Annotated in this window: 56 protein-coding genes (2 of these 56 cut by a window edge); 30 read left to right on the top strand and 26 right to left on the bottom strand. The window is 62.3% G+C overall.

Annotated elements, in window-relative coordinates; all coding sequences use genetic code 11:
• From CKW37_RS18180 to sdhC, 5 genes are all read right to left on the bottom strand, one after another.
• A protein-coding gene (locus CKW37_RS18180; protein WP_095157092.1) for a 2-oxoglutarate dehydrogenase E1 component crosses the window boundary here: on the bottom strand, positions 1–2,417 show its 5' portion. It extends 415 nt beyond the left edge of the window; the window shows 2,417 of its 2,832 coding nt (coding positions 1–2,417); its start codon is at positions 2,415–2,417; its stop codon lies beyond the left edge, outside the window.
• A gap of 234 nt (positions 2,418–2,651) precedes the next feature.
• A complete protein-coding gene (locus CKW37_RS18175) occupies positions 2,652–3,356 on the bottom strand; it encodes a succinate dehydrogenase iron-sulfur subunit (protein WP_095157091.1) in 705 nt (234 codons plus the stop codon).
• Positions 3,357–3,367: 11 nt separating this feature from the next.
• Positions 3,368–5,140: a succinate dehydrogenase flavoprotein subunit gene (gene sdhA, locus CKW37_RS18170; protein ID WP_095157090.1), complete on the bottom strand. Its 1,773-nt coding sequence runs from the start codon at positions 5,138–5,140 to the stop codon at positions 3,368–3,370.
• A 3-nt stretch (positions 5,141–5,143) separates the two neighbouring features.
• Complete coding sequence (gene sdhD / locus CKW37_RS18165; RefSeq protein WP_009396297.1) at positions 5,144–5,512, bottom strand: succinate dehydrogenase, hydrophobic membrane anchor protein; 369 nt, start codon at positions 5,510–5,512, stop codon at positions 5,144–5,146.
• Positions 5,506–5,892 (bottom strand): succinate dehydrogenase, cytochrome b556 subunit, encoded by a 387-nt coding sequence (gene sdhC, locus CKW37_RS18160; RefSeq protein ID WP_170946391.1) that lies wholly within the window; start codon positions 5,890–5,892, stop codon positions 5,506–5,508. The genes sdhD and sdhC overlap by 7 nt, the downstream gene beginning before the upstream one ends.
• Positions 5,893–6,243: 351 nt before the next feature.
• On the opposite strand from sdhC, the gene gltA reads away from it, so the two are divergent.
• The gene (gltA, locus tag CKW37_RS18155; protein ID WP_095157089.1) at positions 6,244–7,533 is read left to right on the top strand and encodes a citrate synthase; all 1,290 of its coding nucleotides are present in this window, start codon (positions 6,244–6,246) and stop codon (positions 7,531–7,533) included.
• Positions 7,534–7,641: 108 nt separating this feature from the next.
• On the opposite strand, the gene CKW37_RS18150 is transcribed toward gltA, so the two are convergent.
• From CKW37_RS18150 to CKW37_RS18110, 9 genes are all read right to left on the bottom strand, one after another.
• A complete protein-coding gene (locus CKW37_RS18150) occupies positions 7,642–8,244 on the bottom strand; it encodes an START domain-containing protein (protein WP_095157088.1) in 603 nt (200 codons plus the stop codon).
• Positions 8,245–8,279: 35 nt separating this feature from the next.
• Positions 8,280–8,534, bottom strand: coding sequence for a YkgJ family cysteine cluster protein (locus CKW37_RS18145; protein ID WP_095157087.1), 255 nt, complete (start codon positions 8,532–8,534; stop codon positions 8,280–8,282).
• Between the two features lie 121 nt (positions 8,535–8,655).
• On the bottom strand, positions 8,656–9,180 hold the full coding sequence (locus CKW37_RS18140) for a translation initiation factor 2 (RefSeq protein WP_177454446.1): 525 nt from the start codon (positions 9,178–9,180) through the stop codon (positions 8,656–8,658).
• Positions 9,181–9,249: 69 nt separating this feature from the next.
• Positions 9,250–10,695: a PLP-dependent aminotransferase family protein gene (locus CKW37_RS18135; protein WP_095157086.1), complete on the bottom strand. Its 1,446-nt coding sequence runs from the start codon at positions 10,693–10,695 to the stop codon at positions 9,250–9,252.
• 211 nt (positions 10,696–10,906) lie between these two features.
• Positions 10,907–11,716 carry an OmpA family protein gene (locus CKW37_RS18130; protein ID WP_095157085.1) on the bottom strand — a complete coding sequence of 270 codons (810 nt, stop codon included), beginning with the start codon at positions 11,714–11,716 and terminating at the stop codon, positions 10,907–10,909.
• Positions 11,713–12,066: a DUF4398 domain-containing protein gene (locus tag CKW37_RS18125; protein ID WP_095157084.1), complete on the bottom strand. Its 354-nt coding sequence runs from the start codon at positions 12,064–12,066 to the stop codon at positions 11,713–11,715. Before CKW37_RS18125 ends, CKW37_RS18130 begins: the two co-directional genes overlap by 4 nt.
• A gap of 9 nt (positions 12,067–12,075) precedes the next feature.
• Positions 12,076–12,867, bottom strand: a complete 792-nt coding sequence (locus CKW37_RS18120; protein WP_095157083.1) for an ABC transporter substrate-binding protein — start codon at positions 12,865–12,867, stop codon at positions 12,076–12,078.
• A 158-nt stretch (positions 12,868–13,025) separates the two neighbouring features.
• Positions 13,026–13,955 (bottom strand): electron transfer flavoprotein subunit alpha/FixB family protein, encoded by a 930-nt coding sequence (locus CKW37_RS18115; RefSeq protein ID WP_095157082.1) that lies wholly within the window; start codon positions 13,953–13,955, stop codon positions 13,026–13,028.
• Complete coding sequence (locus CKW37_RS18110; RefSeq protein ID WP_095157081.1) at positions 13,956–14,705, bottom strand: electron transfer flavoprotein subunit beta/FixA family protein; 750 nt, start codon at positions 14,703–14,705, stop codon at positions 13,956–13,958.
• A gap of 544 nt (positions 14,706–15,249) precedes the next feature.
• On the opposite strand from CKW37_RS18110, the gene CKW37_RS18105 reads away from it, so the two are divergent.
• On the top strand, positions 15,250–16,914 hold the full coding sequence (locus CKW37_RS18105) for an electron transfer flavoprotein-ubiquinone oxidoreductase (RefSeq protein WP_095157080.1): 1,665 nt from the start codon (positions 15,250–15,252) through the stop codon (positions 16,912–16,914).
• Between the two features lie 72 nt (positions 16,915–16,986).
• Here the strand turns inward: CKW37_RS18105 and CKW37_RS18100 are convergent, their stop codons facing one another.
• On the bottom strand, positions 16,987–18,297 hold the full coding sequence (locus CKW37_RS18100) for an MFS transporter (RefSeq protein ID WP_095157134.1): 1,311 nt from the start codon (positions 18,295–18,297) through the stop codon (positions 16,987–16,989).
• Between the two features lie 93 nt (positions 18,298–18,390).
• On the bottom strand, positions 18,391–18,876 hold the full coding sequence (locus CKW37_RS18095) for a histidine kinase (protein WP_095157079.1): 486 nt from the start codon (positions 18,874–18,876) through the stop codon (positions 18,391–18,393).
• A gap of 370 nt (positions 18,877–19,246) precedes the next feature.
• On the opposite strand from CKW37_RS18095, the gene CKW37_RS18090 reads away from it, so the two are divergent.
• The 3 genes from CKW37_RS18090 to CKW37_RS18080 are packed head-to-tail and all read left to right on the top strand — an operon-like array spanning position 19,247 to position 23,800.
• Entirely contained in the window at positions 19,247–20,425 is a 1,179-nt protein-coding gene (locus CKW37_RS18090) for an efflux RND transporter periplasmic adaptor subunit (protein WP_095157078.1), read from the top strand.
• A complete protein-coding gene (locus CKW37_RS18085) occupies positions 20,426–22,390 on the top strand; it encodes a MacB family efflux pump subunit (protein WP_095157077.1) in 1,965 nt (654 codons plus the stop codon).
• A gap of 3 nt (positions 22,391–22,393) precedes the next feature.
• The gene (locus tag CKW37_RS18080) at positions 22,394–23,800 is read left to right on the top strand and encodes an efflux transporter outer membrane subunit (RefSeq protein ID WP_095157076.1); all 1,407 of its coding nucleotides are present in this window, start codon (positions 22,394–22,396) and stop codon (positions 23,798–23,800) included.
• 27 nt (positions 23,801–23,827) lie between these two features.
• On the opposite strand, the gene CKW37_RS18075 is transcribed toward CKW37_RS18080, so the two are convergent.
• From CKW37_RS18075 to CKW37_RS18065, 3 genes are all read right to left on the bottom strand, one after another.
• Entirely contained in the window at positions 23,828–25,450 is a 1,623-nt protein-coding gene (locus tag CKW37_RS18075; RefSeq protein ID WP_095157075.1) for a PvdJ/PvdD/PvdP-like protein, read from the bottom strand.
• A gap of 83 nt (positions 25,451–25,533) precedes the next feature.
• The gene (locus CKW37_RS18070) at positions 25,534–26,859 is read right to left on the bottom strand and encodes an ATP-binding protein (protein WP_095157074.1); all 1,326 of its coding nucleotides are present in this window, start codon (positions 26,857–26,859) and stop codon (positions 25,534–25,536) included.
• Positions 26,859–27,536 (bottom strand): response regulator, encoded by a 678-nt coding sequence (locus tag CKW37_RS18065; RefSeq protein WP_095157073.1) that lies wholly within the window; start codon positions 27,534–27,536, stop codon positions 26,859–26,861. Before CKW37_RS18065 ends, CKW37_RS18070 begins: the two co-directional genes overlap by 1 nt.
• Positions 27,537–27,703: 167 nt before the next feature.
• Between CKW37_RS18065 and dsbD the strand changes: the two genes are divergently transcribed.
• The 4 genes from dsbD (at position 27,704) to CKW37_RS18045 (ending at position 31,950) form a co-directional block, all read left to right on the top strand.
• Positions 27,704–29,431, top strand: coding sequence for a protein-disulfide reductase DsbD (gene dsbD, locus CKW37_RS18060; RefSeq protein ID WP_095157133.1), 1,728 nt, complete (start codon positions 27,704–27,706; stop codon positions 29,429–29,431).
• On the top strand, positions 29,431–30,273 hold the full coding sequence (locus CKW37_RS18055) for a prolipoprotein diacylglyceryl transferase family protein (protein WP_095157072.1): 843 nt from the start codon (positions 29,431–29,433) through the stop codon (positions 30,271–30,273). Before dsbD ends, CKW37_RS18055 begins: the two co-directional genes overlap by 1 nt.
• Positions 30,270–31,028: a thiol:disulfide interchange protein DsbG gene (dsbG, locus tag CKW37_RS18050; RefSeq protein ID WP_095157071.1), complete on the top strand. Its 759-nt coding sequence runs from the start codon at positions 30,270–30,272 to the stop codon at positions 31,026–31,028. Before CKW37_RS18055 ends, dsbG begins: the two co-directional genes overlap by 4 nt.
• Before the next feature lie 376 nt (positions 31,029–31,404).
• Positions 31,405–31,950 (top strand): RNA polymerase factor sigma-70, encoded by a 546-nt coding sequence (locus tag CKW37_RS18045; RefSeq protein WP_095157070.1) that lies wholly within the window; start codon positions 31,405–31,407, stop codon positions 31,948–31,950.
• 31 nt (positions 31,951–31,981) lie between these two features.
• Here CKW37_RS18045 and CKW37_RS18040 read toward each other — a convergent pair whose 3' ends face one another.
• The gene (locus tag CKW37_RS18040; RefSeq protein ID WP_256587799.1) at positions 31,982–32,746 is read right to left on the bottom strand and encodes an ABC transporter substrate-binding protein; all 765 of its coding nucleotides are present in this window, start codon (positions 32,744–32,746) and stop codon (positions 31,982–31,984) included.
• 203 nt (positions 32,747–32,949) lie between these two features.
• Between CKW37_RS18040 and CKW37_RS18035 the strand changes: the two genes are divergently transcribed.
• Together CKW37_RS18035 and CKW37_RS18030 are read left to right on the top strand one after the other, a co-directional pair.
• A complete protein-coding gene (locus tag CKW37_RS18035) occupies positions 32,950–33,501 on the top strand; it encodes an exonuclease domain-containing protein (protein WP_095157069.1) in 552 nt (183 codons plus the stop codon).
• A gap of 75 nt (positions 33,502–33,576) precedes the next feature.
• On the top strand, positions 33,577–33,861 hold the full coding sequence (locus CKW37_RS18030) for a pyrimidine/purine nucleoside phosphorylase (RefSeq protein WP_095157068.1): 285 nt from the start codon (positions 33,577–33,579) through the stop codon (positions 33,859–33,861).
• Positions 33,862–33,871: 10 nt separating this feature from the next.
• On the opposite strand, the gene CKW37_RS18025 is transcribed toward CKW37_RS18030, so the two are convergent.
• Positions 33,872–34,594, bottom strand: a complete 723-nt coding sequence (locus CKW37_RS18025; protein ID WP_095157131.1) for an alpha/beta family hydrolase — start codon at positions 34,592–34,594, stop codon at positions 33,872–33,874.
• A 49-nt stretch (positions 34,595–34,643) separates the two neighbouring features.
• Here CKW37_RS18025 and ccoN (CKW37_RS18020) point away from each other — a divergent pair, with 49 nt between their 5' ends.
• From ccoN (CKW37_RS18020) to hemN, 14 genes are all read left to right on the top strand, one after another.
• Positions 34,644–36,068: a cytochrome-c oxidase, cbb3-type subunit I gene (gene ccoN, locus CKW37_RS18020; protein ID WP_095157067.1), complete on the top strand. Its 1,425-nt coding sequence runs from the start codon at positions 34,644–34,646 to the stop codon at positions 36,066–36,068.
• Positions 36,069–36,078: 10 nt separating this feature from the next.
• On the top strand, positions 36,079–36,687 hold the full coding sequence (gene ccoO, locus CKW37_RS18015; RefSeq protein WP_095157066.1) for a cytochrome-c oxidase, cbb3-type subunit II: 609 nt from the start codon (positions 36,079–36,081) through the stop codon (positions 36,685–36,687).
• 5 nt (positions 36,688–36,692) lie between these two features.
• Positions 36,693–36,890, top strand: coding sequence for a CcoQ/FixQ family Cbb3-type cytochrome c oxidase assembly chaperone (locus CKW37_RS18010; RefSeq protein ID WP_095157065.1), 198 nt, complete (start codon positions 36,693–36,695; stop codon positions 36,888–36,890).
• Positions 36,887–37,822, top strand: a complete 936-nt coding sequence (ccoP, locus tag CKW37_RS18005) for a cytochrome-c oxidase, cbb3-type subunit III (RefSeq protein ID WP_095157064.1) — start codon at positions 36,887–36,889, stop codon at positions 37,820–37,822. Before CKW37_RS18010 ends, ccoP (CKW37_RS18005) begins: the two co-directional genes overlap by 4 nt.
• A gap of 493 nt (positions 37,823–38,315) precedes the next feature.
• A complete protein-coding gene (gene ccoN / locus CKW37_RS18000; RefSeq protein ID WP_095157063.1) occupies positions 38,316–39,758 on the top strand; it encodes a cytochrome-c oxidase, cbb3-type subunit I in 1,443 nt (480 codons plus the stop codon).
• A complete protein-coding gene (ccoO, locus tag CKW37_RS17995; protein WP_095157062.1) occupies positions 39,758–40,366 on the top strand; it encodes a cytochrome-c oxidase, cbb3-type subunit II in 609 nt (202 codons plus the stop codon). The genes ccoN (CKW37_RS18000) and ccoO (CKW37_RS17995) overlap by 1 nt, the downstream gene beginning before the upstream one ends.
• Positions 40,367–40,371: 5 nt before the next feature.
• A complete protein-coding gene (locus CKW37_RS17990) occupies positions 40,372–40,575 on the top strand; it encodes a cbb3-type cytochrome c oxidase subunit 3 (protein WP_095157061.1) in 204 nt (67 codons plus the stop codon).
• The gene (ccoP, locus tag CKW37_RS17985; RefSeq protein WP_095157060.1) at positions 40,572–41,552 is read left to right on the top strand and encodes a cytochrome-c oxidase, cbb3-type subunit III; all 981 of its coding nucleotides are present in this window, start codon (positions 40,572–40,574) and stop codon (positions 41,550–41,552) included. Before CKW37_RS17990 ends, ccoP (CKW37_RS17985) begins: the two co-directional genes overlap by 4 nt.
• Before the next feature lie 286 nt (positions 41,553–41,838).
• The gene (ccoG, locus tag CKW37_RS17980; protein WP_095157059.1) at positions 41,839–43,257 is read left to right on the top strand and encodes a cytochrome c oxidase accessory protein CcoG; all 1,419 of its coding nucleotides are present in this window, start codon (positions 41,839–41,841) and stop codon (positions 43,255–43,257) included.
• A 12-nt stretch (positions 43,258–43,269) separates the two neighbouring features.
• The gene (locus tag CKW37_RS17975) at positions 43,270–43,806 is read left to right on the top strand and encodes a FixH family protein (protein ID WP_095157058.1); all 537 of its coding nucleotides are present in this window, start codon (positions 43,270–43,272) and stop codon (positions 43,804–43,806) included.
• A gap of 91 nt (positions 43,807–43,897) precedes the next feature.
• Positions 43,898–46,351: a heavy metal translocating P-type ATPase gene (locus CKW37_RS17970; RefSeq protein WP_095157057.1), complete on the top strand. Its 2,454-nt coding sequence runs from the start codon at positions 43,898–43,900 to the stop codon at positions 46,349–46,351.
• Positions 46,352–46,363: 12 nt separating this feature from the next.
• Positions 46,364–46,591, top strand: coding sequence for a cbb3-type cytochrome oxidase assembly protein CcoS (ccoS, locus tag CKW37_RS17965; protein WP_095157056.1), 228 nt, complete (start codon positions 46,364–46,366; stop codon positions 46,589–46,591).
• Positions 46,584–47,267 carry a sulfite exporter TauE/SafE family protein gene (locus tag CKW37_RS17960; protein WP_095157055.1) on the top strand — a complete coding sequence of 228 codons (684 nt, stop codon included), beginning with the start codon at positions 46,584–46,586 and terminating at the stop codon, positions 47,265–47,267. Before ccoS ends, CKW37_RS17960 begins: the two co-directional genes overlap by 8 nt.
• An 82-nt stretch (positions 47,268–47,349) precedes the next feature.
• Entirely contained in the window at positions 47,350–48,732 is a 1,383-nt protein-coding gene (hemN, locus tag CKW37_RS17955; RefSeq protein ID WP_095157054.1) for an oxygen-independent coproporphyrinogen III oxidase, read from the top strand.
• A 14-nt stretch (positions 48,733–48,746) separates the two neighbouring features.
• Here the strand turns inward: hemN and CKW37_RS17950 are convergent, their stop codons facing one another.
• Positions 48,747–49,205 (bottom strand): hypothetical protein, encoded by a 459-nt coding sequence (locus CKW37_RS17950; protein WP_095157053.1) that lies wholly within the window; start codon positions 49,203–49,205, stop codon positions 48,747–48,749.
• Between the two features lie 154 nt (positions 49,206–49,359).
• Between CKW37_RS17950 and fnrA the strand changes: the two genes are divergently transcribed.
• Both fnrA and CKW37_RS17940 read left to right on the top strand, forming a co-directional pair.
• Complete coding sequence (gene fnrA / locus CKW37_RS17945) at positions 49,360–50,094, top strand: Crp/Fnr family transcriptional regulator FnrA (RefSeq protein ID WP_095157052.1); 735 nt, start codon at positions 49,360–49,362, stop codon at positions 50,092–50,094.
• 56 nt (positions 50,095–50,150) lie between these two features.
• Positions 50,151–50,699: an adenine phosphoribosyltransferase gene (locus tag CKW37_RS17940; protein WP_095157051.1), complete on the top strand. Its 549-nt coding sequence runs from the start codon at positions 50,151–50,153 to the stop codon at positions 50,697–50,699.
• Positions 50,700–50,871: 172 nt separating this feature from the next.
• On the opposite strand, the gene recR is transcribed toward CKW37_RS17940, so the two are convergent.
• The 4 genes from recR to CKW37_RS17920 all read right to left on the bottom strand — a co-directional run bounded on the left by recR (position 50,872) and on the right by CKW37_RS17920 (position 54,620).
• Positions 50,872–51,474, bottom strand: coding sequence for a recombination mediator RecR (gene recR, locus CKW37_RS17935; RefSeq protein WP_095157050.1), 603 nt, complete (start codon positions 51,472–51,474; stop codon positions 50,872–50,874).
• A 93-nt stretch (positions 51,475–51,567) separates the two neighbouring features.
• Positions 51,568–51,894: a YbaB/EbfC family nucleoid-associated protein gene (locus CKW37_RS17930; protein ID WP_028945400.1), complete on the bottom strand. Its 327-nt coding sequence runs from the start codon at positions 51,892–51,894 to the stop codon at positions 51,568–51,570.
• A 64-nt stretch (positions 51,895–51,958) separates the two neighbouring features.
• Positions 51,959–54,034, bottom strand: a complete 2,076-nt coding sequence (gene dnaX / locus CKW37_RS17925) for a DNA polymerase III subunit gamma/tau (protein WP_095157049.1) — start codon at positions 54,032–54,034, stop codon at positions 51,959–51,961.
• A 103-nt stretch (positions 54,035–54,137) separates the two neighbouring features.
• A complete protein-coding gene (locus CKW37_RS17920) occupies positions 54,138–54,620 on the bottom strand; it encodes a DUF2938 domain-containing protein (RefSeq protein ID WP_095157048.1) in 483 nt (160 codons plus the stop codon).
• Positions 54,621–54,698: 78 nt separating this feature from the next.
• Between CKW37_RS17920 and CKW37_RS17915 the strand changes: the two genes are divergently transcribed.
• The 3 genes from CKW37_RS17915 to CKW37_RS17905 all read left to right on the top strand — a co-directional run.
• Positions 54,699–55,079, top strand: a complete 381-nt coding sequence (locus tag CKW37_RS17915) for a helix-turn-helix domain-containing protein (protein ID WP_095157047.1) — start codon at positions 54,699–54,701, stop codon at positions 55,077–55,079.
• A 383-nt stretch (positions 55,080–55,462) separates the two neighbouring features.
• Entirely contained in the window at positions 55,463–55,687 is a 225-nt protein-coding gene (locus CKW37_RS17910) for a hypothetical protein (RefSeq protein WP_095157046.1), read from the top strand.
• A 107-nt stretch (positions 55,688–55,794) separates the two neighbouring features.
• A protein-coding gene (locus tag CKW37_RS17905; RefSeq protein WP_095157045.1) for a hypothetical protein crosses the window boundary here: on the top strand, positions 55,795–56,048 show its 5' portion. Its footprint extends 196 nt past the window's final position; 254 of the gene's 450 nt are visible here — the first part of the coding sequence; its start codon is at positions 55,795–55,797; its stop codon lies off the right edge, out of view.

The raw sequence follows: 56,048 nt of genomic DNA, 5'->3' as shown, positions 1-56,048 counted from the left end.
GAGCCTTCGGCCAGATCTTCCAGAGTCGAGATGGCCAGCTTGTGGCGCAGCAGCGACTTCGGCGTCAGTACGATCAACGGTTTGCGCAGCGGACGGATCACCTGGCGGCGCAGCAGATGGTAGATCTGTGCCGGGGTGGTCGGTACGCAAACCTGGACGTTGTGCTCGGCGCACAGTTGCAGGTAACGCTCAAGACGTGCCGAGGAGTGCTCAGGGCCCTGACCTTCATAACCGTGTGGCAGCAACATGGTCAGACCGCACAGACGACCCCACTTGTGCTCGCCGCTGGTGATGAACTGATCGACAACCACTTGCGCACCGTTGGCGAAGTCACCGAACTGGGCTTCCCAGATCACCAGCGCGTTTGGCGTGGTGGTTGAGTAGCCGTATTCGAAGGCCAGCACGGCTTCTTCTGAGAGGAAGGAGTCGTACAGGTCAAACCGCGGCTGACCCGGGAACAGGTTCTGCAGCGGAATGTAGGTGCTGGCGTCCTTCTGGTTGTGCAACACCGCATGGCGGTGCGAAAAGGTGCCACGGCCGATGTCCTGGCCGGTCATGCGGATCGGGTGACCTTCGAACTGCAGAGTGGCGTAAGCCATGGTCTCGGCATAACCCCAGTTGATCGGCAAGCCACCGGCCTGCATCTTCTGGCGATCTTCGTAGATCTTCGACACCTGACGCTGAACCACGAAACCTTCGGGCAGTTCCAGCAGCTTGGCCGACAGTTCCTGCAGGGTCTTGAGGTCGAAACGGGTGTCGTGACGCGCGGTCCAGGCATGGCCCAGGTAAGGACGCCAGTCAACGAACAGCTCTTTGTTCGGCTCCTTGACCAGGCTCTTCACCACGTGCAGGCCATTGTCCAGCGCGTTGCGGTACTCATCGACCTTGGCCTGGACGCGATCGGCGTCGAGACGACCAGCCTGGGTCAGGCTTTCGGCATAGAGTTCGCGGGTGGTGCGCTGCTTGGCGATCTGCTGATACATCAGAGGCTGGGTGCCGTTCGGCTCGTCGGCCTCGTTGTGGCCGCGACGACGGTAGCAGACCAGGTCGATGACGATGTCACGCTTGAACTGCATGCGGTAATCGACCGCCAACTGGGTCACGAACAGCACCGCTTCCGGATCATCACCATTCACGTGCAGGATCGGCGCCTGGATCATCTTGGCGACGTCGGTGGCGTACTCGGTGGAGCGCGAGTCCAGCGGGTTGCTGATGGTGAAACCAACCTGGTTGTTGATCACGATGTGCACGGTACCGCCGGTCTTGAAACCGCGGGTTTGCGACATCTGGAAGGTTTCCATGACCACGCCCTGACCCGCGAAGGCGGCGTCACCGTGGATGGAGATCGGCAGAACCTTGTCGCCAACGGTGTCGTTGCGACGGTCCTGGCGAGCGCGTACCGAACCTTCCACTACTGGCGAGACGATTTCCAGGTGGGACGGGTTGAACGCCATCGCCAGGTGAACTTCGCCACCGGCAGTCATCACGTTGGACGAGAAGCCCTGGTGGTACTTCACGTCACCGGAGCCCAGCTCGACCTTCTTCTTGCCTTCGAACTCGTCGAACAGCTCGCGCGGGTTTTTACCGAAGGTGTTGACCAGCACGTTCAGGCGGCCACGGTGGGCCATGCCGATCACGACTTCCTTGGTGCCGTAGGAACCGGAACGCTGGATCAGTTCGTCCAGCATCGGAATCAGGCTTTCGCCACCTTCCAGACCGAAACGCTTGGTGCCCGGGTACTTGGTGCCCAGGTACTTTTCCAGACCTTCGGCGGCAGTGACGCGCTCGAGCAGGTGGCTCTGGATGTCGGCGGAGAACGCCGGACGGCCACGCACGCTCTCGAGACGCTGCTGGAACCAGCTACGCTGCTCGGAGTCGACGATGTGGGTGAACTCGGCGCCAATGGTGCGGCAATATGTCTGCTGCAAAGCGTCGAAGATTTCGCGTAGGCTCGCTTCCTCTTTGCCGATGAACAGGTCGCCGGCACGGAAGGTCGTATCAAGATCGGCATTGGTCAAGCCGTAATGATTGATCGACAGGTCTACTGGCGCAGGGCGCTGCCACAACCCCAACGGGTCGAGCTTGGCCGCTTGGTGGCCGCGCATACGGTAGGCCTGGATCAGACGCAGCACTTCAACCTGCTTCTTCTCGTGCTCGCTGCTCACGCTACCGGCAGACACCGGTTGGGCGCGGCGCTGGTTCTTCGCCAGCAGTACGAAATGGTCGCGGATTGTAGAGTGCGATACATCGGTAGCAGTGCTGCCTTCAGCGGGCAACTTCTGGAAGTAGGTGCGCCACTCTTCTGGCACAGCGTTAGGGTCGTGCAGGTAGAGCTCATAGAGCTCTTCCACATATGCAGCATTACCACCTGAAAGGTGGGCGCTGTTCCACATGCGCTGCATCACGCTTTCTTGCATGCTTGGTCACCCTCGGTTAGGGGCCTCGATCGGCAAGAACCACGAAAGCCTGGAATCACGTCAGCAAACCAAGCCACCAAGGATCCCGCAGATTTACCGGGTACCAGCCCGGATGCCCCTGCTGGTCTCATATCTTCATAGGTCAAGCTCGGGCTTTTGACCCTTGCTCGGGTTTCACCTCGGTGCGGGCTGATGCCCGCACCTTGGCGTTCTACGGCTACAACACTTTTTGAATCAGGTGCCGCTTTGCAGCAGCATGTTACGAACGTGGCCGATTGCCTTGGTCGGGTTCAGACCTTTAGGGCAAACGTTTACGCAGTTCATGATCCCGCGGCAGCGGAATACGCTGAACGGGTCATCCAGGGACGCCAGGCGCTCCTGGGTTTTGGTGTCACGGCTGTCGGCCAGGAAGCGATAGGCTTGCAGCAGAGCGGCTGGACCCAGGAACTTGTCCGGGTTCCACCAGAACGACGGGCAGGAAGTCGAGCAGCAAGCGCACAGGATGCACTCGTACAGACCGTCCAGCTTTTCGCGCTCTTCCGGCGACTGCAGACGCTCGATGGCCGGAGCCGGCGTGTCGTTCTGCAGGAATGGCTTCACCTTCTCGTACTGCTTGTAGAAGATGCTCATGTCGACGACCAGGTCACGGATAACCGGCAAACCAGGCAGCGGACGCACGACCAACTTGTTACCTTTTACGACAGCGGACAGCGGCGTGATGCACGCCAGGCCGTTCTTGCCGTTGATGTTCATGCCGTCGGAACCGCAAACGCCTTCACGGCAGGAGCGACGATAGGAGAAGCCCTCGTCCTGCTCCTTGATCAGCGCCAGTACGTCCAGCACCATCAGGTCCTTGCCACCGGTATCGACCTGGAACACCTGGGTTTTAGGTGCCGAGTCGGTGTCCGGGTTGTAACGATAAACTTCGACTTGCAACATAGCGGCCACCCTTAGTAAGTCCGGACTTTTGGTTCGAACGCCGGTACGGTCTTCGGCGCGAAGTTGACTGCACGTTTGGCAACCCGCTTCTCACCTGGGAAGTACAGGGTGTGGCACAGCCAGTTTTCGTCGTCACGGTCTTCGTAGTCTTCACGGGCGTGAGCGCCGCGGGACTCTTTACGAACTTCGGCCGCGATGGCGGTTGCTTCGGCAACTTCCAGCAGGTTCTGCAGCTCCAGCGCTTCGATACGCGCGGTGTTGAAGGCCTGGGACTTGTCGCTGATCTTGACGTTGGCGATACGCTCGCGCAGGCCAGCCAGTTGCTCGATGCCCTTCTGCATGTATTCGCCAGTACGGAACACACCGAAGTAGTTCTGCATGCAGCTCTGCAGCTCGCGACGCAGGGTTGCAACGTCTTCGCCGGAAGTGCGCTCGTTGAGCTTGTTCAGACGGTTCAGGGCAACTTCGATGTCGGTGTCGCTGGCGTCGCGGTATTCGATACCGTCGGTCAGCGCTTTTTCCAGGTGCAGGCCGGCAGCGCGGCCGAAGACCACCAGGTCGAGCAGCGAGTTGCCGCCCAGGCGGTTGGCACCGTGAACCGATACGCACGCCACTTCGCCTACGGCGAACAGACCAGGAATGATGTGATCCACACCGTCGGCATCCTGGGTCATCGCCTGGCCATGAATGTTGGTGGCAACGCCGCCCATCATGTAGTGGCAGGTTGGAACGACTGGAACCGGAGCAACGACCGGGTCAACGTGAGCGAAGGTCTTGGACAACTCACAGATACCTGGCAGGCGGCTGTGCAGAACTTCTTCACCGAGGTGGTCGAGTTTCAGCATCACGTGGTCGCCGTTAGGGCCACAGCCGTTACCGGCGATGATTTCCTTGACCATGGAACGGGCCACAACGTCACGACCAGCAAGGTCCTTGGCGTTTGGCGCGTAGCGTTCCATGAAACGCTCGCCGTGCTTGTTGATCAGGTAACCGCCTTCACCGCGGCAACCTTCGGTGACCAGTACACCTGCGCCGGCGATGCCGGTTGGGTGGAACTGCCACATTTCGATGTCTTGCACCGGAACGCCAGCACGCAGTGCCATGCCAACGCCGTCACCGGTGTTGATCAGGGCGTTGGTGGTCGACGAGTAGATACGACCTGCACCGCCGGTAGCCAGTACCGTTGCCTTGGCACGGATGTACTGGGTTTCGCCGGTTTCGATGCAGATTGCGATCACACCGACGAACGCGCCGTCCTGGTTCTTCACCAGGTCAACAGCGTAGTACTCGTTCAGGAAGGTGGTGCCTGCTTTCAGGTTGCCCTGATACAGGGTGTGCAGCAGTGCGTGACCGGTACGGTCGGAAGCGGCGCAGGTACGGGCGGCCTGGCCACCTTTACCGAAGTCCTTGGACTGACCGCCGAACGGACGCTGGTAGATACGACCGGTTTCGGTACGGGAGAACGGCAGACCCATGTGGTCCAGCTCAAATACCGCGGCAGGACCTTCCTGGCACATATATTCGATAGCGTCCTGGTCACCGATGTAGTCGGAGCCTTTGACGGTATCGTACATATGCCAGCGCCAGTCATCGTTCGGGTCAGCCGAAGCGATTGCGCAGGTGATCCCACCCTGGGCCGATACGGTGTGCGAACGGGTCGGGAACACCTTGGTGATCACGGCCGTCTTGTGACCGCCCTGGGCCAGTTGCAGCGCAGCGCGCATGCCGGCACCGCCGCCACCAACAATGATGGCGTCGAAAGAAATCGTTGGAATGATAGCCATGAATCAGATACCCCAGAGAATCTGCACACCCCAGACGAAGTACGCGAACATCGCGACACCACATACCGCCTGGAACAGGAAACGTATCGCTGTAGCCGACTTGCCGAACGCCATTGGCGTCAGGTAGTCGGTTGCAATGGTCCACATGCCGACCCAGGCGTGAGCGCCCAGGGCAACCAGTGCCAGCAAGCTGAAGATACGCATCGCGTTATTGGAGAACAGGGCGTGCCACTGGGCATATTCGATGCCAGGGTGCGCCACCAGGTAGCCGATCAGGAAAATGAAGTAAGCCGCGAGAACGACCGCAGAAACGCGCTGCGCCATCCAGTCATAGAGGCCCGAACGCGAAAGGTTCGTGACGTTGGTTACCATATCCAAACTCCCGCCAGAACGATCACCACCACGGAGATGACGATGACAATTTTCGAGCCCAGTTTGCCGCCTTCCAGCGTCTCACCGATGCCCATGTCCATGATCAGATGGCGCACACCGGCCACCAGGTGATACAGCAAGGCGGACAGCAGGCCCCAGAACACGAACTTGGCCAGCGGACTGGTCAGACACGCCTTCACCTCACCAAAGCCTTCTTCGGAACCCAGGGATTTGCCCAATGCATAAAGCATGATGGCCAGGCCCAGGAACAGAATAACGCCGGAGATGCGGTGGAGAATGGACGTGTAAGCGGTGATCGGGAGTTTGATGGTCCTTAGGTCTAGGTTTACAGGTCGTTGGCTTTTCACGGCTTTTTTCACACTGAAGAGCCCCTAGCAATCAGGGCAAAGTTGTTGGTAAGTGTACTGGTCAGGTACCCACCACCCAGGGAGCGGCGACCCCCAGTGAGACGGGCAAGAAAGCCCCTGGCGGTCGGGTGCCGAGTATAGACAGTTAGGCTACTAATGACAACGTGAAGGGCTAGCCCAAATAGCGCATTGCCTTTACCGAACAAAAGGCGTAAATGGGCGCCAATTTCGAGGAAAAACAGGGCCTAAGGCCCATTACAACCGTGCTTTAGGCAAATTGACATTCGAATTTATCTCACTATAGTGGTGCGGGCCCTGCGTGGGGGGTCTGTCAGATGATTTCAAGCATTAATAGGAGGCCACATGGCTGACAAAAAAGCGCAGTTGATCATCGAGGGCGCAGCCCCCGTCGAGCTGCCCATTTTAACCGGCACCGTTGGTCCAGATGTTATCGACGTCAGAGGGTTGGGGGCCACGGGTCACTTCACTTTCGACCCTGGTTTCATGGCGACCGCATCTTGCGAGTCGAAGATCACCTACATTGATGGCGACAAGGGCATCCTGCTGCATCGCGGCTACCCGATCGAACAGCTCGCCCAGCAATCCGACTACCTCGAAACCTGCTACCTGCTGCTCAACGGCGAACTGCCGAATGCCGAGCAGAAGGCTCAGTTCGTCAGCACCGTGAAGAACCACACCATGGTGCATGAGCAGTTGAAGTCCTTCTTCAACGGCTTCCGCCGCGACGCCCACCCGATGGCCGTCATGTGCGGCGTGGTTGGCGCCCTGTCGGCGTTCTACCATGACTCGCTGGACATCAATAACCCGCAGCACCGGGAAATCTCCGCCGTTCGCCTGGTCGCCAAGATGCCGACCCTGGCCGCGATGGTCTACAAGTACTCCATGGGCCAGCCCATGATGTACCCGCGCAACGACCTGTCGTATGCCGAGAACTTCCTGCACATGATGTTCAACACCCCGTGCGAGATCAAACCGATCAGCCCGGTACTGGCCAAGGCAATGGACCGGATCTTCATCCTCCACGCCGACCACGAACAGAATGCGTCCACCTCCACCGTGCGTCTGGCCGGCTCGTCGGGTGCCAACCCGTTTGCCTGTATCGCCGCCGGTATCGCCGCACTGTGGGGCCCTGCCCACGGCGGTGCGAACGAAGCCGTACTGACCATGCTGGATGAAATCGGCGATGTTTCGAACATCGACAAATTCATCGCCAAGGCAAAGGACAAGAACGACCCGTTCAAACTCATGGGCTTCGGTCACCGCGTTTACAAGAACCGCGACCCGCGTGCCACCGTGATGAAGCAGACCTGCGACGAAGTCCTGCGCGAGCTGGGCATCACCAACGATCCGCAGCTCGAACTGGCCATGCGCCTGGAAGAGATCGCCCTTACCGATCCTTACTTCATCGAGCGTTCGCTGTACCCGAACGTCGACTTCTACTCGGGCATCATCCTGAAGGCAATCGGCATTCCAACCAGTATGTTCACCGTGATCTTCGCCCTGGCGCGTACCGTCGGCTGGATCTCGCACTGGAAAGAAATGCTCTCCAGCCCTTACAAGATCGGCCGTCCTCGCCAGCTGTACACCGGCTACGAGTCCCGCGACCTGATCAAGCTGGAAGACCGCAAGTAAGCTTCGGCCGAACGCAAAAAAAGGCTGCCTGATGGCAGCCTTTTTTATTGCCCTTGAAACGTACAGTTATCGATAACGCTACACGTCTCGATAACTGTAATGCTCACATCAAGGTTTTTCAGCTTTCTCTTTCAATGCCTTGAGCGTATTGAAAGGCGCATCCACGACGAACTTGTTCGCGACCATGGAAGGCACGCTACCGCCCGGGTTGGTGTGCAACTGATACGTCACTTCGGTGGCATCGCCTTTCGGAACCAGTTTCCAGTAGCCATTGGCAGTCGCCACCCGTACGAAGCCCTTCTCTTCCGGCAGATAGGTGCTCACGCCTTCGATTTTGCGCGTCACACTGCCATCAGCGTCCTGGGTGGTCGTCACATGCAACACGGAATCACGCGGCGTCACCGGCCATGGCGTGTTGAACTGCGCGTAGGTCCAGCTCTGGTCGCCTTCGTGCTTGAGCAGCTTCTGCAATTTGCACTCGTGAATCCACGCGCAAGAACCGGCAACGTCCTCCTGCAGCGCCCGAATTTTCGCAATGGGCGCCTTGATCAGGACTACGCCGCGGTATGCCTTGTAATCGGAGCCCTCCACTTTGCTGAGGGAAACCTTGATACCGTCCGCGCTCTTGACCTCCTCCCATTGCTCAGCGAAAGCCAAAGTCGACAACGCACTCAAACCTACGATTACCGCTACACGCTTGAACGATCTCATCCGGTTGTTTTCCTTATTGGTCGGTGATCCAGCATTCAGGCCGCCGTCATTTGCTCCCACCAGCCGATGAGCTTGATAGCCTCGTCACGGTCACTCCCGCATACCTCTGTGTCCGCCTTGAAGCCCGAACAGACTGCCGGCCTTTCCGGCTTGCCGAACAAATCACACAGATTGATGGCGGACAGATGAATACAGCGCTCGCCAGCCGGCTTGCCATCAGGCATTCCAGGAATGAACGAACTGATCGACGGAGCTATGCAGCAGGCGCCACAGCCTTCGCGGCACTTCATGACGTGGTAGACCTCGGAAAGAGCAAATGATGCAGATAGGAAGGATAGTAACGACTAAAACAACCGTTTGAAATTACCGGCCAAATGAAATATTGCTGACTGGGTGGTTCTCGTTTTGACGCTATTGCTTGAATTCGAAATCGATAGCAGCGCCTTCGATGTCCTGGCGACTATCGTTGCGCAACTGCAATTGCATTTCGTTGCTCAGCAAACGCCCGTTGAGCTGGAATGGACTTTCGGCCGCAGGTTTTTCCCCGAACATCGAAGGCAGCAGCGGCTTGCGCACTTCCGCCTCGATCTGCTCGACAGACTTCATTTCCTTGACCATGTCAGGTGGCAAGGTCAGATCGAGTTTGGCCTTGGGCAGCGGCGCAGCGATCGCATCCGCTTTTTTTCGGCTAGCGGTCTTGCTGGCTCTGACCGGCGCCTTTTTCGCAGGTACGGCCTTCTGCCGGGCTGCGGGCTGGGCTTTTGCCGCCGGCTGCGCGGGCTGTTTCTTCTGGCTGGCAGTGCTGGCTTTCTGCTCTTGAGGCTTTGCTTCGGCCAGCAAAACGGACTGAGGAGCGGACGCGGCCATCGCGGAGTCCATCAGCGATACCGCGAACAGCCCAATTAATACCAATCCGCCACGCCGTAATACAGTCATAGACAACAACAAGCACTCCATGAAAGCCGCTATGCTCCGCGTTCCAAGCGCGCCTGACAAGTCCGTCAGCTACAGATAGCCATTATTTGCAGTTTCCTGACATAGCTGATTGGCCAGCATCCCCAACGTCATCAATACCCGCTCCGCCTCCCGATTCCACGGAATGCCGCAGTTGAGGCGAATGCAGTGATTGAATTGCTCGGTGTTACTGAAGATCAGCCCCGGCGCGATACTGATGCCCTGCTGCAGCGCACGCACATGCAACTCCTGGGTATTGACCCGCCCAGGCAGACTGACCCACAGAATGAAACCACCGGTGGGCCGGGTCATCTGGGTGCCTTCCGGGAAATACTGCTGAACCGCCAACTGATAGGCACTGAGGTTCTTGCGGTATTCCTGGCGAATGAAGCGCAGGTGTCGATCGTAACCACCGTTTTCCAGATAAGCCGCTACACCCATTTGTGTCACGCTGCACGCGGAGTGGGTGCTGAATGTCTGTAGCCGCTGGATCTCCTGCTGGTAGTTGCCAGCGATCATCCAGCCGATCCGCACGCCTGGCGACAGGGTCTTGGAAAAACTCGAACAGTAGATGACACGATCCAGCCGGTCGAACGCCTTGAGCGATTTGCTCTTGCCCTGCTCGAACATCAACTCGCCGTAGATATCGTCTTCGATGATCTGGATATTGAAATCCGAGGCCAGGCGCAGCAGTTGTTTCTGGCGATCTTCCGGAATGGTACCGCCCAGCGGGTTGCTCAGCCTCGCCGTGAGCACCAGCGCCTTGATGGACCATTGATTGGCCGCAAGTTGCAGGGCTTCCAGACTGATGCCGGTGGACGGATCACTGGGGATCTCGATCACTTTCAAGCCCAGCAGGTCGGCCAGTTGCAACAGACCGTAGTAGGTCGGCGATTCGGCGGCGATCAGGTCTCCCGGCCGGGTCAGCACGCGCAAAGACATTTGCAGCGCATCAACGCAACCGTGAGTCACCACGATCTCGGAAGGATCGACAATCACCCCGGCATCACGCATGCGAATTGCAATCTGCCGGCGCAGCGGCTCGAAGCCAGGGCTGAACATATAGCTGAAGGCCCGCGGACTCTGGAAGCGCGTGACCTTGGCCAATTGCTGGTGCAGCGCCCGCACCGGCAGGTAATCGACATGGGGCACCGCCGCGCCCAACGGGAAAACACCGTCCCGGCGCGCTTCGTCCAGGACCTGCTGGATGATGCTGGCGCGAGTGACCAGCCCCGGTCGCTCAACCCGCGCGATATCCGGGGTCGACGCCGTCAACGCCGGGGTCTGGTGAACGTAATAACCCGATTGCGGCCGAGCCCGGATCAGCCCCTGGTCTTCCAGGTTGGCGTAGGCCTGGAGCACGGTTGCATGGCTGACATTCAACTGTGAGCTCATCTTGCGCACGGACGGCACACGCTCACCCGGCTGATAGACACCACGCCGAATATCTTCGGCGAGCTGCTGAGCGATACGCTGATAAAGCAACAGGTTGGTCATGATCCACTCTCGGCACGCAGGCAATCTGGTTATTCTTGTACAAGCCGGCACAGAATACCGGAACAGTTCCCAAGTGTACTGGGACAGATTGCAGACTCGTCGACAATACCGTGATGTGACGACGCATCAAAGTGCTGAAAACGCATAAAAAATCACGGCTAATAAAAAACCCGGTGTCTTTCGATCACCGGGTTTTCGTGTCAGGGACGTATCAACGCTCGGCGCCGAGCCTGCCCTTCTCATCGGAGAAAACGATTTCCACGCGACGGTTCTGCGCCCGGCCACGCTCCGAGGCATTCACCTCGACCGGGTACTGGTCACCATACCCGCGAACCTGGATGCGCTTCTCATCGACACCCAGGTCAACCAGCATGTCAGCCACCGCCTGCGCACGGTCACGCGACAGCTTGAGGTTGTCCTCAGGGTTGCCGGTGCTGTCGGTGTAACCCTCGATGCGAACAACGCGCTTGGGGTTCAACTGAAGGAACTGCACCAGCTTGAGCACCGTGCGGCTCGCGGAGTTTTTCAGATCCGCCTGCCCGGTATCGAACAGCACATCGCCCAAGGTCATGACCAGGCCACGATCACTGTCCGTGGTGGCCAGGCTGACGATCTGCTCCTCGAGCCATTTGCCCTGCTGCTGCACGCTGGACAGCTTGGCCTCGCGCAGCGCCAGTTGCAGACGTTGGCGTTCCAGCTCCAGCTTGGCCTGACGCTCCTGATTGAGCACCAGATTGCTGTGCTCGCGAGCAATCTCGCTGTAGCGCTGACTCAGATAGGCGTAATGCCGTACATCCGAGCCGGTGCCGATATAGCTGGCCAGACGCTCAGCCCGCGCCAGCGACTCGCCTGCACGGATGACATCCCGCGGCGCACTGCGCAGCACGTTTGAATCGTCCTTCACCGACTGAAAGCTGGCCGTCGCTTGTTCCAGCGCGACTTCACTGCGCTCACTGGCACAGCCCTGCAACCCAAGAACACCGGCAATCGCCAGCAATACCAGAGGCTTGATCGAACTCACTTCTGTTCCCCCAACTGCTTGCGAAGACGATCCACCCGCGACTGCAGAAGGGTCAGTTGCTCCTGACTTTTCAGGGTCAGTACCCGGGCCTCGGCCAGGCGCGCATCCAGTTCGGCCTGTTCGGCACGCATGCGCGCATCGCGGAACGACTCGCTGAGCATATTGCTGCGGGCCCGCGTCAACTTCTCTTCAGCCAGCTTCAGCTCGGCCACATCATCGGTGGCACCAACGGCCTTGGCCTGCTCAAGCGCCTGCTCGGACAAACGCAACTGTTCATGAGGCGCCGGATCGGACGCACAGCCGGCCAGGGCCAGCAATGCCAGGACGGCGAATAGGGGTCGAGTTCTCACACAAGTTTCCTACTGTTTAGGGGCGTCAAGCGGCGCCTGCAACTGCGCTTGCCAACGCTCGATGTTGCGTTGCAGGACCTCCTGGGCTACGCCAGAGGCCGGCAATTCTGTCAGTTTTTTCGCCAACTGTCCGCGTAACCAGGCGTCATTGCAGGCGGAATTGTGAGACAGCGCCAGATACAACCCCGGCCGATCCAACGGCAAGCCGCGCGCAATCAGGTCGTTGGCCATCCCCAGGCTCTGAGCCATGGCCATGCCGGCGTAGCGGCCGGCGAGCACATAATCCACCTGCCCCAGCAAGAGTTTCTGAAATGCCTGGGTGAGGTTCGGGACATGGGTCAGCTTCAGTTCGGTCTTGCTGAACGCCTCGAATTCAGGGGTCAAACGCGCCTTTTCGGAGATGGCGCCCTGATGCTGGTGCAGATCGGCCAGGTTTTCATAAGCCAATGCTGCGTCGTGGCGAGTCCAGACCAAATATTCGTTCTGCAGCACCGGCGGGTGAATATAGTCCAGGGCTGTCAGCTCAGCGACCGCCATAGGCGCGTCCACCAGCAGGTCCATGCGCCCACTGCGCACCTCGGCCTGAGCGTCGCTGCGCTTGCCGGCGTAGAGCACTTCGATCTTGAGCCCCAGCTCGCTGCCGATCTGCTGCAACAACTCTACATTGGCACCGATCAGGTGCCGGGGATCCTGCGGGTCACGCCAGGAATAAGGCGGCGCATCCGGACTGCCGGTCACCACCAGCCGCTCGCATTTGCCGACCGCCATGGCCATCGATGGCAAACACGCGAGCCCGAGCATCGCCACTGTTCCTTTTCGACCAAACCACCCCATGCCAGCGCCCTTTCTCAATCGCGGAAAATCAAAAAGCCCGGTTGCCACGAGCTGCGGCGAGCGACCGAAGGATCGCCTGCGCACAGCCCGGAACAACCGGGCTCTTTATAAGTGAAGCGACTGGATTAAACCAGCTTCTCCAGCTCAGGGATGGCTTCGAACAGGTCAGCCACCAGGCCGTAGTCGGCCACCTGGAAGATCGGCGCTTCTTCGTCCTTGTTGATCGCAACGATCACTTTGGAGTCTTTCATACCGGCCAGGTGCTGGATCGCGCCGGAGATACCGACGGCGATGTACAGCTGCGGTGCAACGATCTTGCCGGTCTGTCCGACCTGCATGTCGTTCGGCACGAAGCCTGCGTCGACCGCCGCGCGGGAAGCGCCGACTGCCGCGCCCAGCTTGTCGGCCAGGGCGTACAGGTGCTTGAAGTTGTCGCCATTCTGCATGCCGCGGCCGCCGGAAACGACGATCTTGGCAGCGGTCAGTTCTGGGCGGTCGGACTTGGCCAGCTCTTCGCCGACGAAGGACGATTTGCCAGCGTCGTGGACAGCGGCAACGGCTTCAACGGCAGCCGAGCCACCTTCGGCGGCAACGGCGTCGAAACCGGTGGCGCGAACGGTGATGACCTTGATTGCAGCGGTCGATTGCACGGTAGCAATGGCGTTGCCAGCGTAGATCGGGCGCTTGAAGGTGTCAGCCGATTCGACCGAGATGATCTCGGAAATCTGGTCGACGTCCAGCAGCGCGGCAACGCGCGGCAGAACGTTCTTGCCGTTGGAGGTGGCAGGTGCCAGCACGTGGCTGTAGCCCTTGCCCAACTCGGCAACCAGCGGCGCGACGTTTTCCGGCAGGAAGTTGGCGTAGGCGGCGTTGTCGGCTACCAGCACCTTGGCGACACCGGCGATTTTCGCGGCGGCTTCAGCAACACCACCGACGTTCTGGCCAGCGACCAGGACGTGGACATCACCACCGATCTTCGCGGCAGCGGCAACGGTGTTCAGGGTAGCGGGCGCAACGGCACCGTTTTCGTGTTCAGCGATAACCAGGATAGTCATTTAGATTACCTTCGCCTCGTTCTTCAGTTTCTCGACCAGTTCAGCAACCGACTTGACCTTGATACCCGCGCTGCGTGCAGCCGGCGCTTCGACTTTCAGGGTCTTGTTGGTGGAGGCGGTGGAAACGCCCAGCGCATCAGGAGTAACGGTCTCCAGCGGCTTCTTCTTGGCCTTCATGATGTTCGGCAGCGACGCGTAGCGCGGCTCGTTCAGGCGCAGGTCGGTAGTGACGATCGCCGGCAGGTTCAGAGCAACGGTCTGCAGGCCGCCGTCGACTTCACGGGTAACGTTGATCTTGTCGCCCGCCACTTCGACTTTGGAAGCGAAGGTGCCTTGAGCGAAACCGGTCAGCGCGGCCAGCATCTGGCCAGTCTGGTTGTTGTCGCTGTCGATGGCTTGTTTGCCGAGGATCACCAGTTGTGGCTGCTCCTTGTCGACAACAGCCTTGAGCAGCTTGGCCACGGCCAGGGAGGTCAGCTCTTCGGCGGACTCCACCAGCACGGCGCGGTCAGCACCCAGTGCCAGGGCGGTGCGCAGTTGTTCCTGGGCGGTAGCCGGGCCGACGGTAACGACGACGATTTCGCTGGCCACGCCTTTCTCTTTCAGGCGGACGGCTTCTTCGACGGCGATCTCGCAGAAGGGGTTCATGGACATTTTGACGTTGGCGAGGTCGACGCCGGAGTTGTCCGCCTTGACGCGAACCTTGACGTTGTAGTCGACCACTCGTTTGACAGCTACAAGAACCTTCATGGATTCCTCGTTACTCTCCGGTGAAAAGAATGTCGCCTGGGCCGAACCCGGCGATTGCGCGTGGGTACAAGGGCACCTCTAAAAACGATTGCAGCCGGTCGAATTTAAGCTGACTCGATAGTCGCGTTCCGACCCTTCATCACAAAACCCGTGGGTCATTCTTTGTGGTGGCGTGTAAACTCCACTACAAAACCCCGGTTTGGCGTAACTGCCCTGCTCTTTGCCAGGTCTTTAGGGGTGCTCCTGCATCCGACGGTCAGCCTACGGCGAGCGTAAAACCGCCCGTATCTTGACCGTAACGCCCAATCCGGTCAATACGGCAAAACCGCCAGCTTCCAGCCGTGCCTCTTTGATTTTACTGGCCTGCGGCAAATTCAAACAAACGTTTGTATTGGACCTCGCAAGTGGTGTAGATATAATGCGCGGCCAAGAGAAAGCGGTGTAGTGCGTCATCTTCCGGAGCTACATACCCGGCCCTTCGAAATGACCGCGCTGACACCCGCCAATAAAGAAAAACCGATGAGCCTTGAGTAGGAGAGAACCTGTGGAACGCGAATACATGGAATTCGACGTGGTCATCGTCGGCGCCGGCCCGGCGGGCCTGTCCGCCGCCTGCCGACTAAAGCAGAAGGCCGCCGAAGCCGGTAGCGAAATCAGCGTCTGCGTGGTCGAGAAAGGCTCCGAGGTCGGTGCCCACATCCTCTCCGGCGCCGTATTCGAGCCGCGCGCCCTGAACGAACTGTTCCCGGACTGGAAGGAACTGGGCGCGCCGCTGAACACCGAGGTCAAGCGCGACGACATCTATGTGCTCAAGGATGGCAGCAGCTCGGTCAAAGTCCCTGATCTGTTCGTGCCCAAGACCATGCACAACCAGGGCAACTACATCATCTCCCTTGGCAACCTGTGCCGCTGGCTGGCCCAGCAGGCGGAGAACCTGGGCGTGGAAATCTACCCGGGCTTCGCCGCCCAGGAAGTGCTGTTCGACGACAACGGCGTGGTTCGCGGCATCATCACCGGCGACATGGGCGTGGATCGCGAAGGCCATCCGAAAGACGGCATGTACACCCCCGGCATGGAGCTGCGCGGCAAGTACACCCTGTTCGCCGAAGGCTGCCGTGGTCACCTCGGCAAGCAACTGATCAAGCGCTTCAACCTCGACAGCGAGTCCGACGTCCAGCACTACGGTATCGGCCTCAAGGAAATCTGGGAAATCGATCCAGCCAAGCACCAGCAAGGCCTGGTGGTCCACACCGCAGGCTGGCCGCTGGATGTGGTCAGTTCCGAAAACACCGGCGGCTCCTTCCTCTATCACCTGGAAAACAACCAGGTGGTAGTCGGCCTGATCGTCGACCTGTCCTACGGCAACGCCTACCTTTCGCCATTCGATGAATTCCAGCGCCTGAAGCACCACCCGGTGCTCAAGCAATACCTGGAAGGCGGCAAGCGCATCAGTTACGGCGCCCGCGCCATCAGCAAGGGCGGCCTTAACTCGCTGCCGAAGATGGTCTTCAACGGCGGCGCCCTGATCGGCTGCGACCTCGGCACCCTGAACTTCGCCAAGATCAAGGGCAGCCACACCGCGATGAAGTCCGGCATGCTCGCCGCCGACGCAGTGGCCGATGCCCTGCTGGCCGGCAGCGAAGGCGGCGATCAGCTCAACAGCTACGTCGCGGCCTTCAAGTCGAGCTGGCTGCACGACGAACTGTTCGCCAGCCGCAACTTCGGCCCGGCCATGCACAAGTTCGGTCCGCTGTTCGGCGCGGCGTTCAACTATGTCGACCAGAACTGGTTCGGCGGCAAGCTCCCGTTCACCCTGCACGACACCAAGCCAGACTACGCCTGCCTCAAGCTCGCGGCCGACTCGAAAAAGATCGACTACCCGAAACCCGACGGCAAGCTGAGCTTCGACAAGCTGAGCTCGGTGTTCCTCTCCAGCACCAACCATGAAGAAGAGCAACCGTGCCACCTGAAGCTGGCCGACGCCAGCATCCCGATCGGCACCAACCTGCCGCTCTACGATGAACCGGCGCAGCGCTACTGCCCGGCGGGCGTGTATGAAGTGATCACCCAGGAAGACGGCAACAAGCGCTTCCAGATCAACGCCCAGAACTGCGTGCACTGCAAAACCTGTGACATCAAGGACCCTTCGCAGAACATCACTTGGGTCACCCCGGAAGGCGCCGGCGGCCCGACTTACCCGAACATGTAAGACGGCGGCCACGAAAAAGCCCCTCCACCGCAAGGTGTGAGGGGCTTTTTACATCCGGGCGAAAAAGCCGCTTCAGCCCTTGGCCAGCAACAGGTCTTCCTCGCTGCACAGGCGCTCGCGACCACTGAAGTACAGCGACGTCAGCACGCCGACAAACCCCATTACCGCGCAAAACGCCACGCACACCCACGGACTCCAGGGCATCAGCGCGATCAGCATCAGCGGCGTGGTACTGGCCCACAGCGCGTAGGCAACGTTGTAGGTGAACGAGATACCGGACACCCGGATCCGCGCCGGGAACAGCCCGACCATCACCGAAGGCACCACCCCCACTACCCCGCAGCCAAGTCCGGCCAGAGCGTAGGCAATGCCGACCGTGTCCCACCCGGCAACCAGACTGCCGTACAGCGCGCCAATGCCCAGCGGCAGCAGCAGCGAATACAGCAGCAGCGCCCGCCAGGCGCCAATGCGATCCACCAGCAGGCCAGCCAGCACGCAGCCAATATTGAGGAAGACAATCCCCAGGCTGCTCAAGGCGAAGGTATGCCCGGCAGTCATGCCGAAGCGCTGCTGCATCACGGTCGGGGTGATCACCACCAGCACCACCACCGCCGAGGTCAATACGCAGGTCAGCAGCACCGCCGGCAGCAGCGCCTGACGGTGCTCACGCAATACCGCCCGCAGCGAGAACTCCTTCGGCCGGTCGCTGCTCTGGCGCGCCAGGGCGAGGAACACCGGCGTCTCGCTGAGCCAGCGGCGCAGCCACACACCGATCACCCCGAACACACCACCTAGCAGGAACGGGTAACGCCAGGCGTAATCGAGGATTTCCTGAGGGGTGAACATCTGCGCCAGCGCCGTGGCGGTCAATGCGCCGAGCAGATAGCCGAACGTCAAACCGGCCTGCAGGAAGCCCAAGGCATAACCGCGCCGGCCAGGCGGCGCGTGCTCGGCGACGAAAGTCCAGGCGCTGGGCACCTCTCCGCCGACCGCCGCGCCCTGCAGGATCCGCAGCGCCAGCAGGATCAACGGCGCGGCATAGCCGATATCGGCGTAGGTCGGCATCAGGCCGATCAGCAGGCAAGGCAGCGCCATCATCAGAATGCTCAGGCTGAAGACCTTCTTGCGCCCGAGATGATCGGCGAAATGCGCCATGAGGATGCCGCCCAGCGGACGCGCCAGGTAGCCGGTGACGAAAATCCCGAAGCTCTGCAACAGTCGCAGCCACTCGGGCATTTCCGGCGGAAAGAACAGCTGGCTGAGGGTCAGGGCGAAGAACACGAAGATGATGAAATCGTAGATTTCCAGCGCGCCGCCCAGGGCCGCCAGGCCGAGGGTCTTGTGGTCACCGCGCGACAGGCGCGCGGAGTCGTTGGCAGTCATAGGGGTTTCCGCAGGGATGAACGGGACCGCGCGCAGCCAGGCGCGCCTGAACGAGCGCCAGAGCATAACAAAATGAGCCCGGGCGCAGGCGTTTCAGGAGGGCCGGGAGAACACCGTCTGTCCCAGGCCCAGTCTTTGCCGGGAAGGCGCGCGCGGCGCGTTCTTGCCCTTGGGGCTGGGCAACTGACCGAGCAGGCGCGGGGTATCGATGATCGCCATGAACGCATGCAGCGTCTCATCGTCCGGAACCTTCGCCAGACTGACGGTCACCGGCTGGCGCTGCCCCATAGGCACCGCAGGCATCTTCAGGTGCTGCGACTCGTACAGCAGCGCATGCTGAATCTGCACATTGACCCGGCAGAAACGCTCCAGGTCGACCCCAGCATGGCTGGCCAGATCAATGTTGCCGATCAGCAGGTTGAACGGCAGCAGTGCGTTCTGCACCAAGTGCCGCAGGTCTTCGAAGGACTGCACCGGCGCGATGCGGTAGTAGCCCATGCCGTTGAGCATCTTCTCCAGTTGCAGCAACTGCATGGGATGCGCGTCGGCCAGCAGGATTCGCAAGGATTTGTCAGCCATGGTGAATGACCAAGGTAATAGTTGTGGGGAACACTCCTTGACCACTCACCACGCCGACGAATCGGGCAGTAATTCCGTAGGAACTTTTACTGATAGTTGTCGGGAAACCGTCGGAAATCAAGCGAGCGTCAATATATTGTTGGAATGCCCTTTCCGAGACGCTCGGAATGCGCGGAAGATAATACCCAACAAATGAAAATGGTTCTCACAAAGGTTTAGCCATTTCAGCATAGTATTGCCCTCCCTCGGACGGGCCCCTCGATGGTCGGTGCCGCAGGTAAATTACAGCGTGCCCCTCTCGTTTATCTGGGAGCCTCCCGTGCAGGTGTTGAATGCCGCGCGGGCCGAATCCCTCTGGCTGGAACCCCGCATGAGACGTCCTACTTTCAAACGCCGCCTGCAGATCTGTGCCCTGGGGCTTGTCAGCCTGGGTGCCCTGGTTGCCTGGAAAACACTGCCGGGCAACGACCCGCTGAGTACCGTTGCGGTCACCCGTGGCGATATCGAAAGTAGCGTCACCGCGCTGGGCAACCTGCAACCGCGTCGCTATGTGGACGTAGGCGCCCAGGCGTCCGGACAGATCCGCAAGCTGCATGTCGAACCCGGCGACGAGGTTCAGGAAGGCCAGTTGCTAGTGGAAATCGACCCCTCGACCCAACAGGCCAGGCTCGATGCGGGCCGCTATTCCATCGACAACCTCAAGGCCCAGTTGGCCGAGCAGCAGGCCCAGTACAAGCTCGCCGAGCAGCAGTACAAGCGCCAGCAGAGCCTTGCCGCCGGTGGCGCCACCCGCGAGGAAGACGTGCAGACCGCCCAGGCGCAACTCAAGGTGACCCAGGCCCGCATCGACATGTACCGCGCGCAAATCCTTCAAGCCCAGGCGAGCCTTCGCAGTGACGAAGCGGAACTCGGCTACACCCGCATCTACGCACCGATGTCCGGCACCGTGGTCGCGGTGGACGCCCGGGAAGGCCAGACCCTCAACGCCCAGCAGCAGACCCCGTTGATCCTGCGTATCGCCAGGCTATCGCCGATGACGGTGTGGGCCGAGGTCTCGGAAGCGGATATCGGCCACGTCAAACCCGGCATGACGGCCTACTTCACCACCCTCGCCGGCGGCAAGCGGCGCTGGAACAGCACCGTCCGGCAGATTCTGCCGATTCCGCCCAAGCCGCTGGATACCTCGTCCCAGAGCAGCGGTGGCGGCAGCGGTTCACGCAGCGCCAGCGGCAGCAGTGGCAAAGTGGTGCTCTACACCGTGCTGCTGGACGTCGACAACCCGGACCACAGCCTGATGGCGGAAATGACCGCCCAGGTGTTCTTCGTTGCCGGCCAGGCACAGAACGTACTGACCGCGCCCGTCGCGGCGCTGGAAGACGACGGTGACAAGGCCGACCAGCGCCTGGTCCAGGTGGTGAACCGCGACGGCAAGATCGAGCAGCGTCATGTGCGCACAGGCCTCAGCGACCGTCTGCGGGTGCAGATCCTCGACGGCCTGTCCGAGGGCGATCACCTGCTGATTGGCGCCCCCATCGCCAGCGGGGGTTGAATGAGCACGCCCCTGATTGAACTGCGGGACATCCGCAAGTCCTACGGCGGTATCGACACGCCCAAGGTGGAAGTGGTGCGCGGCGTGAGCCTGGCCATCCATCCCGGTGAATTCGTCGCCATCGTCGGCGCCTCCGGCTCCGGCAAGTCGACGCTGATGAACATCCTCGGCTGCCTCGACCGCCCCACCAGCGGCGAATACTTCTTCGCCGGCAAGGACGTCGCCGACCTGGACAGCGACGAACTGGCCTGGCTGCGCCGCGAGGCGTTCGGCTTCGTCTTCCAGGGCTATCACCTGATCACCTCGGGCTCGGCCCAGGAAAACGTCGAGATGCCGGCCATCTATGCCGGCACGCCCGCCGCCGAGCGTCACGCCCGCGCCGCCGCCCTGCTCGACCGCCTCGGCCTCGGCGACCGCACCGCCAACCGCCCGCACCAACTCTCCGGCGGCCAACAGCAGCGGGTGTCGATCGCCCGCGCGCTGATGAACGGCGGCCACATCATTCTCGCTGACGAACCCACCGGCGCCCTCGACAGCAAGAGCGGCGCCGAGGTCATGGCCCTGCTCGACGAACTGGCCAGCCAGGGTCACGTGATCATCCTGATTACCCATGACCGCGAGGTCGCCGCGCGGGCCCAGCGGGTCATCGAGATCCGCGACGGCCTGGTCATCAGTGACTCGGCCAACGACCAGCCCGAACGGCAGCCGGCCAAAGCCGGCCCGAAAGCCGAGGAACTGCGCCAGTACCTCGACCACGGCTCGACCCAGACCGGCGCCTGGAAGGGCGAACTGGTGGAAGCCCTTCAGGCTGCCTGGCGAGTCATGTGGATCAACCGCTTCCGCACCGCGCTGACGCTGCTCGGCATCGTCATCGGCGTGGCGTCGGTGGTGGTGATGCTGGCCGTCGGTGAAGGCAGTAAACGCCAGGTGGTGGCGCAGATGGCCGCCTTCGGCTCGAACATCCTCTACCTCAGCGGCAAGTCGGCGAGCATGCACGAGCCCGCCGGAATCATCACCCTCGACGACGTCGAAGCGGTCGGCAGTTTGCCCCAGGTGAAGAAGATCATGCCGGTGATCGGCAACCAGTTGATGGTGCGCTACGCCAACAACAGCCAGAGCTTCTACGTCGGCGGCAACAACACCTGGTTCTCGGAGATCTTCAACTGGCCGGTGGTCGAGGGCAGCTTCTTCACCGAATCCGACGAACTGAGCGCGGCCTCGGTGGCGGTGATCGGGCAGAAGGTCAAGGAAAAGCTGTTTGCCGAACGCAGCCCCATCGGCCAGTACATCCTGATCGGCAACGTGCCGTTCCAGGTGCTCGGCGTGCTCGCTGGCAAGGGTTCCAGTTCCGGCGACCAGGACAGCGACGGGCGCATCGTGGTGCCCTACTCCGCCGCCGCCATCCGCCTGTTCGGCAGCCGCGACCCGGAGTACGTGACCATCGCCGCCGCCGATTCGGGCCGGGTCAAGGAAACCGAAGCGGCCATCGACCAACTGATGCGCAAGCTGCACCGCGGCAAGCACGACTATGAACTGACCAACTACGCGGCGCTGATCCAGGCCGAGGCGCGCACGCAGAACACCCTGTCACTGATGCTCGGCGCGATCGCGGCGATCTCCCTGCTGGTGGGTGGCATCGGGGTGATGAACATCATGCTGATGACCGTGCGCGAGCGGACCCGCGAGATCGGCATCCGCATGGCCACCGGCGCCCGCCAGCGCGACATCCTGCGCCAGTTCCTGACCGAGGCGGTGATGCTGTCGATGGTCGGCGGCGTGACCGGCATCGCCGTGGCGATGTTGATCGGCGGCGGCCTGATGCTGGCCGATATCGCCGTGGCGTTTTCCCTCGGTGCCGTGCTCGGCGCCTTCACCTGCGCCGTCATCACCGGCGTGGTGTTCGGCTTCATGCCGGCACGCAAAGCGGCCCGGCTCGATCCGGTCAAAGCCCTGACAAGCGAATAATCGATGACATTGCCCAGCCGTCTCAGCCTTCTGTCCCTGTGTGTATTGCTCGGTGCCTGCGCCAACAGCACCCCCGACGCCGCGCCGCCAGCGGCCCCCGAACACTGGCAAGGCCAGCATGACCCGGCCGCGTCGATCGCCGACGGGCCATGGTGGCAGGCCTTCGCCAGTGCGCAACTGAACGACTTGATCGAGCAGGCGCGCAGCAACAGTTTCGACCTCGCCGCGGCCGTGGCGCGGATCCGCCAGGCCCAGGCCAGCGCGGTCATCGCCGGCGCGCCATTGCTGCCGGAGGTGAAGTTCGGCCTCAATGCCAGCCGCGAACGGTTGCTGCGCGGCAGCGGCTACAACGGCATCGATGCGACCCGCAGCGACCGCACCTACACCACCTTCAGCACCGGGCTGAACGCCAGTTACGAAATCGACTTCTGGGGCGGCAACGCTGCGGCCCGCGACAGCGCGCTGCGCAGCCTCGATGCCAGTCGCTTTGACCGCCAGACGGTGGAACTGACGCTGTTCAGCGGCGTCGCCAGCAGCTACCTGCAAAGCCTCGCGTTGGTCGAACAAGTGCGCATCGCCCGGCTGAACCTGAGCAACGCCCGCGACGTGCTGCAAGTAGTGCAGACCCGCCACGACGCCGGGTCGGCGACCGCCCTGGAACTGGCGCAACAGCGCAGTTTGGTCGCGGCGCAGGAACGCCAGGTGCCGCTGCTCGAACAACAATTGCAGGACACCCGCATTACCCTGGCGACCCTGCTCGGCGAACCGGTGCAGGCGCTGCCGCAGACCCGCGAGGATTTCACCGCGATCAACTGGCCGCGCATCGGCACGGGCGTGCCCAGCGACCTGCTCAGCCGCCGCCCGGACATTGCCGCCGCCGAAGCACGGCTGGCGGCGGCCCGGGCCAATGTGCAAGTGGCCCGCGCCGCGATGCTGCCGAGCCTGACCTTGGGCGCCAACCTCGCGTCCGGTTCGCAGGTCTTCGACCGCTTGTTGCGCAGCCCCTACTACAACCTGACGGCGGGGCTGGCGGCGCCGATCTTCGACAGCGGCCGGCTCAAGGCCGAACGCGACCGGGCCCGCGCCGAGCAGGAAGAGCTGCTCCAGCGCTATCACGCCAGCATCGTTTCCGGTTTCGGCGATGTGGAGAAGGCGCTGAACAGCATTGGCGGCGTCGATCGCCAGCGGCAGTGGCAGGACGAAGAAGTGCGCCAGGCGCGCACCGCCTTCGAACTGGCGGAGCGGCGCTATCGAGCGGGCGCGGAGACGCTGCTGACGGTGCTGGAAACCCAGCGCACCCTCTACCAGGCCCAGGACCAGCAAGTGCAACTGCGCCTGGCGCGGGTGCAGGGCAGCGTGGCGCTGTACAAGGCGTTGGGTGGTGGGTGGCACGTGACGGAGGTTCGCTGAGCTAGAGAGGGGACCGCTCGCGGTCCCTTACGAGGCAATCCCTTTCATCGACAAATGCCGCGCATACCACGGCCGTTGCGGCACGCGCTTGAACAGCGGCTTGAGCTTGTCTTCCTCGGCAAAGATGAGGCGCAACGCCAGCTTCATCGTCTCGATATCCATCTCCACCGACTTGCCCGGGAACATGCCCGGCGTGGTGCTGCAGCCATGGGTGGTCGGTCCCAGCCACGGATCCTCGACCTCGTTCCAGCGCCCCGGCGCGAACCATTCCACGCCATTGACCTGAAGGCGCCGAACCTGGCCCGGGTTGTGCCGTTCCTGAGCGCGGAACCAGTCGTCGATGCGGTCGTCGATCCAGCCATGAAAGCCCCAGAACACCGGGTTCACATGGGATGAAAACGGATCGCCGAGGAAGTCGTTGCCGGCGCCATACCAGCGGGCGGCAAAGTCCGACGGATTGCGCGCGAACGGCACCGGCGCGCCGTTGGACGGGTCACGCGGGACCGACGCCCAGCACATGTGCAGCCAGTCGTGCAGGTTCATTTCCAGTTCCGAACCCAACTCGCCGAGGGTCATGCGCGACAGGTACTGCGGGTCCTGGTATTGCGATTCCCAGACCTGGAAGTTGCTGCAGAACGTCTCCTGCGCCTTGATGGCAGCCACCCACTGGGTGTACTCGCTGTCTCCCGACGCCAGCCAGGTCGGCGGTACGCTGTAGCCATCGTGGTTATCGAAGTAGCGGGCGAAACCGTGGCGATCGAACTCGACGTTTGGCTGTGGCAAGGGGAAATGGGTCCAGGACGGTAATGCCTGGAAGGTCCGCGCGGTGTTGAGCATATGCCGGTGCATGAACAGAAAATCCACACCGGAGCCGTTGCGGTGCTTGCGTGGCCCGCGGGCATCACGCTCCTTATCCCGCGGCCCGGGTTGCCAGCCGAGGCCGCGCAGTGCGCCATGCTGCTCTTCGGAGAGCCTGTGCCATTTGTCCCGGGTCGAATGCCAGAGCTGGTGGAACAACCGGTGCTCGGCGCCGATCAGCCAGTCGCGTAATTCGGGGGTGTAGGCAATGCGCTCACGCGCCTCGGGAAACATCCGCTTCACGGCGACGAAATGACTGTCTCGCAGGGGCAATGCCATGGACCGGTCGAGGCGCTGCAGGTTACCGCTGAGGGTTCCGCTGCCGGCGTTGCCGAAACTGCCCCAGACCTCATCCAGCGTGGCAATGCACTCGAAACCCGGCCCGCCCTGGTTGCTCAGCAGACGCCAACGCACTTGTTTGCTGGAAGCGCCGACCAGATCGCCCAGCACCCGATAGGCCACCGGGCCGGGTTGTTCCAACCGCTCACCGGTGTCCAGCACGCCGCGCAGGCCACGGCCTTTGGCGGCGATATCCAGGTACAACTGCGCGCCTTCGCGCGGTAGCCCCGGCAGGCCGCCATCGGCGCCGGTGAAGCGGATATCCCAGACACCCCGCAGTTGATTGGCCAGTTGCTGGCCGGCGATATCCGCCAGTTCAACGCTGGCTTCGCCTGGGGTGACGATGTCGTCCTCGGGGTCGTGGGTCAGCTTGCGATGGCCGTAGTAGACCGCCGGCACCGCCGCGCTGGTCAACGCCAGACCTGCTATGAATCCCCGTCGAGATATCGTCATTGCCCACCCGTGCCAGCCATGGAAACCACTTATGTCCAAGCTAGAACGTTGAATTGGGTGGGAAATTTAGGGGTTATTGCTCATCACACGGCCTCGACGCGCAACGGCATCTGCAGCAGCACCCGCAGACCGTCGGGACGGCTGTCGAAATGCAATGAACAGGCACAGCGCTGAACGATTGCCTGGACGATCGCCAACCCCAGGCCGCTGCCCTCGCTTTGACCATTGCGCCAGAAGCGCTGGGTCAAGTGTTGCAGGTGCTGCTCGGGAATGCCGGGGCCATGGTCGCGGACGAGGAATCCGACCCGGCCCTCCTCCACGTGCACCTCCAGTTCCACCGGGGTTTCGCCGGTGCTGTGGCGCAGAGCGTTATCCAGCAGGTTGCGCAGTGCCGCCACCGCCAAACCCGCCGGCATGTCCAACTGCACCTCTCCCGCCCGCTGCGGCGCCTGCAAGAAGATGCGACGGTTGTCGCCGGTATCCTGAATGGCCTGGCGGGCGGCCTGTTCGGCACTGCACTGCACGCCATCGTCGAACGACAGGCTGCCCTCGACCCGCGCCAGCAGCAGCAACTGTTCGAGGGTCCGGTGCAAGCGGTCGGCGCCCTGCTCGGCATGCTCCAGGGCCTGCTCGCGCACGCTGCCATCGGTCATCCGCGCCACTTGCAGGTGGGTCTTGATTGCGGTCAGCGGGCTACGCAGTTCGTGGGCGGCATCGCCGGTCAGGCGGCGCTCACGTTCGATGGTCTGGCCAATGCGCAGAAACAACTGGTTCTGGGTGTCCAGCAACGGTTGCAGCTCGCTGGGCACCGCCTTGATTTGCAACGGCTCGACGGAGTCCGGGCTCCGTCGGCGCAGGGCATCGCGCATCCAGTTCAGCGGCGCCAGGCCCTTGCCGATACCGACCCAGAGCAGGCCGAGACTGCCGAGCAGGGCCACTAGCACCGGCGCCGATGCCGCCAGCAGGATCGAGCGGTTCAGCGCCTCGCGTTCGAGGTGACGGTCGGCGGTGGTGATGCGGATATCGCCGTGGGCGAAGGTGAAGCTGCGCCAGCGCGCGCCATCGATCATCTGGTCATGGAAGCCGCCGCGCCCGTCATCCAGGTGCTGGTCAGCATTCTGATGGCTGCGGGCGAGGATCTCGCCACGCAGCGAAGTGACCTGGCAGGCCATGCCATCGGGGACGCTCAACTGATCGGCACTGAGGTGGGTGCCCTCGCCCTTGCTGGTCAACGGCTGCGGCAACTGGTCGATCAACCCGGCGACCATCCGCGCCGACGCCACCAGGCGCTGGTCGAGGGAAAACATCATTTGCTGGCGCAGGTCGCGCAGCATCCAGGCGGCGGCGAGGGCCCAGATCAGGACGAAGGCGGTGCCAAGAATCAGGCTCAGGCGCAGGCGCAAGCTCATCACGGTGATCCTGGCAATTGCGCCGGGCCGAGACGGTAGCCCAGGCCACGAACGGTCTCGACGATGCCGTTGCCCAGCTTGCGGCGCAGGTGATGGATGTGCACGTTCAGGGCATTGCTCTCCACTTCGTCGCCAAAGCCGTAGACGCTGTCCTTGAGTTGCTCGCTGGAAAGCACCCGGCCGGGGTTGTTCAGCAGCGCCTGGAGCAGCGCTTGCTCGCGGCGCGACAGGTCCACCGGCTGGCCGCCCAGGCTGGTTTCGCAGTTGCTCGGGTCGAAACTCAGCGGCCCGTGCTCGATGACGTTCACGCAGCGCCCGGCCATGCGCCGCACCAGGCTGTGCAGGCGGGCGGCCAGTTCGCGCAGGTCGAAGGGTTTGAGCAGGTAATCGTCGGCACCGGCCTGCAGGCCGTCGACGCGGTCGGTCACCGCGTCACGGGCGGTGAGGATCAGCACCGGCAGGCGCTCGCCTTGCTGGCGCAGGCGCTGCAACAGCTTGAGGCCATCTTCGTCGGGCAGCCCGAGGTCGAGCACCATCACATCGAAGTGCGCGGCCTGGAGCATGGCGCGCGCGGCACCGGCATTGACCACGCGGTCCACGGTGAGGCCCTGGGCGCTCAGGCCGGCAATGATGCCGCTGGCGATCAGGTCGTCGTCTTCACAGAGCAGTACATGCATGGGCGGATTCGGTCATCGACGGGGGAAGGCCGGCAGTGGGCCAGAGCAGGATTAACCGGGGATTATGCCCTGCGTCGCACGCCCCGTCGCCTGCCGGCCAGCGGCTTAACCCTGGGTTAATCCAGGGTCGGCAGCCTTGCTCGCTCATGACCTTCCAAGGCTTCGACATGCGTGCATTGCTCCTGGCGATCCTCTGCCTGTTCACTTCCCTGAGCCAGGCGCAGAGCTTTGCCAATCCTTTCGCCCAGAGCGACTTCCTCCCGGTGGAAAAGGCCTTCGTCTTTACCAGCGAACGCCTGCCGTCCGGTCAGACCCGCCTGCACTGGGCCATCACCGACGGCTATTACCTGTACCAGAAGCGCCTGAAGTTCGACGGCCTCGCACCGGAGCAGATTCCGCCGCTGCCCCAGGCACTACCGCACCACGACGAGTTCTTCGGCGAAACACCGGTCTACCGCGGCGAACTTGAACTGCTGCTGCCGGCCTCGGCCCAAGGCACCTTGCGCATGGGCTGGCAGGGCTGCGCCGATGCCGGGCTGTGCTATCCGCCACAGACGTCGCTTGTGAACCTCGGCGGTGCCAGCGCCGACACTTCCCAGACCCAGGCCAGCGATCAGGCCCTCGCCGGCACCCTGCAACAGCGGAACCTGGGCTGGGGGCTGCTGGTGTTCTTCGGCCTTGGCCTGTTGCTCGCCTTTACGCCCTGCTCATTGCCGATGCTGCCGATCCTCGCCGGGCTGGTGATGGGCAACAACGCCAGCAGCCGCCGCGGCTGGGCGCTGGCGGGTACTTATGTGTTGAGCATGGCGCTGGTGTACGCCGCGCTCGGCGTGGTCGCCGCCCTGCTCGGCGCGAACCTGCAGGCCTGGCTGCAACAACCCTGGTTGCTGGGCAGCCTGGCCGGGTTGTTCGTGCTGTTGGCCCTGCCGATGTTCGGCGCCTTTGAACTGCAATTGCCGATGTTTCTGCGCGATCGCCTGGAGCGCGCCGGGCGCCACACCCGCGGCGGAAACCTGTTTGGCGCCGCGGCGCTGGGCGCGTTGTCCGGTTTGTTGATGGGACCGTGCATGACCGCGCCGCTGGCCGGCGCCCTGCTGTATATCGCGCAGAGCGGCAATGCTCTGCACGGTGCGCTGGTGCTGTTCAGCCTGGGGCTGGGCATGGGCCTGCCGCTGTTGCTGCTGGTCACCGTGGGCAATCGCTACCTGCCACGTCCGGGCGCGTGGATGAATCTGGTCAAGGGTCTTTTCGGCTTCGTCTTCCTCGCCATGGGCCTGTACACGCTGCGCGTGGTGCTGGAGCCTGCGCTGTGGCTCGGACTGGCGGGCGCCTGGCTGCTGGCCCTGGCCTGGAGCGCCTGGCCGGTCCTGCGCCACTGGCGTGCGGCGCAACCACCGGTGCTGATCGCCGGGCTGTGGGGCCTGCTGTCGATCATCGGCGCTGCCGGGGGTGGCAGCGATCCGTGGCAACCGTTGCAGCCTTACAGCGCATCTCGCGCCACTGCCAGCGCGGTGACCGCGCCGGTCGACGCCTTCACCACCGTCAGTACCCCGCAGGCCTTGCAGGCCGAGCTGGACGCGGCACGCAGCCAGGGCCAGTGGGTGTTTCTCGACTACTATGCCGACTGGTGCGTGTCCTGCAAGGTCATGGAAAAGCAGGTGTTCGCTCGCGCCGATGTGCTCGCGGCGCTGAGTGGCGTGCGCCTTGTGCGCCTGGACGTTACCGCGGACGCGCCGGCCTCTCGCGCGTTGCTGTCGCGCTATCAGGTGCCCGGTCCGCCGAGCATGCTGTGGATCGGTCCCGATGGCGAAGAACGGCGCAGCCGCCGGCTGGTGGGTGAAGTGGACGCCGCGACTTTCCTGCAACACTGGAATGCAACCAGGAGCCAAGGCTGATGCTGACGGTGAATATCGGCCCGGTGGCCATGGCCCTCGATCACCTGTTGCTGCTTGCGGCACTGGGCCTGGCGACCCTGGTCGGCTGGCGAGTGGCCAAGCGTGGCGGCGACAATCCGGAGTCCTCGCTGTTCGGCCTGTTTCTCCTCGGCCTGCTGGGCGCCCGGGTCGGTTTCGTCATCGCCTACTGGTCGATGTACCGGGATGATCCGCTGCAAATCATCGATATCCGTGACGGTGGTTTCTCGCCCTGGACCGGCCTGCTGGCAGTGCTGATCGGCGCCGTCTGGACCGGCTGGCGCAAACCGGCGCGGCGCCGCCCGCTGGGCTGGGGATTGTTCAGCGGCGCGCTGTTCTGGCTGCTGGCCAGTTGGGGCAGCCATCTTTACGAACAAGGCACCCAGTTGCCGCAACTGAGCCTGCTCGATGCCCGCGGGCAGTCCGTCGCCCTCGACAGCCATCGCGGCCGCCCGCTGGTGATCAACCTGTGGGCGACCTGGTGCCCGCCCTGCCGCCGCGAAATGCCGGTGTTGCAGCAGGCACAACACGAATACCCGGACGTCACCTTCCTGTTCGTCAACCAGGGCGAGACGCCGCAGATCGTCACCAATTTTCTCGCCACCACCGGCCTGAACCTGTCCCACGTGCTATTCGACGCCGGCGGACAACTGGCCGCGCAGGTCGGCTCCATGGCCCTGCCCACCACGCTGTTCTACGACGCCGACGGGCGCCTGGTCGGCAGCCATCTCGGCGAGCTGTCCCGCGCCAGCCTGCGTCACGCGCTGCAATCGTTCGAAAACATGCCGAGCGCGCCCCTTTCAGAAACAAGGAATACACCATGAAGATCCCGATCTACCTGGGCCTGGCCCTCGGCATTTTCGCCAGCCCGCTGGTTGTGGCCGAGGACCTGCCCGAAGCGGTCAGGCAGATCGAAGCCAAGGGCGCGAAGATCGTCGGCAGCTTCGACGCCCCCAACGGCCTCAAAGGCTATGCCGCGCAGTTCCAGAACCGCGGCGTGGCGCTGTACCTGACGCCGGACGGCAAACATGTGCTGGTGGGCAGCCTGTTCGACCAGGAAGGTCGCGACCTGAGCGAGAAACCGCTGGAACAACTGGTGTACGCGCCCATGGCCAAGGAAGTCTGGGCAAAGATGGAAAAGACCGCCTGGATCGCCGACGGCAAAGCGGATGCGCCGCGCATCGTCTACCTGTTCAGCGACCCCAACTGCCCTTACTGCAACATGTTCTGGGAACAGGCGCGGCCGTGGGTCGAATCGGGCAAAGTGCAGTTGCGCCACATCATGGTCGGCATCATTCGCGAAGACAGCCCGGCCAAGTCCGCGTCGCTACTGGCCAGCAAGGATCCGCAAAAAGCCCTGCATGACCACGAAAGCGCCGGCAAGGCCAGCACGCTCAAGGCGCTGGAAAAAATCCCGGCGGATGTGCAGGCCAAACTCGATGCCAACCTGGCCCTGATGAACGAACTGGGCCTGTCCGCCACCCCGGCGATTTTCTATCTGGACGATCAGCAGCGCCTGCAGCAACAGCAAGGCGCACCGCGTCCGGAACTGCTCGGCAAGATCCTCGGCAAGCGCTGAGCCCTCCTCCCGCCCGGCGTGCATTCAGCCGCACGCCGGCATCCTTGGCCGCCGCTCAGGCGGCTTTTTTTCGTCATCGAAGAGACGTGAGCACGCGCACAAATCCGTCATTTGGCTGTGGGATAAAAGTGCCGGACGCACACCAGCCCGTCGCCGCCCAAAACGCCGAAATCGCTCTGAAGCGAGGCAGCACAAGGCGTCCACGAATGACACTTGCCGGGTCATGAAACAGGCTGATGATCTTAGAACCAAAACGTATATAGAGTTATTAACTTTCGCAATTGACAATAATTATCATTAATACTAGTTTGTCGCACGTCGCAGCGAACAGGTCCCTCGGGAGGTTCGCTATCCACTTAGAGAAAAGGTGATTTCCATGGCGGAACAACTATCCACAGGTAAGTGCGATTCACCGTTACTCCAAGCCTTCGTCGACAACCGCAGCATCCTGGTCAAAATCGCAGCGCGCATTACCGGCTGCCGCTCACGGGCCGAAGATGTCGTGCAGGACGCTTTTTTCCGGCTCAACTCCGCTCCGCAGATCACCTCGTCGTTCAAGGCGCAACTGAGCTACCTGTTCCAGATCGTGCGCAACCTGGCAATCGACCATTACCGCAAGCAGGCAATGGAGATGAAATATTCAGGCACTGAAGAAGAAGGCATGAATGTCGTCATCCACGGCGCATCGCCCGAGGCTGCGCACATCAACTTCGCCACCCTCGAACATATCGCCGAAGCCCTGACCGAGCTGCCCCCACGCACCCGCTACGCCTTCGAGATGTACCGTTTGCACGGCGTTCCGCAGAAAGACATCGCCAAGGAACTCGGCGTTTCGCCCACTTTGGTCAACTTCATGATTCGCGATGCCTTGGTGCATTGCCGCAAGGTTTCCAACGCTCGCGGGGCTGGCCCGCTGAACTGAAATCACAGCCGTTCGGATGATCAGGGCCCGCTCAGTGACGGTGCGGCTCGATCACCTGGATCTGGTAGGGATTGAAGATTCTCAGCAACTCGCCGTTGGCCCGCAGTCGATCCAGCAACGCCGCGAACTCCTCGCCACTGATTTTCGCCTGCGGACGCAGCAGGGCGTAGTGGTGATAGACCTGATCGATCCGCTCCGACGCCAGCAACTGCCCGACGCTTTCCGGATTTCGCACCATGTAGTCGCTCAGGTACGAACGCGTCACCAGCGCGATATCGGCGCGGCCACGCTGCACCATCAGCAGGTTGCTGTCGTGGGAATAGGTCAGCGTGGCGTTGAAGGTCTTGGCCAGGTAGCGGCCATCAGAATTGAAGCCGGCAAAGGCATAGTGATAGCCGTTGAACAGCGCCAAACGTTTGCCGTCCAGACGGGTGAAATACTGCTGGTCGTGATCGCGGGTGCGCTGGGCAACGAAGACCTCGGCATCCTCCAGCCCCATGTCGACGGCGACATGCGGGATATCCTGCCAACCCCAGTCGGGGTTCTCGAAGATCGCCATATCGACCCGCCCTTCCTGGAAATCACGAAAACGTCGCGGGATCGAGGTGGGCACCAGCACGAAGTGATACAGGCTTTGCACGTTGTTCAGCGCTTGCGCCAGTTGCGGCAACAGCCCCGTGTCATCGCCCTGCTCCGGGCGCACCGTATACGGGGGAAAATGTGCCGCGCCGATTCTGATTTCGACGGTGTCGAGGGCGAGAGCCGCGTCGGCCTGCCAGGCCAGGGCAAAACACAATAGCAAGGACAATACCCGCGGTATTGGCGCTGGAATCAAGATGACGACTCTCACAGGGTGGATCTGTCTAAGCTAGGCGTTTTCACGGGGTAGTACAACCCGCCGCATGCGCCATTTTCGAGCATCAGGGCAAAACGCCATGGGATATCGCAGACGCCCGTGTTTGGCTACGCTTGGACGACATCTTGGGTAGGGAATCTGTTATGGGCCATTGGTTGGTGATCGACCTGGAAGCCACCACCGACGACGGTGGCTGGCCGATCACGGATATGGAAGTTATCGAAATAGGCGCCAGCCTGGTCAATCGCGAAGGCCGGGAGGTGGATCATTTCCAGCGTTTCGTGAAACCGCGGCGACGTCCGCAACTCACGGTGTTCTGCCGTGAGCTGACGCACATCAGCCAGGCCAACGTCGACGGGGCACAGCCGTTCAACGAGGTCTGGGCGCAATTCGAGCGCTGGCTGGGCCATTACCAGCCACGCCTGGAGGGCTGGACCAGTTGGGGCGACTACGACCGCAAGCAGTTGCTGCAGGAATGGCAGGCCAACGGCCTCGAAAGCCTGCTCAGCAGCGTCCCCCACCTCAACCTCAAGCAGCACTTTGCCAAGGCCCGCCAGTTGAAGCGGCCTATGGGCCTGAACAGCGCGCTGCAATTGGCCGGCCTGCAGTTCAGCGGGCAACAGCACCGAGCCCTTGAAGACGCCCGCAATACCGCCCGGCTGCTACCGCTGACACTCCCGGTCCAGGGCACCTGAAAGCGGATGACGGGACCAGAAGGCTTGGGCATACTGGCCGGCCTTTTTGGTCCCTTTTTCTTGCAGGAGTCGCCCATGTTTAAGGTCAACGAGTACTTTGATGGCACGGTCAAGTCCATCGCGTTCGGCACTGCCGAAGGTCCGGCTACGATCGGCGTCATGGCCCCGGGCGAATACGAGTTCGGCACTGCCCAGCGCGAAATCATGCACGTGGTGTCCGGCGCCCTGACCGTGAAGCTGCCTGACAGCGACAACTGGGAAACCTTCTCCAGCGGCAGCCAGTTCAACGTACCGGCCAACGCCAAGTTCCAGCTGAAGGTCGCGGTCGACACCGCTTACCTGTGCGAATACCGCGACTGATTCAGCTCGCTCATTTGCTCGAAGCCAGCTCCCCCTGTGGGAGCTCGCCCACATAGTTCACTATCCTCTGCGCCGCCGTCCGCAGATGATCCGCATGACTGAACCCTGAAGCCTTCAACGGCTTGAGGTCATGGTCAGCCGCGTCCAGCCAGCACACCTCGATCGCCGGCGACAGTTCATACCCCTCCACCGTTTGCCGATTGCCCAACGCATCCCGCTCGCCCTGGATAATCAGCGTCGGCGTGCGCAGTTGCGCCAAGTGCGCCACCCGCGGCTTCTCCGGTTTGCCTGCGGCATAGAACGGATAACCCAGGCAAATCAGCGCATCCGCGCCCAATTCGTCCGCCAGCAAGCTGGCCATCCGCCCGCCCATGGACTTGCCACCCATGACCAGCGGCCCAGCGACCAATGGTCGCACCTCCCGATAGACCTCCCGCCAGCAGTCGAGCAATACCGCCTGGGGATTCGGCGGCCTTTTGCCACCACCCGAGCGGCGCTGAGCCATGTAGGGAAACTCGAAGCGCAGTACACCCAGCCCTTGCCCGGCAAGCCTTTGCGCCATGTCCTGCATGAAATCGCTGTCCATCGGCGCGCCCGCCCCGTGGGCCAGGATCAGACAGCCCCTGGCACCGCCATCTGCCTGATTTTCCGGGGCATTCCATAACCACCCCCGCATTTTCAGCCGCTGCGCCCATTGATCCCCGTCAATACCGGAGATTCGCCCATTACTCATGCTTGCCTCGCTGTTTAGCCTGCCTATAACCGTGGATGGGAACCCATACATGAACACAACCTGCAGTACCGCCTACAACTACAAGGTGGTCCGCCAATTCGCCATTATGACGGTGGTGTGGGGAATCGTCGGGATGGGGCTCGGCGTTTTCATCGCCGCGCAACTCGTCTGGCCTGCCCTCAACTTCGACCTTCCCTGGACCAGCTTCGGGCGCCTGCGCCCCCTGCATACCAACGCGGTGATTTTCGCCTTCGGTGGTTGCGCGCTGTTTGCCAGTTCTTTCTACTCGGTGCAGCGTACCTGCCAAACCCAACTGTTCGCGCCCGCCCTCGCGGCGTTCGTGTTCTGGGGCTGGCAACTGGTGATCCTGCTGGCCGCCATTACCCTGCCGCTGGGTTACACCAGCTCCAAGGAATACGCCGAGCTGGAGTGGCCGATCGATATCCTGATCACCATCGTCTGGGTGGCGTACGCCGTGGTGTTCTTCGGTACGCTGATCAAGCGCAATACCAAGCACATCTACGTGGGTAACTGGTTCTTCGGTGCGTTCATCATCACCGTGGCGATCCTGCACCTCGTCAACAACATGGAACTGCCGGTCAGCCTGACCAAATCCTACTCGCTGTACAGCGGCGCCACCGACGCCATGGTGCAGTGGTGGTACGGCCACAACGCCGTAGGCTTCTTCCTCACCGCCGGCTTCCTCGGGATGATGTACTACTTCGTACCGAAGCAGGCTGAACGCCCGGTCTACTCCTATCGCCTGTCCATCGTGCACTTCTGGGCGCTGATCACCCTGTACATCTGGGCCGGTCCGCACCACCTGCACTACACCGCCCTGCCAGACTGGGCACAATCGCTGGGCATGATCATGTCCCTGGTGCTGCTGGCACCAAGCTGGGGCGGCATGATCAACGGCATGATGACCCTCTCGGGCGCCTGGCATAAGCTGCGCAGCGACCCGATCCTGCGTTTCCTGGTGGTTTCGCTGGCGTTCTACGGCATGTCGACCTTCGAAGGTCCGATGATGGCGATCAAGACCGTCAACGCCCTGTCCCACTACACCGACTGGACCATCGGCCACGTACACGCCGGCGCTCTTGGCTGGGTTGCGATGATTTCCATCGGCGCGCTGTACCACATGATTCCGAAAGTCTTCGGCCGTACCCAGATGCACAGCATCGGCCTGATCAACGCGCACTTCTGGCTCGCCACCATCGGCACCGTGCTCTACATCGCCTCGATGTGGGTCAACGGTATCGCCCAGGGCCTGATGTGGCGTGCAGTCAACGCCGACGGCACCCTCACCTACTCCTTCGTTGAAACCCTGGTGGCCAGCCACCCTGGCTTCATCGTGCGGTTCGTCGGTGGTGCAATCTTCCTGACCGGCATGCTGCTGATGGCCTGGAACACCTGGCGCACCGTGCGTGCCCCGGCTCCGGCAACCGCAGACGCTTCCGCGCAGCTGGCCTGAGGACTAGGACATGAAACACGAAGCTATTGAAAAGAACGTCTTCCTGCTGGTGCTGCTGATGGTCCTGGCCGTCAGCATCGGCGGCCTGACCCAGATCGTTCCGCTGTTCTTCCAGGACGTCACCAACAAGCCGGTCGAAGGCATGAAGCCCTACACCGCGCTGCAACTGGAAGGCCGCGACATCTACATCCGCGAAGGCTGCGTGGGCTGCCACTCGCAGATGATCCGTCCGTTCCGCGCCGAGACCGAGCGCTACGGCCACTACTCGGTGGCTGGCGAGAGCGTCTGGGACCACCCGTTCCTGTGGGGTTCCAAGCGTACCGGTCCTGACCTGGCCCGCGTTGGCGGTCGCTACTCCGATGACTGGCACCGTGCGCACCTGTACAACCCGCGCAACGTCGTGCCTGAGTCGAAGATGCCTTCGTACCCGTGGCTCGTCGCCCAACAGGTCGATAACAGCCACACCGAAGCCAAGCTCAAAGCAATGCGCACCCTCGGCGTGCCGTACACCGACGACGACATCAGCGGTGCTGTCGCCTCGGTCAAGGGCAAAACCGAAATGGACGCGCTGGTCGCCTACCTGCAGGTGCTCGGCACCGCGATCAAGAACAAGAGGTAAGCGCCATGGACTTCACCCTGGATATCGGCCAGTTGCGAGGCCTGGGCACCCTGGTGGTGGCCATCGCCTTCATCGGCCTGTCGCTCTGGGTTTTCAACCGTCGCCGTGACCGTGAATTCGCCGAAGCGAGCCTGCTGCCCTTTGCCGACGAGCGCCTGCCTGGCGCCGAAAAAGAAAACGCCTTGAGGAGTACCCGGCAATGACCACCTTCTGGAGTACGTACATCAGCGTACTGACCATCGGTAGCCTGATCGGCCTGACCTGGTTGCTGCTGTCCACCCGCAAGGGTGAGCAGCCAGGCACCACGGACCAGACCATGGGCCACAGCTTCGATGGCATCGAGGAATACGACAATCCGCTGCCACGCTGGTGGTTCTGGCTGTTCGTCGGCACTTTGGTGTTCGCCGTCGGTTACCTCGTCCTCTACCCGGGCCTGGGCAACTGGAAAGGCATCCTGCCCGGCTATGAAAATGGCTGGACCGGCGCCAACGAATGGCAGAAAGAAATGGACCGCGCCGACGCCAAGTACGGCCCGATCTTCGCCAAGTTCGCTGCCATGCCGGTGGAAGAAGTGGCCAAGGATCCGCAAGCACTGAAAATGGGGGGCCGCCTGTTCGCCTCCAACTGCTCGGTGTGCCACGGTTCCGACGCCAAGGGTTCCTACGGCTTCCCCAATCTGACCGACAAGGACTGGCGCTGGGGCGGCGAAGCGGAAACCATCAAGGCTTCGATCATGCTCGGTCGTCACGGTGTGATGCCGGCCTGGTCCGAAGTGATCGGTGAGCAAGGTGTGGCAGACGTTGCTGCATTCGTGCTGACCAACCTCGATGGCCGCAGCCTGCCGGAAGGCACCAAGGCTGACGCCGCCAACGGCCAGAAGATCTTCGCCGCCAACTGCGTGGCGTGCCACGGTCCGGAAGGCAAGGGCACTCCAGCAATGGGCGCACCGAACCTGACTCACCCGCAAGCGTTCATCTACGGCTCGAGCTTTGCCCAACTGCAGCAGACCATCCGTTACGGCCGTCAGGGCCAGATGCCTGCACAGCAGGACATTCAAGGCAACGACAAGGTCCACTTGCTGGCCGCCTACGTCTATAGCCTTTCGCAGGACGGCGACAAGACTTCTGCACGGTGACACTTCAGTCCATCTGAGCATTGACTGAAAACGCCGCATCCGAACCGGGTGCGGCGTTCCTGTTTGTATGTGCGACCAAGTGTCGCACCCCTCCGTACCCCCTCCTTGCACCCCCTCTGAACGGGACTAAGCTTGTTGCCACATGTGGCTGGAAGCGATGTCGCGCATGCACCTCTGTTTGGTTCATCACATGTCATCGTGCCAGCGCAAAGGCTGGCGATTGCCGGCTTTGCTCCGTTTTCACGGGGTGAAAAAGCGGCGTCTCACAGGGTTTTCCAGGCCTTGAGAAGCGTGCAATCCACTCTAAAATGGTGCACATAAACAAGATAATATTGTGTACAATTTGCGCGGTAGACGGGTCGGAAGGGCCGTAAAACAGGCCCTGGCGGGGTGTGGAACAGATTCCCTTGCGTTGCAATACCCACACTGCTTGTAGATACTTGCGCCGATTTTTCTACCTACAAAAACACCTATAAAACCGTGGAACCTTAGAATGAGCACAGCTATCAGTCCGACTGCTTATAACTATAAGGTCGTCCGCCAGTTCGCCATCATGACGGTGGTCTGGGGGATCCTTGGCATGGCCCTCGGTGTCTTCATCGCCTCGCAACTGGTCTGGCCGCAACTCAACCTTGACCTGCCGTGGACGAGCTTTGGACGCCTGCGCCCCCTGCACACCAACCTGGTGATCTTCGCCTTCGGCGGTTGTGCACTGTTCGCCACCTCCTATTACGTCGTGCAGCGTACCTGCCAGACGCGACTGATCTCCGACAGCCTCGCAGCCTTCACCTTCTGGGGTTGGCAAGCGGTCATCGTCGGCGCTCTGATCACCCTGCCCATGGGTTACACCACCACCAAGGAATACGCCGAACTGGAATGGCCGCTCGCCATCCTGCTGGCCATTGTCTGGGTGACCTACGCCGTGGTGTTCTTCGGAACCGTGGTCAAGCGCAAGACCAAACACATCTATGTCGGCAACTGGTTTTACGGTGCCTTCATCCTGGTTACCGCGATGCTGCACATCGTCAACCACATCTCGTTGCCGGTGAGCTTCTTCAAGTCGTACTCGGCCTATGCCGGCGCGACCGACGCGATGATCCAGTGGTGGTACGGCCACAACGCCGTGGGCTTCTTCCTGACCACCGGCTTCCTCGGGATGATGTACTACTTCGTACCGAAGCAGGCCGAGCGCCCGATCTACTCGTATCGCCTGTCCATCGTGCACTTCTGGGCGCTGATCACCCTGTACATCTGGGCCGGTCCGCACCACCTGCACTACACCGCCCTGCCCGACTGGGCACAATCGCTGGGCATGGTGATGTCGATCATCCTGCTGGCGCCAAGCTGGGGCGGCATGATCAACGGCATGATGACCCTCTCGGGCGCCTGGCATAAGCTGCGCACCGACCCGATCCTGCGTTTCCTCGTGGTTTCGCTGGCGTTCTACGGCATGTCGACCTTCGAAGGCCCGATGATGGCCATCAAGACCGTCAACTCGCTCTCGCACTACACCGACTGGACCATCGGCCACGTACACGCCGGCGCGCTCGGCTGGGTTGCGATGATCTCCATCGGCGCCATTTACCACATGATTCCGAAGCTCTACGGCCGTGCCCAGATGCACAGCGTCGGCCTGATCAACGCGCACTTCTGGCTCGCCACCATCGGTACCGTGCTCTACATCGCCTCGATGTGGGTCAACGGCATCACCCAAGGCCTGATGTGGCGCGCGATCAACGACGACGGCACCCTCACCTACTCCTTCGTCGAAGCCCTGCAGGCCAGCCACCCGGGCTATATCGTCCGCGCGCTGGGCGGTGCGTTCTTCGCCTCCGGCATGCTGCTGATGGCCTACAACGTCCTGCGCACTGTTCGCGCCTCGAAACCGGCCGAAGCTGAAGCCGCCGCTCAGATCGTCGTAGTGGGAGCCCACTGATGAAGCACGAAGTAGTCGAGAAGAATATTGGCCTGCTGGCCTTCTTCATGGTCATCGCCGTGAGCATCGGCGGCCTGACCCAGATCGTTCCGCTGTTCTTCCAGGACGTCACCAACAAGCCGGTCGAAGGCATGAAGCCGCGCACCGCGCTGGAGCTGGAAGGCCGTGACGTGTACATCCGCGAAGGCTGCGTAGGCTGCCACTCGCAGATGATCCGTCCGTTCCGCGCCGAGACCGAGCGCTACGGCCACTACTCGGTGGCCGGTGAAAGCGTCTGGGACCACCCGTTCCTGTGGGGTTCCAAGCGTACCGGTCCGGACCTGGCACGGGTGGGTGGTCGTTACTCCGATGACTGGCACCGCGCGCACCTGTACAACCCGCGCAACGTCGTACCCGAGTCGAAAATGCCGTCCTACCCGTGGCTGGTAGAGAACAAGCTCGACGGCAAAGACACCGCCAAGAAGATGGAAGTCCTGCGTACCCTGGGCACGCCGTACACCGATGCTGACATCGCCGGTGCTCGCGACGCGGTCAAGGGCAAGACTGAAATGGACGCCCTGGTCGCCTACCTGCAGGGTCTGGGCACCATCATCAAAAGCAAACGGTGATTGCGATGGATATCGGGATGATTCGTGGCCTGGGCACCGTCGTGGTGATGGTGGCCTTCGTGGGCCTGGCGTTGTGGGTGTTCAGTTCTCGGCGCAAGTCCGAGTTCGACGAAGCGACACTGCTGCCCTTCGCGGATGATCCCGAAGCCAGCGAGCACGTCGAACAAGCGCAAGCGCAAGCGAAAGCGTCTAGGAGTAACAACGAATGACTACCTTCTGGAGTCTGTACGTCACCGTTCTGAGTCTGGGCACCATCTTTGCCCTGACCTGGCTGCTGCTGTCCACCCGCAAGGGCCAGCGTAGCGAAACCACCGAAGAAACCGTGGGCCACTCCTTCGATGGCATCGAGGAGTACGACAACCCGCTGCCGAAATGGTGGTTCATGCTGTTCGTCGGCACCATCATCTTCGCTCTCGGCTACCTGGCGCTGTACCCCGGCCTGGGCAACTGGAAAGGCATCCTGCCCGGCTACCAGTACCTGGACACCGACAAGAAGACTGACTTCGCCAACGGTCAGGCCGGCTGGACCGGCGTTCACGAGTGGGAAAAGGAGATGCAGCGGGCCGACGCCAAGTTCGGGCCGATCTTCGCCAAATTCGCAGCCATGCCCATCGAAGAAGTAGCGAAAGATCCGCAAGCCCTGAAAATGGGCGGGCGCCTTTTCGCCTCAAACTGCTCGGTCTGCCACGGTTCCGACGCCAAGGGTTCCTACGGCTTCCCCAACCTCACCGACAGCGACTGGCGCTGGGGCGGCGAGCCGCAAACCATCAAGCAGACCATCATGGCTGGCCGCCACGGCGTGATGCCGGCGTGGTCTGAAGTGATCGGCGAGCAAGGCGTGGCCGACGTTGCTGCATTCGTGCTGACCAACCTCGATGGCCGCACCCTGCCGGAAGGCACCAAGGCTGACGCCGCCAACGGCCAGAAGATCTTCGCCGCCAACTGCGTGGCCTGCCACGGTCCGGAAGGCAAGGGGACTCCAGCGATGGGCGCGCCGAACCTGACTCACCCGCAGGCGTTCATCTACGGTTCCAGCTTCGCCCAACTGCAGCAAACCATCCGCTACGGCCGTCAGGGCCAGATGCCGGCGCAGCAGGAAATCCAGGGCAACGACAAGGTCCACCTGCTGGCGGCGTATGTCTGGAGCCTGTCGCAGAAAGACCAGAAACCGGCTGAGGCTCAGTAAGTTTCACGGCTGACAAAAGGCTCCGTCAGTGCAGACTGGTGGGGCCTTTTTTCTTGGTGGGGATGCAGAGGTGTTTTTTCAGGGGCTCAATCACCCTGGTCATGACCTGGATCAATTGACACCGCCAATACACCATTGTCGAGCATTACCCAACGCGACCCAGTGTCGCACCCGCGCCCCAGAATGCCAGCACAGGCGTATCATGCGGGCCAGAGCAGAAACACTTCTGACTGCGGTCGGCATGCACTGACCGCGGCATCTTTCCACTGCCGTGGGACTGTAAACGATGAGCAAGCAGATTCCTGTACAAGACATCACCCCGCCTGCCAACAAGAAGAAAAACGAGAGCGTGGACCTCTACGCCGCGCGGGAAAAAATCTACACCCGAGCCTTCACCGGTATTTTCCGCAACCTGCGAATGGCAGGCGGCGCACTCCTCTTTCTCCTCTATTTCGGCACCGTCTGGCTGAACTGGGGCGGTCACCAGGCCGTCTGGTGGAATCTGCCGGAGCGCAAGTTCTACATCTTCGGCGCCACCATCTGGCCGCAAGATTTCATCCTCCTCTCCGGCATTCTTATCGTCGCCGCCTTCGGCCTGTTCTTCATCACCGTATTCGCCGGGCGCGTCTGGTGCGGCTACACCTGCCCGCAGAGCGTCTGGACCTGGATCTTCATGTGGTGCGAAAAGGTCACCGAAGGCGACCGCAACCAGCGCATGAAACTGGACAAGGCGCCGATGAGCGCCAACAAGGCTGCCCGCAAGACCGCCAAGCACACCCTCTGGCTGCTGATCGGCTTCGTCACCGGCATCACCTTCGTCGGCTATTTCGCACCGATCCGCGAACTGATAGTGGACTTCTTCACGGGTGAAGCGGACGGCTGGGCCTACTTCTGGGTCGGCTTCTTCACCCTCGCCACCTACGGCAACGCCGGCTGGCTGCGCGAACAGGTGTGTATTTACATGTGCCCGTACGCCCGCTTCCAGAGCGTGATGTTCGACAAGGACACCCTGATCGTTTCCTACGACCCGCGCCGCGGCGAAACCCGTGGCCCGCGTAAAAAAGACGTCGACTACAAAGCCAAGGGCCTCGGCGACTGCATCGACTGCACCATGTGCGTCCAGGTCTGTCCGACCGGCATCGACATCCGCGACGGCCTGCAAATCGAGTGCATCGGCTGCGCTGCCTGCATCGACGCCTGCGACAACATCATGGACAAGATGAACTACCCGCGTGGCCTGATCAGCTACACCACCGAGCACAACCTGTCCGGGCAGAAGACCCACATGCTGCGACCGCGGCTGATCGGCTACTTCGTGGTCCTGCTGGTGATGATCGGCGCGCTCGCCAGCGCCTTCTTCATGCGTTCGCTGGTAGGCTTCGACGTCAGCAAGGACCGGGTGCTCTACCGCGAAAACGCCCAGGGCCGGATCGAGAACGTCTACAGCCTGAAAGTGATGAACAAGGACCAGCACGACCACGTCTACGTGCTCGAAGCCGAGGGCCTGCCGGGACTGCGTCTGGAAGGCGCACGGGAGATCCGCGTGGCGGCCGGCGATATCGTCAGCCTGCCGGTACAACTGTCGGTGGCGCCGGAACAACTGCCGTCGACCACCAACGACGTCACCTTCATCCTCAAGGACGCCGACGACAGCGGCACCGAGGTTGAAGCCAAGAGCCGGTTCATCGGCCCGCAAATCCGCTAAGAGAGTCTTTCAATGCCTGCAGCAAGCGCTCACAGCCCCTGGTACAAGCACCTCTGGCCCTGGATCATCATCGGCATTTTGGCCACCTCGGTGACCCTGAGCCTGACCATGGTCAGCATTGCCGTGAACAACCCGGACAACCTGGTCAACGACAACTACTACGAGGCCGGCAAGGGCATCAACCGCTCACTGGACCGCGAACTGCTGGCGCAGACCCTCAATCTCAAGGCCAGCGTGCACCTGGACGAAGTCACCGGCGAAGTCGAGCTGCGCCTGAGCGGTGACAGCCAGCCGCAGGCCCTGGAACTCAACCTGATCTCGCCGACCCAACCGGAGAAGGACCGCAAGATCGCCCTGACCCTGAGCAGCGAGCCGGGTCGGTATCTGGGCCAACTGGATGATCGGGTCGAAGGTCGTCGCTTCGTCGAACTGCTGGGAACCCAGGAAGGCAAGACCTGGCGGCTGTTCGAAGAGGAAGATGTTGCCCACGACGTGACCCTGATGCTGGGTGACGAGGCGCTCAAGGGGGCTGAGCACCTCGATAAATAAACCGCCATCGCACGCACGCTCGCGCCTTACCTCTGTAGGAGCGAGCGTGCTCGCGATGCGACCCACACCATAAATCTGCACTAAGACAGCCATGACCACCCCCACGCCTTGCTACCACTGTGCCCTGCCCGTCCCGGCCGGGAGCCGCTTCACCGCCGTGGTCCTCGGCGAGGCGCGGGAATTCTGCTGCCCCGGCTGCCAGGCGGTGGCCGAGGCCATAGTCGCCGGCAAACTGGAGAGCTACTACCAGCACCGCAGCGAAGCCAGTGCCAACCCCGACGCCCTGCCGCGCCAACTGGTGGACGAACTGGCCCTGTACGACCGCGCCGACGTCCAGCAACCCTTCGTCCGGCATGAAGGCGAATTAGCAGAAACCACCCTGCTGATCGAAGGCATCAGTTGCGCGGCCTGTGGCTGGCTGATCGAGAAACACCTGCGAGGCGTGCCGGGCGTGGCCGAAGCCCGCCTGAACCTGTCCAACCACCGTCTGCTGGTAAGCTGGGCCGACAGCCAGTTGCCGCTGTCGAAACTGCTCGCCGAATTGCGCCACATCGGCTACGCCGCCCATCCGTACCAGCCCGACCGCGCCGCCGAACAACTGGCCAGCGAGAACCGCACCGCCCTGCGCCAACTCGGCGTCGCCGGGCTGCTGTGGTTCCAGGCGATGATGGCAACCATGGCCACCTGGCCGGAATTCAACATCGACCTCAGCCCCGAGCTGCACATCATCCTGCGCTGGGTGGCGATGTTTCTGACCACACCCATCGTCTTCTACAGTTGCGCGCCGTTCTTCCGCGGCGCCGCCCGCGACCTGCGCACCCGCCACCTGACCATGGACGTCTCGGTCTCGCTGGCCATTGGCCTGGCCTACGGTGCCGGCATCTGGACCGCGATCACCGGCAGCGGCGAGCTGTACTTCGACGCGGTGGGGATGTTTGCCCTGTTCCTGTTGGCCGGGCGCTACCTGGAACGCCGCGCCCGCGAGCGCACCGCCGCCGCCACCGCGCAACTGGTCAATCTGCTGCCGGCCTCGTGCCTGCGCCTGGACGACACCGGCAACAGCGAGCGGATTCTGCTGCGCGAACTGCAGATCGGCGACCGCATCCTGGTCCAGCCGGGCGCGGTACTGCCGGCGGACGGACGGATCGTCGAAGGTCAATCGAGCGTCGATGAATCGCTGCTGACCGGCGAATACCTGCCCCATCCGCGCCAGCGCGGCGATGCCGTCACCGCTGGCACCCTCAACGTGGAAAGCGCGCTGACCGTGGAAGTTATGGCGCTCGGCCACGACACCCGACTCTCGGCGATCGTGCGCCTGCTGGAGCGGGCTCAGTCGGAAAAACCGCGACTGGCAGAAATCGCCGACCGCGCTTCGCAATGGTTCCTGCTGTTCAGCCTGATCGCCGCCGCAGGCATCGGCCTGGTGTGGTGGCAGATCGATCCGTCACGGGCTTTCTGGATTGTTCTGGCGATGCTGGTGGCAACTTGCCCTTGCGCCCTCTCCCTCGCCACCCCGACCGCCCTCACCGCCGCCACCGGCACCCTGCACAGCCTCGGCCTGTTGCTGACCCGCGGCCATGTGCTGGAAGGCCTGAACCAGATCGACACGGTTATCTTCGACAAGACCGGCACCCTCACCGAAGGCCGCCTGACCCTGCGCTCGATCCGTCCGCTGGGCGCGCTGGACGCCGATCACTGCCTGCGCCTTGCCGCCGCCCTGGAAAACCGCTCCGAGCACCCCATCGCCCGCGCCTTCGGCCGCACCGTGGCGGTGGCGGACGCCGTTCAGAGCAGCCCCGGCCTGGGTCTGGAAGGCCGAGTCGAAGAGCGCCTGCTGCGTATCGGCCAGCCGGCATTCGTCTGCGAGTTGAGCGGTGCGGCAATGCCCGCCATGCCGGACGAACCCGGACAATGGCTGTTGCTGGGCGATAGCCAGGGCCCGCTGGCCTGGTTCGTTCTTGACGACAGGCTGCGCGTCGATGCCGCCGACCTGCTGGACGCCTGCCGCGCCCGTGGCTGGAAAACCCTGCTGCTGTCCGGCGACAGCTCGCCGATGGTTGCCAGCGTCGCCGCCGAACTGCGCATCGACCAGGCTATCGGCGGCCTGCGCCCGGACGACAAGCTGCAACAACTGAAAGCCCTGCAGGCCGAAGGCCGCAAGGTGCTGATGCTTGGTGACGGGGTCAACGACGTGCCGGTCCTGGCCGCCGCCGACATCAGCATCGCCATGGGCTCGGCCACCGACCTGGCCAAGACCAGCGCCGACGCGGTGCTGCTGTCCAATCGCCTGGACACCCTGGTGCAGGCCTTCAACCTCGCGCGGCGCACACGGCGGATCATCATCGAAAACCTGCTCTGGGCCGGTCTGTATAATGGCCTCATGCTGCCGTTCGCCGCCCTGGGCTGGATCACACCGATATGGGCGGCGGTCGGCATGTCGGTCAGCTCGCTGATCGTGGTCCTCAATGCCCTGCGCCTGACCCGGCTGCGCGGCGCGCCGGCGTCAAACCGTCCGGCCAGCGCCACCCACCCCGCAACGGCCTGACCAGGAGATCCCATGCCCGCCCTCTACGTGATGATTCCTGCCGCCCTGGTACTCGTCGGCATCGCCCTGTACATCTTCTTCTGGGCGGTGGACAGCGGCCAGTACGAAGACCTCGACGGCCCGGCCCACAGCATCCTGTTCGACGACCAGGACCCCAAGCACCAGGCCGCGGTGCAAGCGCAGCAAGAACAACCGAACCCCAAGCCCGACGAGCCGAAAGAGCCCAAGCCCCGTGTCTGACCTGCTACCCCTGCTGAGTTCGGCACTGATCCTCGGCCTGCTGGGCGGTGGCCACTGCCTGGGGATGTGCGGCGGTCTGATGGGCGCCCTCACCCTCGCCATCCCGCCGGAACAACGCGGCCGTCGCCTGCAACTGTTGCTGGCCTACAACCTCGGTCGCGTACTCAGCTACGCCAGCGCCGGGCTGCTGCTGGGCCTCGCCGGCTGGGCGCTGGCCGGGAGCCCCTTGGCCACGGCGATGCGCGTGGTCGCGGCGCTGCTGCTCATCAGCATGGGCCTGTACCTGGCCGGCTGGTGGAGCGGCCTGACCCGCATCGAAAGCCTCGGCCGCGGCCTGTGGCGGCATATCCAGCCAGTGGCGACGCGCCTGCTGCCGGTCTCCAGCGTGCCGCGGGCCTTGCTGCTGGGCGCGCTGTGGGGCTGGCTGCCGTGCGGGCTGGTTTACAGCACCCTGCTCTGGGCCGCGAGCCAGGGCAGCGCGGTGAACAGCGCCCTGCTGATGCTGGCCTTCGGTGTCGGCACCTGGCCGATATTGCTGGCCACCGGCCTCGCCGCCGAGCGCAGCAACGCCCTGTTGCGTCGCCGTGGCGTGCGGGTGGCCGGGGGCCTGCTGGTGATCCTGTTTGGCCTGTGGACCCTGCCCGGCCCGCACCAGCACTGGCTGATGGGTCACTGAAGCGGATTTGATACAAATCAACACTGATGTACGTGTGGCTCCCTAGACTCCGGACACTGCCGCAATTCCTGGGACTGCCACCATGCACGACGCCCTCCAATGGGACTCTGACCTGATTCGCCGTTACGATCTGGCCGGCCCGCGCTACACCTCCTATCCGACCGCAGTGCAACTGCACAGCGAAATCGGCTCCTTCGACCTCCTGCACGCCCTGCGTGACAGCCGCCGAACGGCGCGTCCGCTGTCTCTCTACGTCCATGTGCCGTTCTGCGCCAACATTTGCTACTACTGCGCCTGCAACAAGGTCATCACCAAGGACCGCGCCCGCGCACAGCCTTACCTGCAGCGGCTGGAACAGGAAATCCAGCTGATCGCCTGCCACCTCGACCCCGGCCAGACCGTCGAGCAACTGCACCTGGGCGGTGGCACGCCGACCTTCCTCAGCCATGTCGAACTGCGCCAGTTGATGGCGCAACTGCGCAAGCACTTCAACCTGCTGGACGATGACTCGGGGGACTACGGCATCGAAATCGACCCCCGCGAGGCAGATTGGTCGACCATGGGCCTGCTGCGCGAACTGGGCTTCAACCGCGTCAGCCTCGGTGTGCAAGACCTCGACCCGGTCGTCCAACGGGCGATCAACCGCCTGCAAAGCCTGGAACAGACCCGCACCATCATCGAAGCGGCGCGCACCCTGCAATTCCGCTCGATCAACCTCGACCTGATCTACGGCCTGCCCAAGCAGACCCCGGAAGGCTTCGCCCGCACCGTCGAAGAAGTGATCAAGCTGCAGCCGGACCGGCTCTCGGTATTCAACTACGCGCACCTGCCCGAGCGCTTCATGCCGCAACGGCGCATCGACAGCAGCGACCTGCCGGCACCGGCGGCGAAGCTGGAGATGCTGCACAACACCATCGAGCAACTGACCCGCGCCGGCTATCGCTACATCGGCATGGACCACTTCGCCCTGCCCGACGACGAACTGGCCATCGCCCAGGAAGAGTCGACCCTGCAGCGCAACTTCCAGGGCTACACCACCCATGGTCATTGCGACCTGATCGGCCTCGGCGTGTCGGCCATCAGCCAGATCGGCGACCTCTACTGCCAGAACAGCAGTGACCTCAACGAATACCAGAACGCCCTGGACGCCGCGCAACTGGGCACCAGCCGCGGACTGATCTGCACCCAGGACGACCGCGTGCGCCGGGCCGTGATCCAGGACCTGATCTGCCATTTCGAACTGGATTTCGAGCGCATCGAACAGGCCTTCACCATCGATTTCCGGGGCTACTTCAAGGATTTGTGGCCGGCACTGGAAGGCATGGCCAAGGACGGCCTGATCGAGCTGCGCAACGACGGCATCAGCGTGCTGCCGGCCGGTCGCCTGCTGGTGCGCTCGGTGTGCATGGTGTTCGACGCCTACCTGGACCTGAACAACCGCCAGCGTTTTTCGCGGGTGATCTGAGTCGCGGGCGCGGCTCAGGCATTTAGCAACTTGATTGCCTTGCCGACCTGGTCCGGCGTCAGCGCCAACTGCCCCATGGCCCGGACCAGGCCAAAGTTGACGGTGTTCAACGAGGCAGACAATGCACTGACCCGGGCTTCCAAGGCCGCCGTCTTTTTCTGCATTTCCACCGGATCAAGGGAACGATCCCGCATCAGAGACTGCAACTGACGCTGGGCTTCAGCCAATTCCCGCTGCAGCTTGCGGATCATCTTCAACAATTGGCGAACCGACTCCGGCAAGCCGCTTTCGTCGATATCCGCGTCATCTTGACGCTGGCCGGACACCTCCAGCCCCTTGAGAGAAAGGCTGACCTTCACCCCTTCACTCGGTGTCGCGGCGCCCTCGCCCTCTTCTCCGCGCTTCGCCTGAACGGGCTCGGAATGCCCGGAAACAGAGGCCTGGCGAGTGGCCTGAAGATCGACGGTCAACATGCTGGTTCTGCCTGAGAGACGTGATGCAATTGTTATCGGCTTGAAACCCGCGAACTTGAGCGGGGAGCGCACCAAAACAGAGCACGCTGGCCTCAACCGTCCCGGCTGAGTTACCCTTGTGTTCTATGTGTGCTTTCCCACAAGGAATGATGAAATGTCTGAGCCTGTTAAACTGCGCCCTCACAACCAGGCCCATTGCAAGGATTGCAGCCTGGCGCCTCTGTGTCTGCCTCTGTCACTGAACATGGAAGACATGGATTCGCTGGATGAAATCGTCAAACGTGGGCGCCCGCTGAAAAAAGGCGAGTTTCTGTTCCGGCAGGGTGACAACTTCGGTTCGGTTTACGCGGTGCGCTCCGGCGCCCTGAAAACCTTCAGCCTGAGCGACGGCGGCGAAGAACAGATCACCGGCTTCCACCTGCCAAGCGAACTGGTGGGTTTGTCGGGCATGGACACCGAAACCTACCCGGTCTCGGCCCAGGCGCAAGAGACCACGTCGGTATGCGAAATCCCCTTCGAGCGGCTGGACGAACTGTCGGTGCAATTGCCGCAACTGCGCCGGCAACTGATGCGGGTGATGAGCCGGGAAATCCGCGACGATCAGCAAATGATGCTGCTGTTGTCGAAAAAGACCGCCGACGAGCGGATCGCCACCTTCCTGGTCAACCTCTCCGCGCGGTTCCGCGCCCGTGGCTACTCGGCCAACCAGTTCCGCCTGAGCATGTCGCGCAACGAAATCGGCAATTACCTGGGCCTGGCAGTGGAAACCGTGTCCCGCGTGTTTACCCGCTTCCAGCAGAACGGCCTGATCGAAGCCGAAGGCAAGGAAGTGCGGATTCTCGACCCGATCCAGCTCTGCGCGCTGGCTGGTGGCGCACTGGAAGCCTGAAATCCTCGGCAAACGGGTATACTGGCGGGCGTTTTGCCTTTCAGGATACCCGCTCCATGCCCAGCGAAAGCTTTGACCTCAAATCCCTGATCCGCCCGGTTACGGACTTTCCCAAACCCGGCGTGATCTTCCGTGACATCACCCCGCTGTTCCAGTCGCCACGGGGCTTGCGCCATGTCGCCGACCAGTTCATCGAGCGCTACGTCGAGGCCGAGTTCAGCCATATCGGCGCCATGGATGCCCGCGGTTTCCTGATCGGCTCGATCATCGCCCACCAGTTGAACAAGCCGCTGATCCTGTTCCGCAAACAGGGCAAGCTGCCGGCCGACGTGATTTCCGAGGGCTACCAGACCGAGTACGGCGAAGCCTTCCTGGAAGTGCATGCCGACAGCCTGTGCGAAGGCGACGCGGTGCTGATCTTCGACGACCTGATCGCCACCGGCGGCACCCTGCTGGCCGCCGCGAACCTGGTCCGGCGCATGGGCGCGGCGGTATTTGAAGCGGCGGCGATCATCGACCTGCCAGAGCTGGGCGGTTCGCAGAAACTGCAGGACGCCGGGATTTCGACCTTCTGCCTGACCGAGTTTTCGCTGAGCGAATATTGATCCCCCGATAACGCAGGCCGCCGCCCGGTAGGAGCGGATTCATCCGCGATTGGGCGCGCAGCGGCCATAAAACCTGAGCCCCGGGTGTGCCAGACAAACTCTGGGCTCAGACTCTGCGACCGCTTCGCCGCCGTTCGCGGATAAATCCGCGCCTACGGGGCCCGCGTCAGACTCAGAGCGACATCGGTTTGCGCCCCGCAAACGAATGCGCCAGCGTCCCGCCATCCACCAGTTCCAACTCGCCACCCAGCGGCACGCCATGGGCGATCCGCGAGCCCACCAGGCCCTTGTCCGCCAGCAACTGCGCGATGTAATGCGCGGTCGCCTCGCCTTCAACGGTGGGGTTGGTCGCCAGGATCACTTCGGTGAAGGTGCCCTGCTCCGCGATCCGCGCCATCAACTGCGGAATCCCGATCGCCTCCGGCCCAAGCCCGTCCAGCGGCGACAAATGCCCCTTGAGCACGAAGTAGCGACCGCGGTAACCGGTCTGCTCCACCGCATACACATCCATCGGCCCTTCCACCACGCACAACAGCGTGTCGTCGCGCCGTGGATCGGCACATTGCGGGCAAAGCTCCTGCTCGGTGAGGGTGCGGCATTGCCGGCAGTGGCCGACCCCTTCCATGGCCTGGCTCAGGGCCTGGGCCAGACGAACACCGCCGCTGCGGTCACGTTCGAGCAACTGCAAGGCCATGCGCTGGGCGGTTTTCTGACCCACGCCCGGCAAGGTGCGCAAGGCATCGATCAACTGGCGAATCAGGGGACTGAAGCTCATGGTAAAAGGCCTGGCAACTCATCGAATGGGGAGAAACGACGATGGGAGCGACGGCCTTGCAGCCGTGCTCCCACCGGGTGAAACAGATGCGTCTTAGAACGGCATCTTGAAGCCTGGCGGCAACTGCATGCCCGCAGTCATGCCACCCATTTTTTCCTGGCTGTTCTGCTCGACCTTGCGCACGGCGTCGTTGACGGCGGCGGCGATCAGGTCTTCCAGCACTTCCTTGTCTTCCTGCATCAGGCTGTCGTCCAGGCTGATGCGCTTGACGTCATGACGACCGGTCATGACCACGCTGACCAGACCGGCGCCGGATTGACCGGTCACTTCGGCGTTGGCCAGTTCTTCCTGCATCTTGGCCATTTTTTCCTGCATCTGCTGTGCCTGCTTCATCAGGCCGGCCATGCCACCTTTCATCATGGGAATCACCTCGGTATCAAGTTACTTGGCACACCGCGCACCAGGCGCGGCGCTGGGTATCCGGTTATTCGCCCTGGCTGGCCAGGGCATCGACAGGTTCAATAGTATCGTGGCGCACGGTGGCACCGAACTTCTGGATCATCTGCTGGATGAACGGATCGTTCTCGATCGATTCCTCGGCCTCGCGCTGGCGATCGGCGCGCTTGCGGGATGCGGCCTGGGCCGGCGTCTCCTGCTCGGGGCGGATCAGCTCGATGGTCAGCGTCAGGTTGCGGCCCAGGTGCTGGTTCAGCGCATCGTTCAGGCGGCGCTGCTGGGTCGCGTTGAACAGCGCGCTGTGGCCCGGATCGAGGTGCAGCAGCCAGTGATCGCCATCCACGGCCATCAGCGTGCAGTTGGCGGCGATATTACCGGTCATGCCGGAGATCGGCAGGCTCGGGAACATCTCCAGCCATTGCAGGGCCAGGCCGGTCGCTGGCTGTGCCGCCGGTTCGGGCTCCGGCTCGGCAGCCGGCTCAGCAGCATGTTCGCTGGCGAGTTCGTCCAGGTAGCTGTAGCTCGCCGGATCGACCTCGCCGCCATAGTAATCATCATCCAGCGGCGGCTCGTCATCGCGATCCATGCCGGCTGGGCTGTAGCTGTGGTCGTCCGGCGGCGGCTCGTCGTGCCGCTCGGCCGCTGGTGCTGGCGTAGCGACCGGTGCGGGTTCGGGCTCGGGAACAGGGGTCGGCTCGGGCTGTGCTTCAGGCTCGGGCTTGGGTTCCGAAGCGGCTTCAACTGCCGGTACCGGGCTCGGCTCGTCCCACGGAAGATCGATTTTCTCCGCCACCGGCTCGGGCTCGGGCTGAACCTCGGCAACCGACTCAGGTGCAGGCTCCGGCTCGACGGCTGGAGCTGGAGCTGGAGCTGGAGCTGGAGCTGGAGCTGGAGCTGGAGCTGCAACAGGCTCGGGGGCTGGTGCGGCAATCGCAACCGGAGCCACCGGCGCTGGGGAATCAGTTGTGGCCTGGCTGATTCCCACTGGCTTTAGCGTCGTGCCCGGAGCATCGCCGCTGTCCGCCGGGCGGAACGCCAGCATGCGCAGCAACACCATCTCGAAACCACCACGCGGGTCCGGCGCCAACGGCAAGTCGCGGCGACCGATCAGGCCCATCTGGTAGTAGAACTGCACATCCTCGGCCGGCAGCGCCTGGGCCAGGTCCAGCACCCGCTCGCGATCGCCCTGGCCGTTGTCCACCGCCTCGGGCAGCGCCTGGGCGATGGCCACGCGGTGCAGCACATTGAGCATTTCCGACAACACGCCGTTCCAGTCCGGCCCCTGCTCGGCAAGGTGCCGTACCGCTTCGAGCAAGGCACGGGCATCGCCTTCCAGCAACGCTTGGAGTACACCGTAGACCTGACCGTGATCCAGCGTGCCAAGCATCGCCCGCACGTCGGCAGCCAGCACCTTGCCTTCGCCAAAGGCGATGGCCTGGTCGGTGAGGCTCATCGCGTCGCGCATCGAGCCATCGGCGGCGCGGCCCAGCAGCCAGAGCGCATCGTCCTCGAACGGCACGTTCTCGACACCCAGCACATGGCTCAGGTGCTCGACCACACGCTCGGGGGTCATGTTCTTCAGGGAAAACTGCAGGCAACGCGACAGGATGGTCGCAGGAAGCTTCTGCGGGTCCGTGGTAGCCAGGATGAACTTGACGTAGGGCGGCGGCTCTTCAAGCGTCTTGAGCAAGGCATTGAAAGAGTGGCTGGAAAGCATGTGCACTTCGTCGATCAGGTAGACCTTGAAGCGCCCGCGGCTCGGCGCGTACTGCACGTTGTCCAGCAGTTCGCGAGTGTCCTCGACCTTGGTCCGGCTCGCGGCGTCGATCTCGATCAGGTCGACGAACCGGCCCTCGTCGATCTCCCTGCACACCGAGCAGGTGCCGCAGGGGGTCGAAGTAATGCCGGTTTCACAGTTGACACATTTGGCGATGATCCGCGCGATGGTGGTCTTGCCGACACCGCGGGTACCGGTGAACAGGTAGGCGTGGTGCAGGCGCTGATTGTCCAGCGCATTGATCAGGGCCTTCAGCACATGGGTCTGGCCGACCATTTCGCGGAACGAGCGCGGACGCCATTTACGTGCAAGAACCTGATAACTCATGAAAAACCATCGCAGCCTGAACGAGCGGGAAGATCGCTAATGCTAGCGGAGCGGGGGCAAAATTGCATCCTGCCATTCCGTCTCGGGCCCGGAAATCGCGGCATCAAGGGCTGCACGTCAGCAACAACGCCGCCAGATACAGCCCCAGACCGAAAACACCGTGGGTCATCAGGCTACGCAGACGGTTTTTCCCCGGCGTCGGCGTCCGCGAGGCAAAGAACCCCGCGCCCATCGCCGGCTGCATGACACAAAACGGCGCAATCACCGAAACAATGCCGAACAACAGCGCGGGCAGCAGCGTCGGCGCCCGCAGCCAGCCCTGCCCCATCACCGCCACCAACAGCGCGGCGAACAGCACACCCACTGCGTAATGGATGATCCAGCCCCACATCAATTCGTTTGCCACAGGTTCGGCCCGGGCAATTGCTGCATGGTGAAAACGACCGCGAAACAGATGCCCCGCCCAGCGCCCGACCATGGCGAAATTGAGGGTGGTGATACCCAGGCGCTTGAGCAATAGGGCCCACAGGTCCATGACCAGCGTGGCGCCGATACCGATCAGTAGAGTGGAAAGAAGGATGGACATGCAAAACTCCTCGGCACGTTGACGAAACATGCCGCGCAGCTTAGAAGTTGAAGTCAACTTCAAGTCAAGGACATGCCGATGGACATTGCCGACGTCGCCAAACGCACCGGAGTACCGGCCTCGACGCTGCGTTACTACCAGAAGAAGGGTTTGCTCGAATCGCTGGCCAAACCGGGACAGCGCCGGCAGTTCGCGGCGGACGTAGGAGATCGGCTGGCCTTGATCGCGCTAGGACAAGCGGCGGGATTTTCCCTGGATGAAGTGGGAGCGATGCTGGTCAATCTGCAGGTGGATCGCGAGAAGCTGGCGGCCAAGGCGGACGAGATCGATGCGCAGGTCAAGCGCTTGCAGGCGATGAGCAAGGGGTTGCGGCACGCGGCGGCGTGCCCGGCGGACGATCATTTGGCGTGTCCAACGTTTCAGCGGTTGATGAAGGTGTCGTTGCTAAAGCGCTCTTGAGGGCTGCATAGAACCCTGTGAGAGTTGGCTTGCCAGCGATGAAGTCCTGATTGGCAAAACAGGCCAACATCCTGTTGCACTTGCCTAAAAACTTCACCGATATCCGGCTTTCTTGTAGGCAACTTCCCAAGCATACTCCCGCCCCCTGCCAGCTTGTTGCGCTCCCTGGAAACGCTGCCTAGTCTTCGCCGGTCGTCGCAAATCGACGATCGGATTAGCAGTCCGAAATATGGACGTAACAGCAAGCCTGTCATGGCGGCTGTGCGCGTGGGCACCTCCGGGTGCGCCGGTTTCCATATTTCCGGTCTGCTAACCCGCGTACAGTCGCCACCCCCTCGTTTAGCAGCGACCCGTGGTGACTTCATCAAATATGGAGATTCGCCATGAAAAAACTCGTCCCCGATCCACCCCTGATTTCCCCTGAAAAGAAAGCCATCCGCACAGCCGCGGAGCATCTCGAAAATGCAATCTTCGCCGCTGCGGCGCTACTTGCCCTGCACAACCAGCACCACGAAGGAATGCTCAATGACGCACTGGTGGAAATGCGAATGTCCAGGGCACTTCTCACGGTTGCGCTGACGGCTCCGCCAGAGAGCCCGCCAATGTGAATGAAGACCGCGGAGTTCAACTCCGCGGTCTTCCCGCCTCAATACCCGCCCCATACAGGTAGAATCCCGCCCCACACATTCAGTCGATCGATAGGGAGCAGTAATCGATGAAGTCGCTGTACAAGTTGGGCGTGGCACTGACCCTCGCCGCCGCGCTTGCGGGTTGCAAAAGTGATCGGGAAAAATTGGTCGAATCGCGATTTGATTTTCAAAAGACCTATGACGAACAGACCGAAAAGTCCGTGAAAAGCTTTGCAGCGCTTCGCGAGAACATTCCGGAGAGCAAAGTCCGCGAAACCATCAAGAAGCACCACAGCCTGGAGCAAGGGCGCCAGGACATCCTTGCGCTCTACAGCGAGGA

This window comes from Pseudomonas sp. Irchel 3E13 (assembly GCF_900187455.1).
Classification (GTDB): Bacteria; Pseudomonadota; Gammaproteobacteria; order Pseudomonadales; family Pseudomonadaceae; genus Aquipseudomonas.
This window is presented reverse-complemented; position numbering and strand designations above follow the sequence as displayed.

Excerpts from the sequence above, each read along its gene's own strand:
- CKW37_RS18090 (WP_095157078.1), top strand. The coding sequence starts at position 19,247 with ATGAGACGTCCTACTTTCAAACGCCGCCTGCAGATCTGTGCCCTGGGG.
- CKW37_RS17920 (WP_095157048.1), bottom strand. The coding sequence starts at position 54,620 with ATGTCCATCCTTCTTTCCACTCTACTGATCGGTATCGGCGCCACGCTG.
- CKW37_RS18145 (WP_095157087.1), bottom strand. The coding sequence starts at position 8,534 with ATGAAGTGCCGCGAAGGCTGTGGCGCCTGCTGCATAGCTCCGTCGATC.
- CKW37_RS18120 (WP_095157083.1), bottom strand. The coding sequence starts at position 12,867 with ATGCTCGGGCTCGCGTGTTTGCCATCGATGGCCATGGCGGTCGGCAAA.
- CKW37_RS18010 (WP_095157065.1), top strand. The coding sequence starts at position 36,693 with ATGGACTTCACCCTGGATATCGGCCAGTTGCGAGGCCTGGGCACCCTG.
- CKW37_RS18100 (WP_095157134.1), bottom strand. The coding sequence starts at position 18,297 with ATGACTGCCAACGACTCCGCGCGCCTGTCGCGCGGTGACCACAAGACC.
- ccoS (WP_095157056.1), top strand. The coding sequence starts at position 46,364 with ATGCCCGCCCTCTACGTGATGATTCCTGCCGCCCTGGTACTCGTCGGC.
- ccoO (WP_095157062.1), top strand. The coding sequence starts at position 39,758 with ATGAAGCACGAAGTAGTCGAGAAGAATATTGGCCTGCTGGCCTTCTTC.
- ccoN (WP_095157063.1), top strand. The coding sequence starts at position 38,316 with ATGAGCACAGCTATCAGTCCGACTGCTTATAACTATAAGGTCGTCCGC.
- ccoO (WP_095157066.1), top strand. The coding sequence starts at position 36,079 with ATGAAACACGAAGCTATTGAAAAGAACGTCTTCCTGCTGGTGCTGCTG.
- gltA (WP_095157089.1), top strand. The coding sequence starts at position 6,244 with ATGGCTGACAAAAAAGCGCAGTTGATCATCGAGGGCGCAGCCCCCGTC.
- CKW37_RS18055 (WP_095157072.1), top strand. The coding sequence starts at position 29,431 with ATGCTGACGGTGAATATCGGCCCGGTGGCCATGGCCCTCGATCACCTG.
- CKW37_RS17950 (WP_095157053.1), bottom strand. The coding sequence starts at position 49,205 with ATGTTGACCGTCGATCTTCAGGCCACTCGCCAGGCCTCTGTTTCCGGG.
- ccoG (WP_095157059.1), top strand. The coding sequence starts at position 41,839 with ATGAGCAAGCAGATTCCTGTACAAGACATCACCCCGCCTGCCAACAAG.
- CKW37_RS18135 (WP_095157086.1), bottom strand. The coding sequence starts at position 10,695 with ATGACCAACCTGTTGCTTTATCAGCGTATCGCTCAGCAGCTCGCCGAA.
- CKW37_RS17970 (WP_095157057.1), top strand. The coding sequence starts at position 43,898 with ATGACCACCCCCACGCCTTGCTACCACTGTGCCCTGCCCGTCCCGGCC.
- hemN (WP_095157054.1), top strand. The coding sequence starts at position 47,350 with ATGCACGACGCCCTCCAATGGGACTCTGACCTGATTCGCCGTTACGAT.
- recR (WP_095157050.1), bottom strand. The coding sequence starts at position 51,474 with ATGAGCTTCAGTCCCCTGATTCGCCAGTTGATCGATGCCTTGCGCACC.
- CKW37_RS18075 (WP_095157075.1), bottom strand. The coding sequence starts at position 25,450 with ATGACGATATCTCGACGGGGATTCATAGCAGGTCTGGCGTTGACCAGC.
- ccoP (WP_095157060.1), top strand. The coding sequence starts at position 40,572 with ATGACTACCTTCTGGAGTCTGTACGTCACCGTTCTGAGTCTGGGCACC.
- CKW37_RS18030 (WP_095157068.1), top strand. The coding sequence starts at position 33,577 with ATGTTTAAGGTCAACGAGTACTTTGATGGCACGGTCAAGTCCATCGCG.
- dsbG (WP_095157071.1), top strand. The coding sequence starts at position 30,270 with ATGAAGATCCCGATCTACCTGGGCCTGGCCCTCGGCATTTTCGCCAGC.
- CKW37_RS18080 (WP_095157076.1), top strand. The coding sequence starts at position 22,394 with ATGACATTGCCCAGCCGTCTCAGCCTTCTGTCCCTGTGTGTATTGCTC.
- sdhD (WP_009396297.1), bottom strand. The coding sequence starts at position 5,512 with ATGGTAACCAACGTCACGAACCTTTCGCGTTCGGGCCTCTATGACTGG.
- dsbD (WP_095157133.1), top strand. The coding sequence starts at position 27,704 with ATGCGTGCATTGCTCCTGGCGATCCTCTGCCTGTTCACTTCCCTGAGC.
- CKW37_RS18140 (WP_177454446.1), bottom strand. The coding sequence starts at position 9,180 with ATGACTGTATTACGGCGTGGCGGATTGGTATTAATTGGGCTGTTCGCG.
- CKW37_RS18065 (WP_095157073.1), bottom strand. The coding sequence starts at position 27,536 with ATGCATGTACTGCTCTGTGAAGACGACGACCTGATCGCCAGCGGCATC.
- CKW37_RS18035 (WP_095157069.1), top strand. The coding sequence starts at position 32,950 with ATGGGCCATTGGTTGGTGATCGACCTGGAAGCCACCACCGACGACGGT.
- CKW37_RS17990 (WP_095157061.1), top strand. The coding sequence starts at position 40,372 with ATGGATATCGGGATGATTCGTGGCCTGGGCACCGTCGTGGTGATGGTG.
- fnrA (WP_095157052.1), top strand. The coding sequence starts at position 49,360 with ATGTCTGAGCCTGTTAAACTGCGCCCTCACAACCAGGCCCATTGCAAG.
- CKW37_RS18115 (WP_095157082.1), bottom strand. The coding sequence starts at position 13,955 with ATGACTATCCTGGTTATCGCTGAACACGAAAACGGTGCCGTTGCGCCC.
- CKW37_RS18150 (WP_095157088.1), bottom strand. The coding sequence starts at position 8,244 with ATGAGATCGTTCAAGCGTGTAGCGGTAATCGTAGGTTTGAGTGCGTTG.
- CKW37_RS18085 (WP_095157077.1), top strand. The coding sequence starts at position 20,426 with ATGAGCACGCCCCTGATTGAACTGCGGGACATCCGCAAGTCCTACGGC.
- sdhA (WP_095157090.1), bottom strand. The coding sequence starts at position 5,140 with ATGGCTATCATTCCAACGATTTCTTTCGACGCCATCATTGTTGGTGGC.
- CKW37_RS18070 (WP_095157074.1), bottom strand. The coding sequence starts at position 26,859 with ATGAGCTTGCGCCTGCGCCTGAGCCTGATTCTTGGCACCGCCTTCGTC.
- CKW37_RS17915 (WP_095157047.1), top strand. The coding sequence starts at position 54,699 with ATGGACATTGCCGACGTCGCCAAACGCACCGGAGTACCGGCCTCGACG.
- CKW37_RS18110 (WP_095157081.1), bottom strand. The coding sequence starts at position 14,705 with ATGAAGGTTCTTGTAGCTGTCAAACGAGTGGTCGACTACAACGTCAAG.
- CKW37_RS17910 (WP_095157046.1), top strand. The coding sequence starts at position 55,463 with ATGAAAAAACTCGTCCCCGATCCACCCCTGATTTCCCCTGAAAAGAAA.
- CKW37_RS17975 (WP_095157058.1), top strand. The coding sequence starts at position 43,270 with ATGCCTGCAGCAAGCGCTCACAGCCCCTGGTACAAGCACCTCTGGCCC.
- CKW37_RS17940 (WP_095157051.1), top strand. The coding sequence starts at position 50,151 with ATGCCCAGCGAAAGCTTTGACCTCAAATCCCTGATCCGCCCGGTTACG.
- ccoN (WP_095157067.1), top strand. The coding sequence starts at position 34,644 with ATGAACACAACCTGCAGTACCGCCTACAACTACAAGGTGGTCCGCCAA.
- CKW37_RS18045 (WP_095157070.1), top strand. The coding sequence starts at position 31,405 with ATGGCGGAACAACTATCCACAGGTAAGTGCGATTCACCGTTACTCCAA.
- CKW37_RS18025 (WP_095157131.1), bottom strand. The coding sequence starts at position 34,594 with ATGAGTAATGGGCGAATCTCCGGTATTGACGGGGATCAATGGGCGCAG.
- CKW37_RS18095 (WP_095157079.1), bottom strand. The coding sequence starts at position 18,876 with ATGGCTGACAAATCCTTGCGAATCCTGCTGGCCGACGCGCATCCCATG.
- CKW37_RS18175 (WP_095157091.1), bottom strand. The coding sequence starts at position 3,356 with ATGTTGCAAGTCGAAGTTTATCGTTACAACCCGGACACCGACTCGGCA.
- dnaX (WP_095157049.1), bottom strand. The coding sequence starts at position 54,034 with ATGAGTTATCAGGTTCTTGCACGTAAATGGCGTCCGCGCTCGTTCCGC.
- ccoP (WP_095157064.1), top strand. The coding sequence starts at position 36,887 with ATGACCACCTTCTGGAGTACGTACATCAGCGTACTGACCATCGGTAGC.
- CKW37_RS17930 (WP_028945400.1), bottom strand. The coding sequence starts at position 51,894 with ATGATGAAAGGTGGCATGGCCGGCCTGATGAAGCAGGCACAGCAGATG.